Here is a 57,406-nt window from a genome sequence, read left to right on the forward strand (position 1 = left end):
TCACCAACGTCATGGCCGAGTACACCTAGGACCCCATGCCGCCGCCGGCAGGCCCAGAGAACGTCAGCGGAGGCGTCCTTCAGCCCTGGGCCACCGGTTCTCCATGCCGCAGACGGACGACGACGGCCGGTCACCTTCGTGCGGAAGGCGACCGGCCGCCGTCGGGAAGTCCCTGAGATCCCAGGCAGTGAGGCGGGGCAGGCGGACGCCGCTCCGGGCGAGTCCGCCGGGCGCAGGTCAGCGCTGCGGGGCCTGGCCGGGCTCGTCGCCCATGACGATCGGCACGCGCACGGCGTTGCCCCATTCGGTCCAGGAGCCGTCATAGTTGCGGACGTCCTCGTAGCCGAGCAGGTGCTTGAGCACGAACCAGGTGTGGGAGGAACGCTCGCCGATGCGGCAGTAGGCGATCACCTTGTCGGTCTCACCGAGTCCGGCCTCGTCGCGGTAGATCGCCTCGAGCTCGGCGCGGGACTTGAAGGTGCCGTCCTCGTTGGCGGCCTTCGCCCACGGCACGGAGGCGGCGGTCGGGATGTGGCCGCCGCGGAGGGTGCCCTCCTGCGGGTAGCCGTCCATGTGGGTGGTCTCGCCGGTGTACTCCTTGGGGGAGCGCACGTCGATCAGCGGGGTGGAGCCGAGGGCGGCCAACACGTCCTCGCGGGCGGCGCGATCGGTGGTGTCGTCGCGGTCGGTCACCGGGTAGTCGACCGGGGTGACGGACGGGACCTCGCGGGTGGTCTCGCGGCCCTCGGCGATCCACTTGTCGCGGCCGCCGTTCATCAGGCGGGTGTCCCTGTGGCCGTAGAGCGTGAAGACCCAGAGGGCGTAGGCGGCCCACCAGTTGGACTTGTCGCCGTAGAACACCACGGTGGTGTCCGGGCCGATGCCCTTGGAGCCGAGCAGCTCCGCGAAGGCCTCCGGACCGACGAAGTCGCGGGTCACCGGGTCGTTGAGCTCGGTGTGCCAGTCGATCTTCACGGCACCGGGGATGTGACCGGTGGAGTAGAGCAGGGTGTCCTCGTTGGACTCGAGGACCACGACGTCCTCGTCGCCGATGTGCTCGGCGACCCAGGCGGTGGAGACGAGCTTCTCAGGGTGGGCGTACTCGGCGAACTCGGTGGAGGTCTCGGCCATCAGGGGCACCTCTTCCTGTCGATGGGGTCTGGCCTGCGGGCCCTCTCCGGTGCCGTCCTCCGTGCGGAGACGCCGCGTTCGGCGGCCGGCGTCCGGGCCGGGCCCTCGGCCGTCAGATTACGCGAGGGCGGCGGGTCCTAATAGGCAGGCTGTCCTAAACCGTCATCGTCGGTGCAGGCGGCGGACGGTACAGTGAACCGGGACAACGCACGCCGAAGGAAAGGGAGTCCGCCGTGGCCCAGACCGTCCATCTGTCCGAGCGCTCCCCGCAGGTCTCGGCAGACGAACTGCTCGCCGGCTTCCAGCCGTCCTACCGCTTCGGTGAGGTGTCCTTCGACACCTACATCCCGGACCCGGCCCATCCGTCGCAGGCGGAGGCCGTCAACCGGCTGAAGGACTTCGCGGCCTCGATCGGTGGCGGGCGCGGCGGGCATGGCGGCTCCGGAGGCTTGTTCGGCGGCCTGTTCGGCGGGAAGAAGCGGGCGGCGGGGCCGGCCGGCATCTACCTGGACGGCGGCTTCGGCGTCGGCAAGACCCACCTGCTCGCCTCCACCTGGCACGCCGCCCCGGGCCCGAAGGCCTTCGGCACCTTCGTGGAGTACACCAACCTGGTCGGCGCCCTGTCCTTCCGCAAGGCCGTGGACGTGCTCAAGGAGTACACCCTGGTCTGCATCGACGAGTTCGAGCTGGACGACCCGGGCGACACCGTCCTCATGTCCCGCCTCATGCGCGAGCTGGCCGACGCCGGCGTCCGCCTCGTGGCGACCTCCAACACCCTGCCCGGCGCCCTCGGCGAAGGCCGGTTCGCCGCACAGGACTTCAAGCGCGAGATCCAGGTGCTCGCCGAGCAGTTCGAGGTGATCCGCGTGGACGGCGAGGACTACCGCCACCGCGGCCTCTCCGAGGCCCCCGCCCCGCTCGACGACGCCGAGGTCATGGACACCGTGGCGAAGAACTTCCCGGACGTCGGTGTGGTGGCCGAGGACGACTTCGCCGACCTCACCGCCATGCTCTCCCGCGTGCACCCCTCGCGCTACCGGGAGCTCGTCAAGGACGTGGACGTCATCGCCCTCCACAACGTGGAGACCATCACCGAGCAGGCCACCGCGCTGCGCTTCGTGGTGTTCGCGGACCGGCTCTATGACAAGGACGTCCCAGTGGTCGCCTCCGGCACCGCCTTCGACGAGCTGTTCACGCACGAGATGATGCACGGCGGATACATGAAGAAGTACTTCCGCACCGTCTCCCGCATGACCGCGCTCGTCCGCGAGGGCCAGCTCGGCATCGCCGAGGAGAAGTGACGCCGCGGTGACCGGCGCGGGGGACCGCCGATGAGCGGCTCCGTGCCCTCGCCCGGCGGCACCGACCCGGACGGCAGGCAGGCCCTGTCGGCCGTCGAGGCCGCCGTCCGCCGTGCCCTCCGCGTCCCCGGCGTCCGCGTGGACCGGGAGCGATTCCTCCTCAGGCAGGCCCGGGGCCTGCTTCCCGACGACGGCGCACGCCGCCGGGTCCTGACCGAGGGCCTGGCCGCCGTGCTCACCGAGCCCGAGATGCGCGCCCTGGGCCTGCGGCGGGTCCTGCAGCTGACCGCCTGGTCCTCGTCGGCCGCCGTGGTGTCCGCCCTGCCTGCAGGGCCGGTGGCGATGACCGCCGGCGCCGGCGCCGATGTGATGCAGCAGCTCGTCTTCGGCCTGCGCCTGTCCCAGGAGCTCGCCTATCTCTACGGGCACCGGCTCTCCGGCACCGACCACGAGGGGGCCCCGCCGACCGACGCGGAGCTCGAGCAGCTTCTCCTGCTCTTCGGCGGCCTGCTGGAGGTGGAGGGCGCCGCGGCCGCCGTCCGGCTCACCGGTCCGCGCCTCGAGCGCGACGGACGTCCCGTCGGCTACGGCGACGGCGACTGGGGTCGACGCAGCGGAGGCGAGTCGACCGGCGGAGGGCTCGACGCCGATGCCGGCATCGGTGCTGACGCCGGCTTCGGTGCCCGGACGGGGGCTGGTGCCAGGGCAGGTGCCGCGGGCGCTGGGCTGCCGGCCGACCTGCTGCGCCGCAGCGTCATCGGACCGATCTGCCGACGGGTACTCGCCCGGTTCGCCTCCCGCATGCACTCCGTGGTGCTGCGCCGCGGGGTCCTGCGCGCCGTGCCGGTGCTCGGCGCGATCGGCGCCGGGGGAGCGGCCTTCTCCGCGCTCCAGGCCCAGGGGCGCATCCTCAACCACGAGCTGGCCGAGGGGCTCGACTACACGCCGGACAAGGTGATGGACGATGTGGAGGCGCTGCGGCGGGCGCTGGGCGCCGGCTGACAGCGGACCGGATCGAGAGCCCGGCCGAGACGCGGGGCCGGGACGACCGCCGAGGCGATGGGATCCGAGGACGACTGAGGCCCAGCCGGTGGTGCCGACGGGGCCTCAGACATGAATGGAGCGGATGACGGGATTCGAACCCGCGACCTCCACCTTGGCAAGGTGGCGCTCTAGCCAACTGAGCTACATCCGCAGAACCGGTCGGCCACTGAAGACCACCGTCCGTGCGCGATACTGGGTTCGAACCAGTGACCTCTTCCGTGTCAAGGAAGCGCGCTACCACTGCGCCAATCGCGCTCATCAGTCTCACGACTGCTGAGTACAGTTCCTTCCATCTCTGGAGGAGCCGCGAGGTCGGGACGGGATTCGAACCCGCGTATACGGCTTTGCAGGCCGCTGCCTCGCCTCTCGGCCACCCGACCAGGGTTGAAAGGTCATGCGAGCGGATGACGGGATTCGAACCCGCGACCTCCACCTTGGCAAGGTGGCGCTCTAGCCAACTGAGCTACATCCGCATGGATCGACGCGGCGATCGTCTTCCTCATCGGAACCGCTCGCCGCGTTTTCCAACGAGAAAGAACTCTAGACCATGTCGTCGGCGGATGCCAAATCGGGGGCGGGCGCGCCCTGCAGGGCAGGAGGTGTCAGCCGTCTCACCTGTGGAGACCCGACGCCCCGTCCGGACCGCCTGCCAGAATGGTGGACCATGACCCAGCCACGCCTCGCCCACGCCACAGAGCGCGGGCGCATGTACTCGCGCAAGCTCGGCGGCCTGCCGGAGGTGCCGTCGATCACCACCGTCATCGGCCTGGAGAAGGCGGACCTGGACGGCTGGGTCGGTTGGATGGCCGCTGACGCCGCCACGAAGGACGCCCGGCTCGAACAGGCGCTGGGCTCCTCGGCACGGCTGCGCCAGATCGCTCGGCAGAACGCGGACGCCGCCGCCAAGTACCGTGACGCCGCCGCCGAGCGCGGCGACCGGGTCCACGACTACGCCGAGCAGGTCTCCCTCCGCGCCCTCGGCAGGCCGCACCGCATGGCCGAGTGCCGTCAGCGGCTGATCCAGCACGGCGAGGGCGCCTACGCCGACCGCTTCGACGAGTGGTGGGACCTCTACGGTGTGCAGCCCGTGGCGGCGGAGGTGACCGTGTGGAACGACTCCGTCGGCTACGCCGGCACCCTCGACCTCGTGGCGCGCATCGGTGGGCGCCTGTGCCTGATCGACTTCAAGACCAAGACCACCGGCCGTGACGGCCGGGTCAAGCCGCTCGACGCCAAGGTGGTCATGCAGCTCGTGGCCGGCCTGCAGGCCGAGGAGTCCCTGGTCGACCCCGTGGCCGGCACCTGGGAGCCCTGGGCCCATGGGGGCGCCGAGATGCTGCTCGGCGTGGCCATCGGCGAGACCGAGGTGGCCGTGCACCAGGCCAACCCCGCCGTGCTCAGGCAGCACTGGCACAAGTTCTGGGCGCTCCGCCAGCTCTGGACCCACCAGGAGGCCGCAGCCGAGGCCGGCCCCGCCCTGCGTGAGATCGGCCCGCCGCCGGTGCAGCGTGCCGGTGCCGGCAACGGTGCCGATTCCGCAGCCCCCGGCAGCGGCGCACCGGCCGGCGGGGCGCCGTCCCGGGCCGGATCCCACGCCGCCACGGCAGCTCCGGCGGGAGCCGAGGGACCGTCAGCCCGATGACCAGCCTGCCGGTCCGCACCGGGTCGGACCCCGCCCCGGGGCCGAGGACGAGGAGGTGCCCGAGCCGGGCGACGGCCTGCCGGGCCCTATGCCGGGCGACGGCCTGCCGGACCCCGAGCCGGGCGACTGACTGCCGGCCCGGTGCCTCCACCGCGCGGTGGACCACCTGGATGGCATGCTGTCCGTGGGCCGTCTCGTCGCCTCCGTCCTCGGAAGGCGCCGACGTCCCACGGCCACCGCAGCATCCGTGTCCGCACCGCCCGTCGGTGCGCCACCGGCCAGACACCCCAGGAGACCATGACTGACCCCGCCGCCCCGCCCGCCGCGCAGGCGACTGCGCAGACCACCGCCCAGCCGGCCGAGCCGGCGTCCGCCCAGGACGCGGGCGCACCGCTGCGTGTCCTCTACGCAGGCACGCCCGAGACCGCGGTGCCCGTGCTCGAGGCGCTCGTGGCCTCCCGCCACCGGGTCGTCGGCGTGCTGACCCGGCCGGACGCCCCGCTGGGCCGCAAGCGGGTGCTCACCCCGTCCCCGGTGGCCGCGGCCGCCGAGGCCCACGGCATCCCCACCGTCAAGGCCGACCGCCTCCGCGGGGAGGCCGGCGCCGAGGCCGCCGAGGCGATCCGTGCGCTGGGAGCGGACGTGGCCGTCGTCGTGGCCTACGGTGCGCTCGTGCCGGCCGAGCTGCTGGGCGTGCCGAAGCACGGCTGGCTCAACCTGCATTTCTCCACGCTGCCTGCCTGGCGCGGCGCCGCCCCCGTGCAGCGCGCCATGATGGCCGGCGAGACCCGCATCGGCGCCGACGTGTTCCAGCTCGAGGAGGGCCTGGACACCGGCCCGGTCTTCGCCAGGATGCACCGGGACGTCGCACCAGGCCAGACCTCCGGTGACCTGCTGGCCGGGCTGGCCGCGGACGGGGGACCGCTGGTGGTCGAGGTGCTGGACGGACTCTCTGCCGGCACCGCCGTCGCCACGCCGCAGCAGGGCGAACCGACCCACGCCGAGAAGCTCTCGCACGCCGACGGGCTCGTCGACGCCGCCGGAGACGCCGCAGCCGTGGGCGCTCTGGTCAACGGCGTCACCCCGGAGCCCGGCGCCTGGGGCTGGATGCTCGCCGACCAGGCCGACGCCCCCACCCGCTTCAAGCTCGACGCCGTCCTGCCGCACGCCGAGGAGGACCTGCCCGCCGAGGTGGCCGCCGCCTCCGTCGGAGACCTGCTCGTGGCCGCGAAGAGGGCCTGGCTGCGCGCCGGCTCCGGCGCGCTCGAGCTCACCCGCGTCCAGCCGTCTGGCAAGAAGCTCATGGCCGCCGCCGACTGGGCCCGCGGCGCCACCGGCTCGCCCCGCCTGCTGGCCGGGACCGAGCTCGCCGACCACACCGCCGAGTTGCAGGCCGCCCACGCGGCCCGCCTCGCCGCCCGCACCACCGCCGAAGGGAAGACCCGCGCATGAGCGATCGTCGACAGGGACAGGGATCCGGCCGGGACGACCGGCGCGGCGGCGGGCGAAGGCGTCAGGACCGCCGCGACGCCCGGGGCCGCACCCGTAACCGCGGCCGCTCCGGTGCCGGGAGGCACTACTCGGCGGTCGCGCCGTCGCAGCGCTCGCGCCAGGCCGATCCGGCCCGCGCCGTCGCCTTCGACGTGGTGCGCGCCGTCCACCAGGACGACTCCTACGCCAACCTCGTGCTGCCGCAGCGCATCCACGCCCGCCGCCTGGACCGCCGCGACGCCGGCTTCGCCACCGAGCTGACCTACGGCACCCTGCGCGGCATCGGCCTGTACGACGCGATCCTCGCCGAGTGCGTGGACCGCCCGCTGGCCGACCTCGACGCCCCCGTGCTCGACGCCCTGCGTCTGGGCGCACACCAGCTGCTCGGCATGCGGGTGCCCGCCCACGCGGCGCTCGACGCCACCGTCGCCCTCGTCCGCGAGAAGATCGGTGCCGGCCCCTCCGGCTTCGTCAACGCCGTGCTGCGCCGCATCTCCGAGACGCCTCGCGAGGACTGGATCGAGCGCGTCGCCCCGGACGACGGCTCCGAGAAGTCCCTCGGCATCCGCCATTCGCATCCGGCCTGGATCGTGCGCGGCCTGCGCCAGGCCCTCGTCAGCCACGGCGCCGACGCCGCCGAGCTCACCGACCTGCTCGAGGCGGACAACGCCGCCCCCGTGGTCAACGTGGTCGCGCTGCCCGGTCTCGGAGACATCGGACCGGTCCTGGAGGCCGGCGCCGAGCCCAGCCCCATCGCCCCCGACGCCGCCCTCCACGCCGGCGGCGACGCGGCCCGCCTGCCCGGCGTCCGCGACGGCGTCGTCCGCGTCCAGGACGTCGGCTCCCAGCTCACCGCCCGTGCTCTGGCCTCCGTCCCGCTCGGGGGACAGGCGCACGACGACGGCCCCGTCGCCTCGGGCGCGTCTGGCACCGAGCACTGGCTCGACCTCTGCGCCGGCCCCGGCGGCAAGGCCGCCCTGCTCGCCGCGCTGGCCGCCGAGCGGGGCGCCCACCTGCTCGCCAACGAGGTCGCCGACCACCGCGCCGACCTCGTCCGTGGGGCGCTCACCGCCGTGCCGCAGCGGGCCTGGACCGTCCGCGCCGGCGACGGCCGCCGGATCTCCGAGGCGCCCGAGGCCGCGCCCGGCTTCGACCGCATCCTCGTCGACGCCCCGTGCACCGGGCTCGGCGCCCTGCGCCGCCGCCCCGAGTCGCGCTGGCGCCGCACCCCGGCCGACCTCGCCGTCCTCACGGACCTGCAGGCCGAGCTGCTGGACGCCGCCGTCGGCGCGCTGGTCCCCGGCGGAGTCCTCGCCTACGTCACCTGCTCGCCGCACCCGGCCGAGACCGTGGTCCAGACCGAGGACCTGCTGCGCCGCCACCCGGAGCTCGAGCAGCTCGACGCGGCACAGGCGCTGCAGTCCGTGGCCGTGGGTGACCTCGGCCTGCCCGCGACGAAGACCGCCCAGCTGTGGCCCCACCGCCACGGCACCGACGCCATGTTCCTCGCCCTGGTGCGGAAGCCGGCCTGAGCCGGCCGGACCCACCCGGATACTCCGCCCGTCCCCACCACAGGAGCCCGCCATGACCGCGACGTCCCCGACCGTCCACCTGCACCCGTCGATCCTCTCGGCCGACTTCGCCCGGCTGGCGGACGAGCTGGGCCGGATCGGCGCCGCCGACGCCGTCCACGTGGACGTCATGGACGGCCACTTCGTGCCGAACCTGACCCTGGGCCTGCCGGTGGTCGAGGCGATCGGCAAGGCGACCGACCTGCCGCTGGACCTGCACCTGATGATCGAGGACCCGGACCGCTGGGCCCCGGACTACGTGGACGCCGGCGCCGCCTCCGTGACCTTCCACGCCGAGGCCGCCAAGGCCCCGGTGCGCCTGGCCCGCGAGCTGCGCGCCCGCGGCGCAAAGGCCGCCATGGCGCTCAACCCCGGCACCGCCCTCGAACCCCACCTGGGCATGCTGGGGGAGCTGGACATGCTCCTGCTCATGACCGTCGAGCCCGGCTTCGGCGGCCAGCCGTTCCTGGACCTCGTGCTGCCGAAGATCCGTGCCGCCCGGAAGGCCGTCGACGACCTGGGCGGTCAGCTCGCCCTCCAGGTGGACGGCGGCGTCAACGCGGACACCATCCACCGCGCCGCCGAGGCCGGCGCCGACGTCTTCGTGGCGGGCTCCGCTGTCTACGGCGCGGACGACCCGGACGCGGCCATCCGCTTGCTGCGTGAGACGGCGGCCCACGCCTGCGCCCACGGCAGGGCGTGACGTGGCATACTTGATCCCAGCTAACGTGCTCCGGGGTCGGTGAAAGTCCGAACCGGCGGTGACAGTCCGCGACCCGCGAGCGTGAGCCAGGCGAGAGCCCCGGCCCACGCGGACGGTTGAGCCGGTGGAATTCCGGCACCGACAGTAAGAGTCTGGATGGGAGAAGCACGCAGCCGACGCCTCGGCAGAGGTCTCTTCGCAGCACCCTGCCCTGTCCGTCCCCACATGCCCCCGGAGCGCGCCTCCGGGTGAGGGCCACCCGGAGCGCCGAGCGCACGGGAGGACGCAGATGGAGCACCTCACGGACGAGGCCGCCATGGACCTCGCCGTCGCCGCCGCCCTCGAGGGCGTCCGGGGCGCCAATCCGCTCGTCGGCGCCGTCCTGACCGCTCCCGACGGACAGCTCCTCGCCGTCGGCCGCCACCGCGGCGCCGGCACCCTGCACGCCGAGGCCGACGCCCTCGCCGCCTGGGCCGCCCTGCGCGAGACCGACCCGCAGGCCGCTGCGGTCGACCCGGCCGCCTGCACCCTCCACGTCACCCTCGAACCCTGCGACCACACCGGGCGGACCGGACCCTGCACCGGCGCCGTCCGCGCCGCCGGCATCGGCCGCCTCGTCTACGCCGTCGCCGATCCGACCGGCACCTCCGGCGGGGGAGCACAGACCCTCCGGGCCGCCGGCCTCGACGTGTCGGGCCCGACCGGACACGCCGGATCCCTCGCCCTCACCGACCGCTGGCGTCGCGCCCGCGCCACGGGCCGTCCCTTCGTCACCGCGCACCTGGCGCAGTCCCTCGACGGCTGCGCCGCCGCCGCGGACGGCACCAGCCAGTGGATCACCTCGCCCGCCTCCCGCGCCCACGCCCACGCCGTGCGCGGTCGGGTGGACGCGATCGTCGTGGGCACCGGCACCGTGCTCGCGGACGACCCCCGGCTCACCGCCCGGGACGACGACGGCTCCCTCGCCTCCGTCCAGCCGGTCCCCGTGGTCATGGGGCACCGTCGGATCCCCGCGGGGGCCGCCCTGCGCGGCCACCCCGCACTGGCGGCGGGGGAGGAGCCTCTGCACCTGCGCTCCCACGACCCCGCCGAGGTGCTCGCGGCGATCGCCGCCCACCCCGGCCCCTGGCCGCACGGCCGCGGCGGATGCGAGCACCTGCTGATCGAGGGCGGTCCCACCGTGCTGGCCGCCTGGATCGCCGCCGACCTCGTCGACGAGCTGCACGTCTACACCGCGCCGACGTTCCTCGGCGCCGGCCTGCCCGCCGTGTCCGGCCTGGCCGTGGACACCCTCGCCCACGCCGTGCGCTGGACCCCCGACTCCGCCGAGGGCGGCCCGGTCCGCCCGCTCGGCCCCGACACCTGGACCCATCTGCGGCCGGCGACGGCCGCAGGGAAGGAGTGACACCGTGTTCACCGGGATCATCACGCACATCGGCACCGTCCGGGAGCTGGTGCACCGTCCGGAGGCGGACGTCGCGACGATCGTCGTGGACGCCCCCGGCGTGCTCGACGGCCTGCCCGAGGGCGGCTCGCTGGCCGTCGACGGCGTCTGCCTCACCGCGCTCCACGACGCCGACGCCGAGCCCGGCGTCTTCCGCGCCGACCTGATGGGCCAGACCCTGCGCATGACCGCCCTCGGCGACCTCGCGCCCGGCTCCCGCGTCAACCTGGAGCGGTGCCTGCTGCCCCACCAGCACCTGGACGGCCACCTGGTCCAGGGCCACGTGGACGGCGTCGGCACGGTGCTCGAGGTCGCGGACGAGGGCGCCTGGCATCGGGTGCGCGTCGGCGTCCCCGCCCGTCTCGCCCGATACCTGCCCGCCCAGGGGGCCGTCGCCCTCCAGGGCGCGTCCCTGACGATCACCGCGGTGTCCTCCCCGGACGCCGCCGAGCACTGGTTCGAGGTCGGTCTCATCCCGGCCACCCTCGCCGCCACGACCTTCGACGGGCTCGAGGCCGGCCGCCGGCTCAACGTCGAGACCGACGTGATGGCCCGCTATGCCGAGCGCCTCGCCCAGATCCCCGCACCGCGGGACGCCACGGCACCGGCAGACCAGGAGGAGCCGCCAGACCAGGCGCAGCCGGCAGAACAGGCGAAGCCGGCACACGAGGAGGAGCGCGCATGAGCCACGGACAGGACCTGCAGCAGACCGTCGGTGTCGACCCCGTCCGCCTCGACCCCGTCGAGGAGGCGATCGCCGCGATCGCCGCGGGACGGGCCGTCGTCGTGGTGGACGACGAGGACCGGGAGAACGAGGGCGACCTGATCTTCGCCGCCTCCCGGGCCACCGCCGAGCTGACCGCCTTCACGATCCGTCACACCTCCGGCGTGCTGTGCACCCCGATGCCGGCGGCCTGGGCCGAGCGGCTCGCGCTGCCGCCGATGACCGACACCAACGAGGACCCCAAGGGCACCGCCTACACCGTGTCCGTGGACGCGGCGGCAGGCGTCACCACCGGCATCAGCGCCGCCGACCGCGCCCGCACCCTCCGCGTGCTGGCCCACCCCGGCTCCGCGGCCGGCGACCTCACCCGCCCCGGCCACGTCTTCCCGCTGCGCGCGGTGGACGGCGGCGTCCGCGAGCGGGCCGGCCACACCGAGGCCGGCGTGGAGCTCTGCCGCCTGGCGGGCCTCGCCCCGGTGGCGGCCATCGCCGAACTCACCCACGACGACGGCACCATGATGCGACTGCCCGCCCTCCGCGAGTTCGCGGACGAGCACGGCCTCGTCCTTGTCTCCATCGAGGACCTGGCCGACTTCCTCACCCGGATCGACGACGTGCCCGCCGAGGCCTGCCTGCCCACGGCCCGCGGGCCCCTGCGGATCGCCGTGCACCCGGACCCCGCCACCGGCGCCGAGCACGTGCTGCTCACCTCCCCGGACCTCGATCCGTCCGCCGGCCCCGTGACCGTCCGCGTGCACTCCGAGTGCCTCACCGGCGACGTCCTCGGCTCCCTGCGCTGCGACTGCGGCCCCCAGCTGCAGCGGTCGCTGGAGGCCACCGCCCGGCACGGCGGCGCCGTCCTCTACCTGCGCGGCCACGAGGGGCGCGGCATCGGCCTGGCCAACAAGGTCCGCGCCTACCGTCTGCAGGAGCAGGGACTCGACACCGTAGACGCCAACCTCGCCCTCGGGCTGCCCGCCGAGGGCCGCGACTTCCGCGCCGCGGCCCGGATCCTCGCCGACGCCGGGATCACCTGCGTCCGGCTGGTGACCAACAACCCGGTGAAGCTCACGGCGCTGCGCCGGGCGGGCATCGACGTCGTCGAGCGCGTCCCCGCCCCGGCACCGGAGAACGAGCACAACCGCGCCTACCTCGCCGCCAAGCGCGAGCGCATGGGCCACCTGCCGGCCCTCGGCGAGAGCGCCCCGGAGATCCCCGGCCGCCCCGCAGACCCGCTGACGCCGTCCCCCGCGGACGCCGCCGGCGCCATCACCCGTCCCTCCGAGACCGAGGAGCACCACGCATGAGCGGAGCAGGAGCCCCGACCTTCACCCACGACCGCGAGGCCGCCGCCGGCCTGCGGGTCGCCATCGTCGCCGCCCAGTGGCACGAGCAGATCATGGACGGCCTCGTCTCCGGCGCACAGGCCGCTGCCGCGGACTTCGGCCTCGAGGCGGACCTCGTCCGCGTCCCCGGCACCGTCGAGCTCACCGTGGCCGCCGCCCGCCTGACCCGCACCCACGACGTCGTCGTGGTCCTGGGGGTCGTCGTCCGAGGGGACACCCCCCACTTCGACTACGTCTGCTCCGCCGTGACCCAGGGCGTCACCGAGGTCTCCGTCCGCACCGGCGTGCCGGTCGGCTTCGGCGTCCTCACCGTGGACACCGAGCAGCAGGCGATCGACCGGGCGGGCCTGCCCGGCTCCCGCGAGGACAAGGGCCGTGAGGCCCTCGAGGCCGCCGTGCTCACCGAGCTCGCCCTGCGAGCGGTCTCCGGCGCGGCCCCGGCCCCGCATGCCGGCGAGACCGCCCCCGGGCCGACGGCCGACGCCACCGCCGACGCCGAGGAGGCGACCGCCTGATGCAGTGGCTCGTGGACCTGTTCAACTGGTACATCCCCGTCGGCGGAGGCGGCCTGCTCGTCCGCGAGGTCGTCGGCAACGTCTTCGGGCTCGCCTCGGCCCTCGGCGGCATGCGCCGCAAGGTCTGGGCGTGGCCGGTGGGCATCATCGGCAACCTGATCCTGCTGACCGTGTTCCTGTCCTCCCTGTTCGGCGGCGCCGACCATGCCACGCTGCTCGGGCAGGCCGGCCGCCAGGTCATGTTCATCGCCGTCTCGGTCTACGGCTGGGTCCGCTGGCGCCGGTCCCAGGCACACGGCGGCGGTCAGGACGGCGGCGCCATCACCCCGGAGTGGGCCGGCTGGGGCGGCCGCACCTTCCTGGCGCTCGGCATGGTCGTGGGCACGATCGCCCTGACCCCGGTGTTCCGGGCCCTCGGCTCCTGGGAGCCGGTGTGGGCGGACGCCTGGACCTTCGTCGGCTCGCTGCTGGCCACCTACGGCATGGCCAAGGGCTGGGTCGAGTTCTGGCTCATCTGGGTGGCCGTGGACGTCGTGGGTGTGCCGCTGCTGTGGTCCTCCGGCTACTACGCCTCCGCCTTCATGTACCTCTTCTACGGGGTGTTCACCCTCATCGGGTTCTTCGTCTGGGTGCGCGCCAAGGCCCACGAGAAGCCCCACGTGGAGACGCTCCTGCCGGACGGTCCGGAGGAGGAGCGCGCCGCCCGCTGACCGGCGTTCTCGCTCCGCTGCGCGTCACATAGAGTCCGGGCACCGCACCCGCGGTGCCCGGCCTCGCTACGATGGCCCCCGTGAAGACCTTCGACACCCTCTTCGACGAACTGTCCCGCAAGGCCCGGGAACGCCCCGCCGGCTCACAGACCGTGGCCGAGCTGGATGCCGGCATCCATCAGATCGGCAAGAAGGTCGTGGAGGAGGCCGCCGAGGTCTGGATGGCCTGCGAACACGAGACCGACGAGGCCGCCGCCGAGGAGATCTCGCAGCTGCTCTACCACCTGCAGGTGATGATGATCGCCAAGGGCCTCACCCTCGAGGACGTCTACCGCCACCTCTGAGTCCAGGAAGGACACCCCCATGCTCCGCATCGCCGTCCCCAACAAGGGCGCCCTGTCCGAACTGGCCATCGAGATCCTCACCGAGGCCGGCTACCACCAGCGCCGCTCGTCCCGCGAGCTCGTCCTCGTGGACCCGGAGAACCAGGTCGAGTTCTTCTACCTGCGTCCCCGCGACATTGCCGTGTACGTCGGCCAGGGGTCCCTCGACGTCGGCCTGACCGGCCGCGACCTGTTCGCCGACGCGCGCGTGAAGGACACGGCCGAGGAGATCATGGCCCTCGGCTTCGGCGCCTCCACCTTCCGTCTGGCCGCCCCGGCCGGCACCTTCACCGCCACCGCGGAGCTGGCCGGGAAACGGATCGCCACCAGCTACGACGGCCTGCTCGCCGCCTACCTGGAGAAGATCGGCCTCGATGCCGAGATCGTCCACCTGGACGGCGCCGTCGAATCGGCCGTCTCCCTCGGCGTCGCCGACGCGATCGCCGACGTGGTGGAGACCGGCAACACCCTGCGTGCCGCCGGCATGGAGGTCTTCGGCGAGCCGATCCTCGCCTCCGAGGCCATCATGATCGGCCAGACCGGCAAGCACCCCGAGGGCCTCGACGTCCTCCTGCGCCGCCTGCAGGGCGTCCTGGTCGCCCGTCGCTGGCTGATGATCGACTACGACGTGGACAAGGCCCTGCTCGAGCAGGCCACCGCCGTCACCCCCGGGCTGGAGTCCCCGACCATCTCGCCGCTGCAGGACGAGTCCATGGTCGCCGTCCGCTCCATGGTCCAGAAGGACGACGTCCACCGCGTCATGGACGAGCTGTACGTTCTCGGCGCCCGCGCCATCCTCGTGTCCGAGATCCACGCCATCCGTCTCTGAGCCGCCGACCCACAGGAGCCCCACCATGACCGTCGCCGTCCGAGTCATCCCCTGCCTGGACGTGGACGCCGGCCGCGTCGTCAAGGGCGTCAACTTCGAGAACCTGCGGGACGCCGGCGACCCGGTGGAGCTGGCCCGCCGCTACAACGCCGCCGGCGCAGACGAGCTGACCTTCCTGGACGTCACCGCCTCCACCGCGGACCGGCAGACCACCGCCGACGTGGTGACCCGCACCGCCGAGGAGGTCTTCATCCCGCTCACCGTCGGCGGCGGAGTGCGCACGGAGCAGGACGTGGCCCGCCTGCTGCGCCTCGGCGCGGACAAGGCCTCCATCAACACCGCGGCCGTCGCCCGGCCGGAGGTCATCACGCAGATCACCCGCCGCTTCGGCTCCCAGGTGCTCGTGCTGTCCCTGGACGCCCGCCGCACCACGGACCCCGGCTGCCCCTCCGGCTACGAGGTCACCACCCACGGCGGCCGCACCGGCACCGGCCTGGACGCCGTCGCCTGGTGCCGCGAGGCCGCCGAGCGCGGCGTGGGGGAGATCCTCCTGAACTCGATCGACGCCGACGGCACCCGGGACGGCTTCGACCTCGAGATGATCCGCGACGTGCGCGCGGTGACCCGGGTGCCGCTCATCGCCTCCGGCGGCGCCGGCCGTCCGGAGCACTTCCCGCCGGCCGTCGCCGCGGGCGCCGACGCGGTCCTGGCCGCCTCCATCTTCCACTTCGGCCCGGACCACATGATGGGCTCCGTCAAGGACGCTCTGCGCAAGGCCGGGCACGTCGTGCGCTGAGCGCGTCGCGGCCTGCGTGGACGGACCCCGGCGGTCGCCGCGTCCACGCCGAGTGCCCTCGGCTCAGGCGTCGACGACGTCCTCGAGGACCAGGGCGGCCGTGCGGCGGCCGAAGGCGTGCATGACGAGCTCGCCGGCGGGGCCGGCCACGTGCACGGACCGGCCGTCGTCGCCGGGGGCCTTCACCATGACGGGGGAGTTGTCCACGCGCGAGGCCGGACGCGCCCGACGCTCCAGCTCGATCCCGGTCTCCTCGGACCGGTAGAGCAGCTTCGCGCGGCGCTTCAGATGCGTGTAGAGCATGTCCGCGTAGTCGTCGGCGAGGATGCGCGGGGCCCAGCGGTCCTTCGCACGGCGCACGTCCTCGGTGTGCACGAAGAACTCCAGCAGCTGCACCTCGTCGGCCACGGTCGAACCCACCGGGGTGCGGCGCAGCAGTGCCGCGGCACGGCTGACCAGGCCGGCGACGCGCCCTCGACTGCGACGACGGCCGCCCGCCTCCGGTGAGGCGTCGGCGGTGCCGTGGGCGCCGGAGTCGACGGGGCCGTCGTCCTGGGCCCGCTGCCCGAGGGAACCCTCCAGCGGACCGGCGGCCACACGCTCCACCAGACGGGCATAGCCGGCCTCGTCCGCGTGGGCGTCGCCGAGGGCGATCGTCTTCTCCTGCAGTCGCTTCGCCGCCGGTGGGAGCAGCAGTCCGACGGCCAGCGGGGAGGTCTCGCGCAGCACGATGTGCGCGGCCAGGTGTTCGGTCCGCCAGCCCTCGCAGAGCGTCGGCTGCCCCGGTCCGGCATGCGTCAGCGCCTCGACCAGGGCGGCGCGCGAGGCGGCGGCGTAGTCGGTCTCGGTCACGGCGTCGCCGGGACCCTGCTGGGGGCGGTCGGAGGCAGTCACCGCCTCAACGTAGCACGGTGTCTCCGGGCCCCGGCAGGGCCCGTCGACGCCCGTAGAATGGCGGGATGACCACCGCCTTCACGTCGTCCACCGCCTCCACGCCCCCGTCCGGCGACGACGTCGCCGCCCTGGTCGAGAGCCTGTCCTTCACCGCCGACGGGCTGGTGCCGGCCATCGCGCAGCAGCATGACACCGGTGAGGTCCTCATGATGGCGTGGATGGACGCCGAGTCCCTGCGGCTCACCCTGGAGACCGGCTGGGCCACTTACTGGTCCCGCTCCCGCGCGGAGCTCTGGCGCAAGGGCACCACCTCCGGACACCTGCAGCGCGTGCTCTCCGTGGCCGCCGACTGCGACCGGGACACCCTGCTGCTGCAGGTGGACCAGACCGGGCCCGCCTGCCACACGGGGACCGCGTCCTGCTTCACCGGCCGCGTCGTCGCCGAGCCGGCCGACCCGCGGTCCGACCGATTCGCCGCCGACGAGAACCGAGGAGAGACCGCGTGAGCCAGCACACCGACACCCGCACCGACGCGACCGTCTCACAGGAGGCCCTCGCCGCCGCCCGCGTGCCCACCGGCACCGTGCACCCGTCCCGCGAACGGTTCCTCGCCCTCGCCGGTGAGGCCCGCGTCATCCCCGTGATCCGCACCGTCCTGGCCGACGGCCTCACCCCGTTGGCCCTGTACCGCCGCCTTGCGGACGACCGGCCCGGCACCTTCCTCATGGAGTCCGCCGCACCCGGCGGGGTCTGGTCGCGCTACAGCTTCATCGGCGCCGGCTCCGTCGCCACCCTCACCGCCGTCGGACAGCAGGCACACTGGCAGGGCACCCCGCCGGCCGGCCTGCCCGCCGAGGGCGACGCCCTGGAGGTCCTCGAGCAGACCCTGGCCGCCCTGGGCACCGGGGTGCGCTCTCGTGTGGGCGACGGGCTGCCCCACTTCCTCTCCGGCCTCACCGGCTTCCTCGGCTGGGACGTCATCCGCCACCTCGAGCACCTGCCGGACGGCCCGGAGGACCACCTGGGCCTGCCCGAGCTGGCGATGAACCTCGTCACCGACCTCGCGGTCCACGACGCCGCCGAGGGCACCATCACGCTCGTGGCCAACGCGATCAACGTGAACGGCCTGGCCACCGGCGCGGACGCCGCCTACGACGACGCCGTCGCCCGCCTGGAGGCCATGTCCGCGAAGCTCTCGGCCGGTGTGGACGACCCGGTCACCGCCGTCCCGGACCGCTGGCTGACGGCCACCGCCGAGCAGGTCGCGGCCGAGGCCGAGGACCGCTGGGGCGACGACGGCTTCACGGACGCCGTCGCGAAGGCCAAGGAGGCCATCGTGGACGGCGAGGTCTTCCAGGCCGTCGTCTCCCGCCGCTTCAGCGTGGACACGCAGGCCGACGGGCTGGCGGTCTACCGCGTGCTGCGCATGGTGAACCCGAGCCCCTACATGTACCTGTTCACCTTCGAGACCCCCGAGGGCGAGCCCTATCAGATCGTCGGATCCTCTCCGGAGGCCCTCGTGACCGTGCAGGACCGGCACGTGGTCACCCACCCGATCGCCGGCTCCCGGCGCCGCGGCCGCACCGCCGAGGACGATGCGCTGCTGTCCAAGGAGCTCGCCGAGGACGAGAAGGAGAGGGCCGAGCACGTCATGCTGGTGGACCTGTCCCGCAACGACCTCTCCCGCGTCTGCACGCCGGGCACGGTGAACGTCTCCCAGTTCATGCAGGTCGAGGCGTTCAGCCACATCCTCCACCTCGTCTCCCACGTCGAGGGTGATGTGGCCGCCGGCCGCAGCTCCCTGGATGTGCTGAAGTCCGCCTTCCCGGCCGGGACCCTCTCCGGGGCGCCGAAGCCGCGTGCGCTGCGGCTGCTGGATCGGTGGGAGCCCACCCGGCGCGGCCCCTACGGCGGTGTGGTCGGATACTTCGACCTCGCCGGGAGCATGGACATGGCCATCAACATCCGCTCCGTGACCCTGCACCGCGGGCAGGCCCACGTGCAGGCCGGAGCCGGCATCGTGGCCGACTCCGTGCCCCAGTCCGAGGCCGACGAGACCGTCACCAAGGCCACGGCGCCGCTGCGTGCCGTGCTGACTGCGTCCGAGATGGAGGAGCTCGCATGAGCCTGGGCCGCCGCACCGTCGTCCTCGCCGCCCTGGCCGCCGGAGGACTCGTGCTGCTCGCCGCCGGGCAGACCTGGGTCCACGCCACGCGCCTGGGTTCCGGCGCCGTCGCCGAGGTCACCGCGGACGGATCCGACGCCTCGGGTGTCATCAGTGCCATGGCCTTCGTCGTCCTCGCCGCCGGACTCGCCCTGACCATCGCCCGCCGCATCGGCCGCTGGGTCGTGGGCGTGCTGCTCGTCCTCGCCGGGGCCGCTCTCGCCGTCACGGCCGGGCAGGCGGTCTCCGACCCCGCCGCGGCCGCCGAGTCCGCCGTCTCCGCGGCCACCGGCACCACCGAGGCCGCCGCCGCCTACACCGTGACCTTCTGGCCGTGGATCGCCGTCGCCGGCGGCATCCTCGCCGTCCTCGCCGGCCTGGCCGCCCTGGTGGCCGGGGGCCGCTGGTCCCACAGCCGCCGCTTCGAGGCGCCCGCCGCGGAGGGCGGCGCCGCCCTGCCGACCGGCGACGGCGAGGCCCGGGCGGCGGGCGAGGGCCGGCGTCGGGGTGCCGGGGAAGGCAGCGGGGGAGCGGACGGCGACGAGGAGGAGCTCGATCCCATGGACGCCTGGGACGAGCTCTCGGCCGGCAACGACCCCACCGGCTGATCGCGTCCGCCTGCGCGCGAGGCCGTGCGCCCTGACACCGGCCGACGCGCATTCGCGCCCCGCCGTCCCCGGCGTGGCACAATGAGAGACAGTCATCCGTCGCCGACATCGATCCACAGGGAGAGTGCCCGATGAGCCACCCCGCCCAGTCCGCCCAGACCGCCACCACCCAGGTGACCGTCACCGAGGACGGCCGCGTGCTGAACGACCCGACCCACGCCGAGGTGCCGGGCCACGGCAACTCCCCGGGCGCCTGGGCCATGTGCGCCCTCGTGGTGGTCGGCTTCGCCGCCGGGGCCATCGGCCTGTTCATCGACCAGATGATGATCGTCTGGATCGGGATCGCCGTCGCCCTGGTCGGCGTCGTGGTGGGCGTGGTGTCCGGCAGCGCCGGCTCCGGCTCGCGCCACTGAGCTCGGCCGTCGTGACCGTACTCGACGACATCATCGCAGGAGTCCGCGAGGACCTCGCCGCGCGTGAAGCAGCCGTGCCGCTGCCGGAGATGATCCGCCGCGCGGCGCAGGTGGCCCCGGCGCGCGACGCCGTGGCCGCCCTCGTCGGCGGCCGCGCCGACCCGGAGGGCATCCGGGTCATCTCCGAGGTGAAGCGGTCCAGCCCCTCCAAGGGCGCGCTGGCCGACATCGCCGAGCCCGCCGAGCTGGGCCGCGCCTACGAGCGCGGCGGCGCGTCAGCGGTGTCCGTGCTCACCGAGCGGCGGCGCTTCAACGGCAGCCTCGCCGACTTCGACGCCGTTCGCGCCGCGATCGACCTGCCCATGCTCCGCAAGGACTTCACCGTCGCGGAGTACCAGATCCACGAGGCCCGCGCCCATGGCGCCGACCTCGTGCTGCTCATCGTGGCCGCCCTGGACGACGCACAGCTGCGCGACTTCCTCCAGCTCACCCACGAGCTCGGCATGAACGCCCTCGTCGAGGCCCACACCCACGAGGAGATCGCCCGTGCCGTGGACGTGGACGCCCGCATCCTCGGCGTCAACGTGCGCAACCTGAAGACCCTCGACGTCGACCCGGACCGCTATGCCCGACTCGCCGCAGACCTGCCCGAGCACGTCGTGCGCGTCGCCGAGTCCGGCGTCGAGTCCGCTGCCCAGGTGGAGCAGTACGCCGCCGCAGGCGCCGACGCGATCCTCGTCGGCGAGGCCCTCGTCAGGCACGGCGCCCCCGAGCAGGCCCTGCAGCAGTTCCGCGCCGCCTCGGTGCGCGCCCGCTGACCCAGACACCACCCACGCAGGAGGACCCGCCTTGTCCACCGACCCCGCCGGCACCCCCGAGCGCCCCGAGAGTCCCGAGCGCCCCGAGAGCCCCGAGAGCCTCGGCGACCAGCCGGGCCCCTACTTCGGCCGGTACGGCGGCACGTGGATGCCCGAGTCGCTCATGGCCGCCCTCGCCCAGGTCACCGAGACCTACGAGGCCGCCCGCAGGGACCCGGAGTTCCGGGCCGAGCTGAAGGACCTCTACCGGGACTACATCGGCCGCCCGTCCCTGCTCACCGAGGTGCCGCGCTTCGCCGCGGACCTGCCGGGCGTGCGGATCTTCCTCAAGCGCGAAGACCTCAACCACACCGGCTCGCACAAGATCAACAACGTCATCGGCCAGGCGCTGCTGGCCCGTCGCATGGGCAAGACCCGTCTCATCGCGGAGACCGGCGCCGGCCAGCACGGCGTGGCCACCGCCACCGCGGCGGCCCTGTTCGGCATGGAGTGCACCGTCTACATGGGCGAACAGGACACGCGTCGCCAGGCCCTCAACGTGGCCCGCATGCAGATGCTCGGCGCGGAGGTGGTCCCCGTGACCATCGGTGCCCGCACCCTCAAGGACGCCATCAACGAGGCGCTCCGAGACTGGGTGGCCTCGGTGGACACCACCCACTACCTCCTCGGCACCGTGACCGGCCCGCATCCGTTCCCCGCGATGGTCCGCTGGTTCCACTCGGTGATCGGCGAGGAGGCCCGCGCACAGGTGCTCGAGCAGACCGGCCGACTGCCGCACGCGGTGGCCGCCTGCGTCGGCGGCGGCTCCAACGCCATGGGCCTGTTCGCCGGCTTCCTGGACGACCCCGAGGTGGAGCTGTACGGCTTCGAGGCCGGCGGCGACGGCGTCGAGACCGGCCGCCACGCCGCCTCCATCACCCTGGGCCGCACCGGCGTCCTCCACGGCGCCCGCACCTACCTGATGCAGGACGAAGACGGCCAGACGATCGACTCGCACTCGATCTCGGCCGGCCTGGACTACCCGGCGGTCGGCCCCGAGCACGCCTGGCTCAACGACACCGGCCGGGCCTGCTACGAGCCCGTGACGGACACCGCCTGCATGGACGCCATGCTGCGCCTGACCCGCACCGAGGGCATCATGCCGGCGATCGAGTCCGCCCATGCGCTGGCCGGCGCCCTGTCCCTGGGCCGGCGCTGGATCGACGCCGGCGAGGTGGGAGAGCACACCCCGGCCGGCGAGGAGCGGATCATCGTCGTGAACCTCTCCGGCCGCGGCGACAAGGACGTCTCCACCGCCGCCGCCTGGTTCGGCCTCGGCACGGCCTCCGGTGCCCCGGCTTCCGACGGCGAGGACGACGGCGACGCGGATGAGACCATCCGCGCCGAGGCCGGGCTCGCGCCGGGCGAGGATCCGGCCGGAGACCAGGACGACGCCCGCACCGACGCCGACGAGGAGGTCCAGCGATGAGCACCGAGACCATGTCCGGCACCGCGGCAGGCGGCGGCTCCAAGACCGCGGCCGCGATCGAGCGGGCGCGCGCCGCCGGACGCACCGCCTTCATCGGCTATCTTCCGGCCGGCTACCCGTCCGTGGACGAGTGCGTCGAGGCCGCCGTGGCCCTGGTCGAGAACGGCGCCGACGTCGTCGAGATCGGCCTGCCCTACACCGACCCGGTCATGGACGGCCCGGTCATCCAGGCCGCCACGCAGGCGTCCCTGGCCGCCGGCTTCCGGGTGTCCCAGGTGTTCGACATCGTCCGCCGGATCACCGAGCGCACCGACGCGGCCGTGCTGGTCATGACCTACTGGAACCTCGTGGACCGCATGGGCGCCGACGAGTTCGCCCGCCGCCTGGCCGCCGCCGGCGGCGCCGGGCTGATCACCCCGGACCTCGTGCCGGAGGAGGCCGCCGAGTGGCTGGCCGCCTCCGACCGCCACGGACTGGACCGCGTCTTCCTCACCGCCCCGTCCTCCCCGCAGGCCCGGGTGGAGCGCACGGTGGCCGACTCCCGCGGCTTCGTCTACGCCGTCTCCGTCATGGGCGTCACCGGCGCCCGCAAGGACATCTCGGACGCCGCCGCCGAGGTGGTCACGCACGCCAAGGCGGCCGGCGCGGAGAACGTCTGCGTGGGCCTGGGCATCTCCCGCCCGGAGCACATCGCCCAGATCGGCGAGTACGCCGACGGTGCGATCGTCGGCACCGCCCTGGTCAAGGCCCTCGGGGAGGGCGGCCCCGAGGCCGTGGGGCGTCTGGCCGCCGAGCTCGCGGCCGGCTGCGTCCGGGACGCCGCCGGCACCGCCACCGATTCAAAGGCAGGAGAGTGACCTCCATGACCGGAGTCCCGACGACGGCCGCCTCCCGGGCCGACACCCTCGCCTCGCCGTTGCTCGCCATCCCGTCCCCCGGCTGGTCCGGCTTCGAGATCGGGCCGCTGACGATCCACGCCTACGCACTGTGCATCATCGCCGGCGTCATCGCCGCGCTCTGGCTGGGCTCGATCCGGTGGCGCCGCCGCGGCGGCCCGGCCGGCCGTGTGCTGGACGTCGCCATCTGGGCGATCCCGTTCGGCTTCGTGGGCGGACGCCTCTACCACGTGTTCTCCTCGCCGGACCGGTACTTCGGGCCGAACTATGACGGCACCGGCGACCCGATCCAGATCCTCTACGTCTGGAACGGCGGTCTCGGCATCTGGGGCGCGATCGCCCTCGGCGCGGTCGGCGCCTGGATCGGGACGCGCCGCTACGGGTATCGGCTCACGGCCTTCGGCGACGCCGTCGCCCCGGGCATCCTGCTCGCCCAGGCGATCGGCCGGTGGGGCAACTGGTTCAACCAGGAGCTCTTCGGCGGACCCACCGACCAGCCCTGGGGCCTGCAGGTCGATCCCGAGCACGTCCCCTCCGGCTACGCCGAGGACACCCTGTTCCACCCGACCTTCCTGTACGAGAGCCTGTGGAACGTGATCGGCGTCGGGGTGCTGCTCCTGCTGGACCGCCGCCTGCGCCTGCGCCGTGGAGCGATGATCTGGGCCTACGTCGCCTGGTACACCCTGGGCCGCGTGTGGATCGAGATGATGCGCATCGACGACGCCCAGATGATCACCCTGTTCGGCACCACCCAGCGTCTCAACGTGTGGACGTCACTGCTGCTGCTCGCGATCGCCCTGGTCATGTTCGCCGTCTGCCGGGTCCGGGCCCGCCGTCTCACCCAGGCCGAGGCGGACGACGTGTGGCTGCCGGGCCGCCGCGCCGAGGCGGAGGCGGCAGACCAGGACGAGCCGCGTGCCGTCGTCGGGAAGAGCACCGACGAGCGGAACGACGGGGATGCGGACGACGGATTTGCGACGGGCGGCTCCCACGCGGCCGACCGCGGCTGAGGACCGGACGCCGCAGCAGCGCCGACGGCGACGCACACCTGGACCGGGTCGGTCCGTCCTCTGGCGGGGCGGGCCGACCCGGTCCACATTCTGGGACCGGTGCCGTCACCGCGCGGTCCTGCGGCCTGAGGGGAGTAACGTCACTCACATCGCGGACGGGCTTCGCCGTCTGGACCACCACCGCCTCTGAGGGGCCAGCGTCGTCCCCTTCCACCGCCACGCACACCGTGGCCGTCAGGAAGGAAGCGTCATGCACGACGTGCTCGACCCGTTTCTCCGGTACTCGGATCTGCCCCCGGCGCAGGGCCTGTACGACCCCGCGAACGAGAAGGACGCCTGCGGACTCGCCGTCGTGGCCACGCTGCGCGGCACCCCGGGCCACGACATCGTCGAGCACGCCCTCACCGCCCTGCGCGCCCTCGAGCACCGCGGCGCCGTCGGTGCCGACGAGGGCACCGGCGACGGCGCAGGCCTGATCACCCAGATCCCCGACGCCTTCTTCCGGGAGGTCTCCGGCATCGAGCTGCCGGCCGCGGGCGAGTACGCCGCCGGCACCGCCTTCCTGCCGGCGGACGAGGAGCGCTGCGCGGCGGCCAAAGCGGAGATCGGCCTGCTCGCCGAACGCGAGGGCCTCCAGGTCCTGGGCTGGCGCACCGTCCCCACGGACGACTCCGTGATCGGTGACGGCGCCCGCAGCGTCATGCCCGCCTTCGAACAGCTCTTCGTCTGCCGCGTGGACGACGGCGAGCTCGACGAGCCGGGGCAGTCCCTCGACGCCCGCGCCTGGCGCCTGCGCCGTCGCGCGCAGACCGCCGGCGTGTACTTCCCCTCCCTGTCCTCGAAGACGATCGTCTACAAGGGCATGCTCTCCACCGCGCAGCTCGAGCCGTTCTACCCGGACCTGTCCGATCAGCGGTACACCACCACGCTCGGCATCGTGCACTCGCGCTTCTCCACGAACACGTTCCCCTCCTGGCCGCTGGCCCAGCCGTTCCGCACCATCGCGCACAACGGCGAGATCAACACCGTGAAGGGCAACCGCAACTGGATGCGCGCCCGGCAGGGCGAGCTGCGCCACCCGCTGCTCGGGGAGGTGCCGGAGGAGATGTTCCCGCTGGTCACCGGACACGGCTCCGACTCCGCGTCCTTCGACGAGGTCGCCGAGCTGCTCATGCTCGCCGGGCGCCCCCTCTCCCACGCGATCATGATGATGGTGCCGGAGGCGTGGGAGAACCATCCCACCATGGACCCGGCCCGCAAGGCGTTCTACCAGTACCACTCGATGCTCATGGAGCCGTGGGACGGTCCGGCGGCCATCGCCTTCACCGACGGCGTCCAGGTCGGCTCCGTCCTGGACCGCAACGGCCTGCGACCCGCGCGCTACTGGCAGACCGAGGACGGCCTGGTCGTGCTCGCCTCCGAGGTGGGCGTGCTCCCGATCGACCCGGCCACCGTGGTCCGCAAGGGCCGCGTGAAGCCCGGCCGCATGTTCCTGCTGGACACCGAGCAGGGCCGGATCATCCCGGACACCGAGCTCAAGGCCGAGATCGCCGCGTCCCAGCCGTGGGCGCAGTGGGTGCAGGAGTCGCTCCTGGACCTGGACTCCCTGCCGGCCCGCGAGCGCGTCAGCCACGGCGCCGACTCCGTCCGCCTGCGCCAGCGCATCTTCGGCTACACGCTCGAGGACCTGCGCCTGCTCATCAAGCCGATGGCCACCACCGGCGCCGAGCCGCTGGGCGCCATGGGCACGGACACCCCGATCGCCGCGATCGCCGAGCGCCCCCGCCTGCTCTTCGACTACTTCACGCAGTCCTTCGCGCAGGTGACCAACCCGCCGCTGGACGCCATCCGCGAGGAGCAGGTCACCTCCATGCGCACCTGCATCGGCCCGCAGGCGAACCTGCTGGCGCAGGGCCAGTCGCGCACCACCGCGATCGACCTGCCGTTCCCCGTGATCGACAACGATCAGCTCGCCCGCATCGTCCATGTGCGCTCCTCCGACGGCACCCGCCGCGCCCTGAAGGTCAAGGGCCTGTACCGCGTGGCCGGCGGCGCCGAGGAGATGCGCACCCGCATCAAGGAGATCTGCGAGCAGGTCTCCGCAGCCGTCCAGCGCGGCATCGCGTACGTGATCCTCTCGGACCGGGACGCCAACGCACAGTGGGCGCCCATCCCGTCCCTGCTGCTGACCTCCGCTGTCCACCACCACCTGCTCGCCTCCGCCTCCCGCACCCGCACCTCGCTGCTGGTCGAGGCCGGCGACGTCCGCGAGGTCCATCACGTGGCCGTGCTCATCGGCTACGGCGCCTCCGCCGTCAACCCGTACCTGGCCATGGAGTCCGCCGAGGAGCTCGTGCGGGACGGGTCCCTGCCGGGCGTCACCGCTCAGCAGGCCGTGGCCAACCTCATCACGGGCCTCGGCAAGGGCGTGCAGAAGATCATGTCCAAGATGGGCATCTCCACCGTGGCCTCCTACTGCGGTGCCCAGACCTTCGAGGCGGTCGGCCTGTCCCGCCGCTTCGTGGACCGCTACTTCACCGGGACCAGCTCACCGATGGACGGCGTGGGCCTGGCGTACATCGCCTCCGAGGTCGAGGCCCGCCACGCGGACGCGTTCCCGGCCGACGGCAACGACCCACGGCCGGACGCCCCGCTGGACGGCGGCGGCGAGTACCAGTGGCGCCGCGAGGGCCCGCCGCACCTGTTCGACCCGGAGACCGTCTTCCGGCTGCAGCACTCCACACGCGAGCGCCGCTACGACGTGTTCAAGGACTACACCCGCCGGGTGGACGACCAATCCGCAGAGCTCATGACCCTGCGCGGCCTGATGCGGCTGAAGACCGGACAGCGCCCGCCCGTGCCGGTCGCCGAGGTCGAGCCGGTCGAGTCGATCGTCACGCGCTTCTCCACCGGCGCCATGTCCTACGGCTCCATCTCCCAGGAGGCCCACGAGACCCTGGCGATCGCCATGAACCGCCTCGGCGCCCGCTCCAACTCCGGCGAGGGCGGCGAGGACCCGGAGCGCCTTCTGGACCCTGAGCGCCGCTCGGCCATCAAGCAGATCGCCTCCGGCCGCTTCGGCGTCACCAGCCTCTACCTGGCCACCGCCTCGGACCTGCAGATCAAGATGGCCCAGGGCGCCAAGCCCGGCGAGGGCGGCCAGCTCATGGGCTCCAAGGTCTATCCGTGGGTGGCGACCACCCGGCACTCCACCCCGGGCGTCTCCCTGGTCTCCCCGCCGCCGCACCACGACATCTACTCCATCGAGGACCTGGCGCAGCTGATCCACGACCTGAAGCGCTCCAACCCGAAGGCGCGCGTCCACGTGAAGCTCGTCTCCGAGTCCGGCGTGGGCACCGTGGCCGCGGGCGTGACCAAGGCGAAGGCCGACGTGGTGCTGATCTCCGGCCACGACGGCGGCACCGGCGCCTCCCCGCTGAACTCCCTCAAGCACGCCGGCACCCCCTGGGAGCTCGGCCTGGCCGAGGCGCAGCAGACCCTCATGCTCAACGGGCTGCGCGACCGCGTCACCGTGCAGGTGGACGGCCAGCTCAAGACCGGCCGCGACGTGGTGGTGGCCGCCCTGCTCGGCGCCGAGGAGTTCGGCTTCGCCACCGCTCCGCTGGTGGTCTCCGGCTGCATCATGATGCGCGTCTGCCACCTGGACACCTGCCCGGTGGGCGTGGCCACCCAGAACCCGGAGCTGCGCACGCGGTTCACCGGCAGGCCCGAGTTCGTGGTCAACTTCTTCGAGTACATCGCCCAGGAGGTGCGCGAGCTGCTCGCCGAGCTGGGCTTCCGCACCCTGGACGAGGCGGTCGGCCACCGCGAGCTGCTCGAGGTGGACGAGGCGCTGCGCCACTTCAAGACCCGCGGCCTCGACCTGTCCGGGGTGCTGGGCTCCGGCGCCGCCGACTCCTTCGACGAGTCCGTGGCCCACCGCCGCACCGGAGGCCAGGACCACGGACTCGCCGAGCAGCTGGACAACCGGTGGCTCGAGGCGGTCGCCCCCGCCGTCGAGACCGGTGAGGCGGTGTCCGTGGAGGACACCGTGAAGAACACGGACCGCTCCGTCGGCACCCTGCTCGGCTACCACGTGACGAGTGCCCGGCTGCAGGACGAGCTGGCCGAGGACACCATCACGGTGTCCCTGACCGGCGAGGCCGGCCAGTCCTTCGGCGCCTTCATCCCGTCCGGCGTCACCCTGCACCTGGAGGGCGACGCCAACGACTACGTGGGCAAGGGCCTGTCCGGCGGGCGCATCGTGCTCCGCCCGGACCGCCGTGCCCCGCTGGTGGCGGAGGACAACATCATCGCCGGCAATGTGGTCGGCTACGGCGCCACCAGCGGCGAGATGTTCCTGCGCGGCCGCGTGGGCGAGCGCTTCCTGGTCCGCAACTCCGGCGCCACGGCGGTGGTCGAGGGCATCGGCGACCACGGGCTGGAGTACATGACCGGCGGCCGAGCCCTCGTGCTCGGCCCGACCGGCCGCAACGTGGCCGCGGGCATGTCCGGCGGCGTGGCCTGGATCCTGGACCTGGACGAGACGCGGATCAACCCGCTGGCCGTCAAGGAGTCCGGGCTGCTGCTCGGCGTCCCCGAGGAGGCGGACCGGGAGCAGATCACGCAGCTGCTGCGCCGGCACCACGAGCTCACCGACTCGGCCGTGGCGGCCGGGATGCTCGAGACGATCGACGGCGGCGACGCCGACGCGGTCGAGGCGCTGTGGCAGCGGTTCACCACGGTGCTGCCCCGGCAGTACGCGGCCGTGCAGGCCCTGCGCGCCGAGTGCGAAGACAACGGCATGGACCCGGACGGCGACGCCGCCTGGGCTCGGATCCTGGAGGTGACCCGTGGCTGACCCGCGCGGATTCCTGAACCATCGCGAACGCCAGGAGCGCCCGACCCGGCCGGTGCCGGTGCGCATCATGGACTACAAGGACGTCCACGTCCGCCAGGACGAGGCGATCGTGCGCACGCAGGCCACACGCTGCATGGACTGCGGCGTCCCGTTCTGCCACGCCGGCTGCCCCCTGGGCAACCTCATCCCGGACTGGAACGACCTGGTGCGCCGCGGCCGCTGGGAGGAGGCGGCCGCGCGCCTGCATGCGACGAACAACTTCCCGGAGATCACCGGGCGCATCTGCCCGGCGCCCTGCGAGTCCTCGTGCGTGCTCGGCATCAACCAGCCGGCCGTGACCATCAAGCAGGTCGAGGTCTCCATCGCCGAGCAGATCTTCGAGAACGACTGGCTGCCCCCGCACCGGCCGCACCGCCAGAACGGGCACACGGTGGCCGTCGTCGGCTCGGGCCCGGCCGGCCTGGCCGCCGCCCAGCAGCTCACCCGCGCCGGCTACACGGTCGCCGTGTACGAGCGCGACGACCGCGTCGGCGGCCTGCTGCGCTACGGCATCCCGGACTTCAAGCTGGAGAAGGACGTCATCGACCGCCGCATCGCCCAGATGGAGGCCGAGGGCACCCGCTTCCGCACCGGTGTGGAGATCGGCACGGACATCGCCTGGGACGAGCTGAAGGACTCCTTCGACGCGGTCGTGGTGGCCACCGGCGCCCCGGTCGGCCGCGACCTGCCCATCCCGGGCCGGGGCCTCGAGGGCATCCACCTGGCCATGGACTACCTGGTCCCCGTCAACCGGCGGGTGGCCGGCGGCGAGCAGGAGCAGATCAGCGCCGAGGGCCGCCACGTGGTCATCCTCGGCGGCGGCGACACCGGCGCCGACTGCATCGGCACCGCCCACCGCCAGGGCGCCGCCTCGGTCACCACCCTGGCGATCGGCAGGCAGCCGCCGTCGCAGCGCCCGTCCCACCAGCCGTGGCCGACCGTCCCGACCCTGTTCGAGGTCGCCTCGGCCCACGCCGAGGGCGGCGAGCGGACCTACCTGGCCAGCACCGTCGAGTTCCTCGGGGACGAGCGGGGCCGCGTGCGCGCACTGAAGGTCGCCGAGACCGAGTACCTGCCGGACGGCTCCCGCTCCCCGAAGGCCGGCACCGAGCACGAGATCCCGGCGGACCTGGTCCTGCTCGCCCTCGGCTTCATCGGCGTGGAGCAGGAGGCCATCACGGAGCAGACCGGGGTGCAGGTCACGCGCGGCGTGCTCGGCCGCGACGACGCCTTCCAGACCGCCGAGCCGGGTGTCTTCGTCTGCGGCGACGCCGGCCGCGGCGCCTCCCTGGTGGTCTGGGCCATCGCCGAGGGCCGTGCCACCGCCACAGCCGTGGACGAGTTCCTCACCGGCGAGCCCTCGGACCTGCCGGCCCCCGTGAAGCCGCGCGACCGCGGCCTCGTCCTCGGCTGACCCGAGCCCGGCCGTCGGGCTGACCTGGGCCCTTCCGTCCCGGTCCGCCCGCAGGCCGGCCCCGTCCCGACGACGGCCGCGCACCCCCGGCGCGGGGCCGTCGTCGCCGTCTTCGCCCGCGGCGGAAATCGCCCGGGCGCGGACGGTGCCCCCTCCGTCCCTCGACTCGTAGGCTGGTGCCCATGCGACACGCGAAGATCATCGCCACCTTCGGACCCGCGACCGACTCCGACGACGTGACCCGACGACTCATCGAGTCCGGCATCGACGTCGCCCGACTGAACATGAGCCACGGCGACCATGCCATGCACGAGACGACCTACGAGCGGGTCCGCCGCCTCTCCGTCGAGGTGAAGCACCCGGTGGCGATCTTCGCGGACCTCCAGGGGCCGAAGATCCGCCTCGGCCGCTTCGCCGACGGGCCGCACCAGCTCGAGCAGGGGGACCGCTTCACCATCACCACCCGGGACGTGGAGGGCACCGCCGAGATCTGCGGCACCACCCACAAGGGCCTGCCCGGCGATGTGGACCCGGGGGACGTGCTGCTCGTGGACGACGGCAGGGTGCGCCTGCGCGCCGTCGAGGTCACCGACACCGACGTGGTCACCGAGGTGGAGGTGGCCGGCCCCGTCAGCAACAACAAGGGCATCAATCTGCCGGGGGTGGCCGTCAACGTGCCGGCCCTCTCCGAGAAGGACGAGACCGACCTGCGTTGGGCGCTGCGCACGGGGGTGGACATGATCGCCCTGTCCTTCGTGCGCGACGCCGCAGACATCGAGCGCGTGCACGAGATCATGGACGAGGAGAACCGCCGCATCCCGGTGATCGCGAAGATCGAGAAGCCGCAGGCGGTGGAGAACCTGGAATCGATCGTGGACGCCTTCGATGCCGTCATGATCGCCCGCGGAGACCTCGGGGTGGAGCTTCCGCTCGAGGACGTGCCCGTGGTGCAGAAGCGGGCCATCGAGCTGGCCCGCCGCTGGGCCAAGCCGACCATCGTGGCCACCCAGGTCCTCGAGTCCATGATCGAGAATCCGCGCCCGACCCGCGCCGAGGCCTCCGACTGCGCCAACGCGGTCCTGGACGGGGCGGACGCCGTCATGCTCTCCGGCGAGACCTCCGTGGGCGCCTACCCGGTGGAGACGGTCCAGACCATGGCCCGCATCATCGAGTCGACCGAGACGAACGGCCTGGACCGCATCGACCCGCTGACCGCCCAGCCGCGCACCCGCGGCGGTGCCATCACCCGCGCCGCGGTGGACATCGCCCACCAGCTGGACATCCCGTTCCTGGCGACCTTCACCCGCACCGGTGACTCGGCCCGCCGCATCTCCCGCCTGCGTCCGAAGCAGCCGGTGTACGCGTACACGCACGTGGAGCACACCCACAACATCCTCTGCCTCGCCTGGGGCGTGTTCCCCAAGATGGTGCCGTTTGCGGAGACGACGGACGAGATGACGGGCCAGGTGGACCGCTCCCTGCTCTCCGAGGGCATCGCGAAGGAGGGGCAGTTCGTCATCATCGCGGCCGGCTCGCCCCCGGGCCAGGCCGGCACCACCAACACCCTCAAGGTGCACAAGGTGGGCGACCCGCACGACGCCGGCGGCACCCTCGACGACTCGGACCGCGAACCCGTGGGCAAGTGGGAGCTGGACCCTCAGGGCTGACCGGCTGACAGCACCGGGCCCCGACCGGATCGATCCGGTCGGGGCCCTGGCGTGCAGGCGACGGCGTTCCTCGCGCGTAGGCGCGGAGGTCTCAGCCCAGCTGGTCCACCACGGTCTGGGCGACCTCACGCATGGTCAGCCGGCGGTCCATGGAGGTCTTCTGGATCCACCGGAAGGCCTCGGGCTCGCTGACGTCCATGTGCGACTGCAGCAGGGCCTTGGCGCGCTCGACGAGCTTGCGGGTCTCGAACCGCTCGGTCAGGTCCTTGACCTCCTCTTCGAGGCTGCGCAGCTCGTCGAACCGGGCGACGGCCAGCTCGATCGCAGGCACCAGGTCCGCCTCGGTGAACGGCTTGACCACGTAGGCCATGGCGCCGGCGGTGCGGGCGCGCTCCACGAGCTCGCGCTGGGAGAACGCGGTCAGCATCACCACGGGGGCCAGGCGCTCGGAGGCGATCTCCTCGGCGGCGGACAGGCCGTCCATGACGGGCATCTTCACGTCCATGACCACCACGTCCGGACGGTGCTCGCGGACGGCGTCGACGGCGGCGCGGCCGTCCCCGGCCTCGGCGACGACCTCGTAGCCGGCGGCGGTGAGCGACTCGACGATGTCCAAGCGGATGAGGGCCTCGTCCTCGGCGACGACGGCGCGGACCCCGGGCCGGCCGGCGTCACCCGGCGCGGCGGAGGCCTCGGCGGCGGGGGAGTCCTCGGCGGCGGGGGAGTCCTGGGGGCGGTCTGCGGATTCCGGGGTGTTCGCGGTGTTCGCGGCGGTCATCGGGTGACGGCTCCTTCTCGGCGCACGGTCCTGGTGCGCCCTACGGCGTCGGCGCACACGGGCGGCGGGCACGCCGACGCGTGACGGTGCGCTGGGGTCTTTCGTCCCACTCTAGTCGCGCTGCCACCGCGCCCGTTCGCGACGGTCCGGCGGCCGCGCACGCGCTGGTACTGTGGAGTCCTCCACGCCGCCGCGTGGCCGCGCCCGAATGGTGGAATCGGTAGACACGCCGCACTCAAAATGCGGTATCGAGAGATGTGTGGGTTCGAGTCCCACTTCGGGCACGGGCCCTCCCCGTCCTCAAGGGGAGCCATGGCCGCGGCCGCCCATCCGGCAGGGTGGGCGGCCGTCGTCGTGGGACCGGCGGGCGCAGCCCGGCGTCAGCGCGGCTGCAGGACCATGTTGGTCATGCGGACGGTGGACAGGCGCCGCCCCTGCTCGTCCGAGACCACGATCTCGTGGCTGGTCAGCGTGCGGCCCAGGGAGATCGCGGTGCAGACGGCGCGGACGGTGCCGGAGGTCACGGCACGGTGGTGCGTGGCACCGATCTCGATGCCGACCACGTTCAGGTCCGGGCCGGCGTGGACCTTCGCGGCCACGGACCCGAGGGTCTCGCCGAGGACCAGGTGGGCGCCGCCGTGCAGCAGGCCGACCGGCTGCTCGTTGCCGGCCACGGGCATGGTGGCGACGATCCGCTCGGCCGAGACCTCCTCGAACACGATGCCCATCTTCACGGCCAGCGGGCTGATGCCCGCACTGCCGAGGGCCTTCCTCATGCCTTCGGGGATGCCGGCGGCCTCGGCGAGGTGCTCGACCTGCTCGGGGGAGAACTCGGGGGTGACGCCGGGGTGGAAGCAGAAGCCGGACAGCGGATGGGCGGCGTCGGCCGTGGCGCGCGTGTTGTCGGTCATGGCCACTAGGCTTGCACAGTCAGCCCTCGAGAGGAGCATCATGCCCAGCGACGAGACCGCCGCGCCCGCCGCAGGACCGCACCGCCTGCTGGTGCTGGACGGCCACTCCATGGCCTTCCGTGCCTTCTACGCCCTGCCCGCCGAGAACTTCGCCACGGACACCGGCCAGCACACCAATGCGGTCTACGGCTTCACCTCGATGCTGCTGACCATGATCCGCCAGCAGCGGCCCACCCACGTGGCGGTCGCCTTCGACCTGTCCGGCCCGACGTTCCGCTCCGAGGAGTACACGGAGTACAAGGCCGGCCGCTCCGAGACTCCGGAGGAGTTCCACGGCCAGATCGACCTGATCGGCAAGGTCATGGAGGCCCTCGGCATCCCCACCGTCACCATGGAGGGCTACGAGGCCGACGACATCGTGGCGACCCTGGCCGCCCGCGCCGACGCCGCCGGCTGGCAGACCTGCGTGGTCTCCGGCGACCGGGACGCGTTCCAGCTCATCTCCGACACCACCACCGTGCTCTACCCGAAGAAGGGCGTCTCCGACATCCCTCCGATGAAGGCCGCGGACGTGGAGGCCAAGTACGGCGTGCGGCCGGAGCTCTACCCGGACCTCGCGGCGCTGGTGGGCGAGAAGGCGGACAACCTGCCCGGCGTCCCCGGCGTGGGTGCCGGCTTCGCCGCCAAGTGGCTCGAGAAGTACGGGGACCTGGACGGCGTGATCGCCCACGCGGACGAGATCACCGGCAAGAAGGGCCAGGCCCTGCGGGAGCACCTGGACGACGTGCGCCGCAACCGCCGCCTCAACGCGCTCGTGCGGGACCTGGACCTGCCGGTGACCGACGAGGCCATGCAGCTGTCCATGCCGGACCGCGCATCGGTGGCCGAGCTCTTCGACGCCCTGCAGTTCAACCGCATCCGTGAGCGCGTCTTCGAGGTGTTCTCCGAGCGCCTCGGGGCCGACGCACCCGCCGATCACGTCGAGGAGGCCCCCGCGGCCGTGGTGGTCACGGATCGGGCCGGGCTCGAGGAGTTCGTCTCCCGCCACGCCGGCTCCCTGCTCGGCGTCCACGTTCAGGTGGACGGTCCCGCGCTGCTGCCCAGGCGCAAGGTCCCGGTGCCGGGGGAGTACGGCGTGCCCGTGACCCTCGGCCTGGCCGTCGACGACGACGCCGTCGCGGTGGACCTCACGGCCGTCGGCGAGGATCTCGCCGCCGCCGTCCGCGAGCTGCTCGAGGACGCCGCCGTCACCAAGGCCGTCCACGACCTCAAGCGTGCCCTCAAGGCCCTGCGCACCGCCGGCGTGGGCGGGCATCCCTGCGACGTGCTCGGCGTGGAGGACGACGTCTTCCTCGGCGCCTACCTGATCCAGCCGGACCGCCGGGACATCGGCCTGGACTCCCTGGCAGGCGAGGACCTGCGCACCCCGCTCGAGGCGCCGGCCGACGACGACGAGGGCCCGGCCCAGGGCGAGCTCGACCTGGACGGCGCCGCCGAGGCCGCGGCCCGCGCCTGCAACGCCGTGCGCGCCGCCTGGATCGTCCGCCGCCTGTCCGAGGACTACACCCCGCGCCTGGTGGACCGCGGCGCCCAGGCGCTGCTGCGCGAGATCGAGATCCCGCTGTCCCGACTGCTGGCGGACATGGAGCTCGAGGGCATCGCCGTGGACCGCGAGCACCTCGAGGCGCTGCGCGCCGACTTCACCGCGGCCGCCGACGCCGCCAAGGAGTCCGCCTGGGCGTCCGTGGCGGAGGAGACCGGCGGAATGCAGGTCAACCTCGGCTCGCCCAAGCAGCTCCAGACCGTGCTGTTCGAGCACCTGGACATGCCGAAGACCCGCAAGACGAAGACGGGCTACTCCACGGACGTGGACTCCCTGAACTCGTTGCTGGAGCAGACCGGCCACCCGTTCCTGGAGAACCTCATGGCCCACCGCGACGCCACCAAGCTGCGCCAGACCGTGGACGGCCTGCTGGAGACCGTGGCGGAGGACGGCCGCATCCACACCACCTACTCGCAGACCGTGGCCACCACCGGCCGGCTGTCCTCTCTGCACCCGAACCTGCAGAACATCCCGGTCCGCACCACGGAGGGCCGCCGCATCCGCGAGACCTTCGTGGCCGGCGAGGGCAACGTGCTGCTCTCGGCGGACTACTCGCAGATCGAGATGCGGATCATGGCGCACCTGTCCGAGGACGCCGGCCTGATCGAGGCGTTCCGCACCGGCGAGGACCTCCACGACTTCGTGGGCGCCCAGGTGTTCGGCTGCGAGCCGTCCGAGGTGACCGCCGAGCAGCGCTCCAAGGTCAAGGCCATGAGCTACGGCCTGGCCTACGGCCTGTCCTCGTTCGGCCTGTCCAAGCAGCTGAACATCGGCGTGGACGAGGCCCGCACGCTGATGAAGGGCTACTTCGACCGCTTCGGCGGCGTCCGCGACTACCTCCGCCACGTCGTGGCACAGGCCCGCCGGGACGGCTTCACCGCCACCATCGAGGGCCGCCGGCGCTACCTGCCGGACCTGAACTCGGACAACCGCCAGCTGCGGGACATGGCCGAGCGCGCAGCCCTCAACGCTCCCATCCAGGGCTCGGCGGCCGACATCATCAAGCGCGCCATGCTGGACGTCGCCGCCGGCCTGGCCGAGGAGCGGCTGCGATCCCGCCTGCTGCTGCAGGTGCACGACGAGCTCATCCTGGAGGTCCCCGCTGACGAGCTGGAGGCCGCCACCGCACTGCTGAAGGAGCGCATGGGCCGGGCCGCCGAGCTGTCCGTGCCGCTGGACGTCCACGTCGGACAGGGGGAGAGCTGGCATGCCGCAGCACACTGACACGGTCGGCGGCGTCGCCGCCGCGGACACCACGACGACGGCCGCGCGCCCGGGTGCGTCCGGGGCCTCGGCCGTGGGCTCGCCTCAGGCGGCCCTCGCCGCCCACGGGCTGCGGCTGGAGGTCCTGCCCACCCCGGTGCGTCCGGCCGACGGGTCCGACCCGAAGGCCGCCGACTTCCCGGCCCAGGCCCTGTTCACCCGCGCCGTGGAGAAGGGCTTCTACGAGAAGGTCCCGGACGGCAGGGCCATGGACCAGTCGCTGGGCATGGACGCGGACGACGCCAAGCGCAGCCTCGGCGTCTACGCGGACGGAGACGACCCGGCCGCCCGCGAGCCGGTCGGCACCTTCGTGGACTGGGCCTCGACGCTCACCGTCTCCCCGGGCATCGAGCTGCCGGCGTGGCTGATCAGCAACGTCACCGTGTCGCCGGGACACCGCCGCCGCGGGATCCTCAGGGCGATGATGGGGCGCTCCCTGACCGACGCCGTCGCGGCCGGCATGCCCGTGGCCGCGCTGACGGTCTCCGAGTCCGCCATCTACGGCCGCTTCGGCTTCGGCGTCGGCTGCCACGCCCGCCGGGCGCAGGTCCGCACCACCGGGCATGTGCAGATGCGCGGCCCGGCCGCGACCGGCACCGTCACCCGCGAGGACCCGCGCGAGGTGATCGATCAGGTCGACGCGCTGCAGCGCGAGCTGCAGCTGCTCACGCCCGGCAGTCCGCGCCGGCCCCAGACGCATCGCGTGATGTGGAAGGACGCGCTGGCCTCGGAGAACGACGGCAAGGGAGAGGGCTCCTTCGTCGGCCTGTACCGGGACGCCGAGGGCCGGGCGCGCGGAGCCGTGGTCTACCGGTTCAAGGGCTGGGAGACTGAGCCCGCCACCGTCCGGGTGCAGGCGTTCATGGCCGCCGACCCGGAGGCCTGGCGCGGCCTCGTCCGCTACCTGCTGGACCTCGACCTGATCGAACGCGTCGAGTTCGCCCGCCTGCCGGACGACGGGGCCCTGGAGGCCGTGCTGGAGAACGCGCGCCTGGTGACGGTCACCGACCACTGGGACGACCTCTACCTGCGCATCCTCGACGTGCCGGCCTGCCTCGAGGGGCGGGCCTACGTCTCCGGTGTCGCCGGCGGTCTCACCCTGGCCGTGTCCGACCGGCACGGGTTCGCCGACGGCACGTGGCGGCTCACGGTGGCGGAGGGCCGCGGCCAGGTGGAGCGCCTGGCCGACGGTGCGCAGGAACAGGCCGATCTCGCCCTCGACGTCGCGGAGCTGTCCGGCCTGTGGCTGGGCGGGGTCAGTGCCGTCACCGGCGTCCGCGCCGGCACGGTCCGGGAACGGACCCCCGGCGCGGCGGTCCTGCTGGACACGCTGCTGTCGTCCGCGGCACCCGTTCACCTGCTCACGGGATTCTGATAAGCTGGACGAGCACTTTCGTGCGCTCACAGTTTTGTCCGTTTTCAACCCATGCCGGGTCGCAGGCGCCGCTGTGTGTCCAGCCGCCTCGGCATGATCCACAACCCATCGGAGTCCCTCCTACATGACCACCACCTCCCACGCCCCGCAGGTCGCCATCAACGACATCGGCACCTCCGAGGAGCTGCTCGCCGCCATCGACGCGACCATCAAGTACTTCAACGATGGCGATCTCGTTGAGGGCACCGTCGTCAAGGTCGACCGCGACGAGGTCCTGCTCGACATCGGGTACAAGACCGAGGGCGTCATCCCGTCCCGCGAGCTGTCCATCAAGCACGACGTCGACCCGGACGAGGTCGTCGCCGTCGGTGACTCCGTCGAAGCCCTGGTCCTCACCAAGGAGGACAAGGAGGGGCGCCTGATCCTGTCCAAGAAGCGTGCCCAGTACGAGCGCGCCTGGGGCGACATCGAGAAGATCAAGGACGAGGACGGCGTCGTCGAGGGCACCGTCATCGAGGTCGTCAAGGGCGGCCTCATCCTGGACATCGGCCTGCGCGGCTTCCTGCCGGCCTCCCTGGTCGAGATGCGCCGTGTCCGCGACCTGGCCCCGTACATCGGCCAGAAGCTCGAGGCCAAGATCATCGAGCTGGACAAGAACCGCAACAACGTGGTGCTGTCCCGCCGCGCCTGGCTCGAGCAGACCCAGTCCGAGGTCCGCTCCAACTTCCTCCACAAGCTGGAGAAGGGCCAGGTCCGCCAGGGCACCGTGTCGTCCATCGTCAACTTCGGCGCCTTCGTCGACCTGGGCGGCGTGGACGGCCTCGTGCACGTCTCCGAGCTGTCCTGGAAGCACATCGACCACCCGTCCGAGGTCGTCGAGGTGGGCCAGGAGGTCACCGTCGAGGTCCTCGAGGTGGACATGGACCGTGAGCGCGTCTCCCTGTCGCTGAAGGCGACCCAGGAGGACCCGTGGCAGCTGTTCGCCCGCACCCACGCCCTCGGCCAGGTCGTGCCGGGCAAGGTCACCAAGCTCGTCCCGTTCGGCGCGTTCGTGCGCGTCGAGGACGGCATCGAGGGCCTGGTGCACATCTCCGAGCTGGCCTCGCGCCACATCGACACCGCCGAGCAGGTCGTGTCGGTCAACGACGAGCTGTTCGTGAAGGTCATCGACATCGACCTCGAGCGTCGCCGCATCTCCCTGTCCCTCAAGCAGGCCAACGACGGTGTGGACCCGGACGGCACCGAGTTCGACCCGGCCCTGTACGGCATGGCCGCCGAGTACGACGACGAGGGCAACTACAAGTACCCCGAGGGCTTCGACGTCGAGACCAACGAGTGGATGGAGGGCTACGAGGCCGAGCGTGCCGCCTGGGAGCAGCAGTACGCCGACGCCCAGGCCCGCTGGGAGGCCCACAAGGAGCAGGTGCGCCGCGCCCTCGAGGAGGACGCCAACGCCGGCGCCTCGCACGACACCGGCGCCTCCTCCTACGTCTCCGAGGCTCCGGCCTCCGACGGCGGCACCCTGGCCTCCGACGAGGCCCTCGCCGCCCTGCGCGAGAAGCTCACCGGCAACTGATCCGCATCGGTTCGACAGGCCCTCGCTGAGGTCCTGACCGGACAGACGGCGCCCCGTCCCTCCTTGTGAGGGACGGGGCGCCGTCGTCGTGTGCAGCCGGAGACGATCAGGCCCGGGTGGAGACGGTGACCGTGAAGGTGCGGTCGCGGGCCACCTGCCGCGTCGGGCCCACGGCGGACTCGAGCACCGGGCGGTGGCGCAGGTGCGAGTTCCACACGCACCACAGCTGGCCGCCCGGTGCCAGCACGCGTCCGGCGGCGGCGATCATCCGGTGGGCGACCGTCGGGTCGACCGCCGTGCCGTCGTGGAACGGGGGATTGAGCAGCACCAGGCGCACCGAGGCGTCCGGCACGGTGGACAGGGCGTCGTCCTGCTCCACCCTGATGCGGTCCTGCAGGCCGTTCGCCGCCGTCGTCGCCGACGTCGAGGCCACGGCATCGGCCGACTGGTCCGAGGCCAGCACGGTCGCCTCCGGCCAGAGCAGCGCCGCCACCGCGGCCAGGGCGCCGTTGCCGCAGCCCGCGTCCAGGACGTCCGGTGCCGGAGCACCGGTACGGTCCACCGGGGCGGTCCACGGCACCTGCACGCTCAGGCCGGAGTCGGTTCTCACCACGCGGCTGTGCGGTTCGGGCACCGGCGGGCGGCGCTCGGCCAGTGTCTCGGCGAGCAGCCTGCTGCCCGGGTCCAGTGCGGCGCCGCCGAAGGTGGCCGGCCCGCCGACGAGCGTGAGCGGGCCGAGTCCCTTCACCCGATGGACGCCGGTGGCCGGCCCCGGGACCGCCACCTCCCGCCGGGGCCCGGCCACCGTGAGCACCCGGGACTTGGACCGGCCGCGGCCGGGCACCACCGTGGTGAAGCAGCCGGCGAGCACCTCGTTCATGGACGGGCTCATGTGCTTGTCGCGGCCTCCGGCCAGCACGAGCACGTCGGCCGCGGCCCAGCGGGCGATCCGCGCCGCCGTCAGGCGCAGCGCGTCCAGGGAGCGGGGCAGTGCCATCACCACCGTGTCGGCGCCGGACAGGGTCTGCCGGTCCACGCCGCCGATCGTCAGCCGTCCCCAGCCCTCGGCGCGCAGACGCTCCAGGTTCCCCGCCGAGGACGCAGCGGCCGAGGCCTCGTCCACACCGAGCCGCACGTCACGGCCGGCGGCGAGCAGTGGCAGTGCGAGCGCCCCATGCTGGTCGTGGAGCACCACGATGCGTCCGGACTGGCGGCCGGTCGCCTCCCAGCCGGCCAGGGTGTCCAGCAGAAGCAGGTCGGCCGCGTCGTGGGCCTGCCGCTGGCGGGAGCCGTGCAGCGGCTCGCGGCTGAGCCGGCCGAAGTCGAAGTCCGCGGTGAAGGCGTCCGGGAGGGCACCCAGGACGACGTCCGGGGTGCGGAGGCGGCCGTCGTCGGGGCGGGAGGCGGCGCGGGGCGCGGCGCCGTGCGAGGCAGGGCCGGAGGGGGCGGCGGAGGTCTCGGGCATGTCCTCCATCCTAGGAACCGGCAGGTGTGCGCTGTGCCCCGCTGACGTGCCCACGAGGGGTTGTGGACGTCACAGCGTCCCCCTACGGTGGGGCAGAGGTTTTCACAGAATCGCACGTCAACTCCACCTTCTGGAAGGCAGCTGAATGCTCACGAGACTGCACAACAGCCTCGGACTGCGGACCAACCCGCAGATCTTCTTCGTCTCGGCGGCCATCGTGGTCGTCTTCTCCGCGCTCATGGTGCTCGTCCCCGGCGCCATGCAGGCCGGATTCGGCGCGGTCGCCGCGTGGATCGCCGGCAATCTCGGCTGGTTCTACGTCCTGGCCATCACCGGCATGATCCTCTTCGCGTTCGGCATCGCCTTCAGCCGGTACGGCCGGCTGAAGCTCGGCGACGACGACGCCACCCCGGAGTACTCCGGCCTCGCCTGGTTCGGCATGCTCTTCGCCGCGGGCATGGGCGCGACCCTCATGTTCTGGGGCGTGGCCGAGCCGGTGAGCCACTTCGCCGACCCGCCCATGTACGGCACCGAGCCGGAGACCGTCCAGGCCGCGTCCGAGGCCATGGGCATCGCGAACTTCCACCTCGGACTGCACATGTGGGGCATCTTCATCGTCCCCGCGCTGGCCTTCGCGTACTTCACGTACAAGCGCAAGCTCCCGCCGCGCATGTCCTCGGCCTTCCAGCCGCTGATCGGTGAGAAGATCCACGGACCGATCGGCAAGGCCATCGACATCCTCGCCGTCGTCGCCACCATCTTCGGCATCTCCGTGTCCGTGGGCCAGGGCGCCCTGCAGATCAACAGCGGCGCCAACATCATGTTCAGCGTCCCGATCGCCGGCTGGGTGCAGGCGGCGATCCTCGCGATCATCACCGCCGTCGCCCTGATGTCCGTGATCGCCGGCCTGGACAAGGGCGTCAAGCGCCTGTCCTACATCAACATCACCATCGCCATCGCCCTGCTGATCTACATCCTCATGTTCGGTGCGACCACGCAGGCCGTGCAGGGGACCGTGGAGTCCATCGGCCAGTACCTGGCGATGATCCCGGCGCTGGCGTTCTTCAACACCACCTGGGGCGAGTCCGACTGGACCGGAGACTGGGCCGTGTTCTACTTCGCCTGGACCGCCACCTGGGCGCCGTTCGTGGGCATGTTCATCGCCCGCATCTCCCGCGGCCGCACCATCCGCCAGTTCGTGCTCGGCGTGCTGCTGCTGCCGACCGCCTTCACCTTCATCTGGCTCGGGGTCATGGGTGTGAACGCCTTCAAGCTCGAGCTGGCCGGCGAGGCGAACTTCGTGGAGACCATCGTGGAGGAGGGGGACATCCCCGGCTCCCTGTTCCAGTTCCTCGGCCACTTCCCGCTGCTCGAGGTCACCTCGATGGTGGCGCTGATCTGCATCACCGTCTTCTTCATCACCTCCATCGACTCGGCCGCCCTGGTGATCGATTCGATGTCCTCCGGCTACGACGACGTGGGGCCGACCCGCCAGCGCGTGTTCTGGGCCATCTCCATCGGCCTGGTCTGCACCGTGCTGCTGACCACCACCGGCGAGGAGTCGCTCTCCGCGCTGCAGGAGGTCATCAAGGTGATCGGCCTGCCCGTCACGATGATGATGTTCCTGCAGGCGCTCTGCCTGGTGCGCGCGGTCCGCGAGGACTACGGCGGACTCGCCCCGATCCGCACCCGCCAGTGGAAGCCGGTGATCCCGATCGAGGAGTATCACCGCCGTGCCGGGGAGGACGAGCACGACATCAGCGACTACTCCATGCGACCGGCCTACGAGGAGGGCACCGAGCCCGAGTTCGACCGCTGGGAGCCCAGAGGCGTGCCGACCGCCGGCCCCGCCGACCGGGTCCGCAGCGAGCACCCGACCGGCAGCGAGGCCGCGGACAAGACCAGCGGCTGAGCGCAGCGGCAGTCGGACGACGACGGCCCCGCATCGTCACGGTGCGGGGCCGTCGGGGCGTGTCAGGTCGGGTCCGCTCCGTCCACGTCCACCCAGTCGTGGCCGATCGGCACGGCCGTGCCGGCGCCGGAGGTGACCGAGGCGAGCGAGGCCTGAAGGGACTCAATGCGGGTGGGTGAGTCCGGCACGGCGACGCACAGCACGGCTGCGTCCGCCTCGTAGCGCACGTCGTGGACGTGATGCCCGGCGGAGTCCAGCTCGTGCTGCCAGCGGCCGGCCTCGGCGTGGGGGGCGTCCACCTCGAACAGGGCCATGCGGGAGCGGGTGACCAGGGGTGCGGCGTCGAGGGTCGCGCTCACCGTGTCCGAGTAGGCGCGCACCAGCCCGCCGGCGCCGAGCTTGACGCCCCCGAAGTAGCGGACCACCACGGCGCAGACGTCGGTGAGGTCGCGAGCGCCGTCCGGACCGGTCTGGCGCTGCATCAGGGCCTCGAGCATGGGTGCACCGGCGGTGCCGGCCGGTTCGCCGTCGTCGTTGGAGCGGGCCTGGCGACGGTCCGGCCCGAGCACGAACGCGCTGCACACGTGCCGGGAGTCGTGGAAGCGCCGGCGCAGGGCGGAGATCATCTCGCGTGCGTCGTCCTCGGAGTCCACGCGGGCCACGAAGCCCAGGAACCGGGAACGCCTGATCTCCAGCTCCACATGGGTCCACCCGTCCTCCGGGCGGGTCCGCGCGGCGGGCACCGTGCAGCGCACCACGCCGGCGGCGGCGTCGGATGCGGCAGGGGAGACGGCGGGGTCTGAGGCGGACATGGGCTCCACTCTAGGGCGGCTCCACTCTAGGCCCGTGACACCCCGGCCTGACACGGCCGGTCTCGACCTGTGCCGAGCTTCTGCCTAGGATCGTCGGCAGTGCTCTTCCGGCACCGCACCCGGCCGCGGGCCCTTTGGACCGGCCGCCCCGGGTTTCGACGACACCACCCCACTCGAATGAACTCATTCCTGACGCGCCTTCACGACCGCCTGGGGCTGCGCACCTCGCCCGCGATCTTCTTCGCCTCGGCCCTGGTCATCATCGTCTTCACCGTCGCCATGGGAGCGTTCCCGGGCCCGGTCCAGCAGGTCTTCGGCGTGGCCGCCCAGTGGCTGCGCTATGACATCGGCTGGTTCTACACCGCCTCGGCGACCTGCCTGGTGGTCTTCGCCTTCGGTCTCGCGTTCTCCCGCTTCGGCCGCGTCAAGCTCGGCGACGACGACGCCACCCCGGAACACTCCGGCATCGCCTGGTTCGGCATGCTCTTCGCCGCAGGCGTCGGCGCCGTGCTCATGTTCTGGGGCATCGCCGAGCCGATGAACCACTACGCCAACCCCCCGCTGGAGGGCACCGATCCCTACACGGACCAGGCCCTGATGCAGGCGATCAACTTCGCCAACCTGCACTTCGGCATCCACATGTGGGGCATCCTCCTGGTGCCGGGCCTGTGCTTCGGGTACTTCACGTACAAGCGCAAGCTTCCCCCGCGCGTGTCCTCCGCCTTCCAGCCGATCCTCGGCGACGGCATCCACGGACCCATCGGCAAGACCATCGACGTCGTCACCATCGTCTCCACGGTGTTCGGCATCGGCGTGTCCACCGGCCTGGGCGCCCTGCAGATCAACGCGGGCATGAACTACGTGTTCGGCACCCCGATCGCCGGCTGGGTCCAGGCGCTGATCATGGCCGTGATCACCGCCGCCGCGCTCACCTCCGTGCTGGCCGGCATGGACAAGGGCGTCAAGCGCCTGTCCTACATCAACATCTGCATGGCTGTGGCCTTCATGCTCTACTGCCTGATGTGGGCGGAGTCCTCGCTCAACGTCCTGCGCGGCATGGTCGAGTCCGTCGGCCGCTACGTGCAGGCGCTGCCCATGCTCACCACCTTCAGCGACACCCTGGGCGGCGGCGCCTGGTCCGGTGACTGGACCGTCTTCTACTGGGCGTGGACCGTGTCCTGGGCACCGTTCGTCGGCCTGTTCGTCGCGAAGATCTCCCGCGGCCGCACCATCCGCGAGTTCGTCTTCGCCGGCATCGGCATCCCGACCGCCTTCGTGATCATCTGGATGGGGGTCTACGGCTTCTCCTCCTACCAGCTGGACCGGTCCACCGCGTCGGCGCCCGGCGCCCCGGGTGAGATGACCCAGACCATCGTGGTGGACGGCAACGTCCAGGCCGCGCTGTTCCAGTACCTGCAGCACATGCCGCTGTACCTGCCGGTCGCCACGTTCGCCCTGCTGATCATCGTCATCTTCTTCGTCACCTCCATCGACTCCGGCGCCCTCGTCATGGACGCCATGGCCTCCGGGCACGAGGAGGAGACCACCCGGCGCCAGCGTGTGTTCTGGGGCCTGTCCATCGGCCTGGTCTGCACGGCCATCATCACCACCGCCGGCGAGGACGGCCTGGACGCCCTGCAGGAGGTCATCATCGTCATCGGCTTCCCGGTGATGGTCCTGACCCTCATGCAGGCCGCCCTGCTGCTGCGCGCCCTGCGCGAGGACGCCGGCTCCCTCAAGCCGATGCGCACCCGTCAGTGGAAGCCCGTGCTCCCCGCGGAGGAGTACCACCGCCGTGCCCAGGAGGGCGGCGTGGACATCACCGACTACTCCATCCGCCCGCAGTTCGAGGTCGGCACCGAGCCGGAGTACGACACGCACACCCCGAACACCTGGCACCAGCAGAAGACGGTCGCCGAACGCGCCGCCGTCACCATCGGCATGTCCGGTGCCGTGGCGTCCGGCAAGTCCCTCGTGGCCTCTGAGTTCGCGCGCCACGGTGCCGTCGTCGTGGACTACGACGACCTCATGCACGAACTGCTCGTGGCCGGCCACCCCGCCGTCCGGGAACTCGGCGGCGTGTTCGGCGAGGACATGGTCCGCGCGGACGGCTCCGTGGACTGGACCGCCGTGGACGCCCTGACCGCTGAGTCCACCGCCGCCCGCACCCGCCTCTACGAGGTCGTCGACCCGCACGTGAAGGCCGAGGCGAACCGCCGGGCCGCCGCGATCGGCGACGACGCGGTCCTCGTGGTGGACCTGGCCCTGCTGGACGAGTCCTCCTCGGCCCGCGACTTCGACCGCGTGATCGTGGTCGAGTCCTCGGTGGAGTCCCGCGTGGAGCGGCTCATGGCCGAACTCGGCCTCACCCGCGAGCAGGCCTGGGCCGAGATCGACGCGGATGCCCAGGACGCGGACCCCAGCGACGCTCCCGGCTGGACCACCATCGAGAACTCCGGCACCCGTGAGGAGCTCTCCGCTGCGGTGGACGCCTACTGGTCCGAACATGTCCAGCCCGTGCTGGACCAGGTGAAGGCGGCGTCCACCGACGCCTGATCCGCCGCCGTCCCGGACACCGGGACGAAACGCCGCCGGCCGGTGTCGCCCTCGGGCGGCCCCGGCCGGTAGCGTGCTGTGGGCCGGAGCACAGCGGCCCGCCTCGCGCGCGGCCTCTCGGGGACGGCGCCCTTGACGACGACGGCCCCCTCGCCTCCGCCTTCCGACCCACCGAGGAGAGACTTCCGTGACCGAGACCGTCGCACCCCACCCCTCCCGTCCCCGTCTGCACGTGGGCCTGACCGGCGGCATCGCCGCCGGCAAGTCGACGGTGGCCCGGGTGTTCGCCGAGCGCGGCGCCATCCTGGTGGACGCGGACAAGATCGCCCGCGACGTGCTCGCCCGAGGCACCGAGGGCCTCGCCGCCGTCCAGGACGAGTTCGGCGACCGCGTCATCACCGCCGAAGGGGACCTGGACCGTGCCGCCATGGCCGAGATCGTCTTCACCGACCCGGCCGCCCGCGAGCGCCTCAACCGGATCGTCCACCCGCGCATCCGCGCCTTCGGCCGCCGGCTCGTGGCGGAGGCCGGCCCGGACGCCGTGGTGGTCCAGGACGTGCCGTTGCTCGTCGAGTCCGGCCAGGCCTCCGCCTACGACCTGGTCGTCGTCGTCGAGTCGCCGGTGCAGGAGCGCATCCGCCGCATGGTGGAGGACCGCGGCATGACCGTGGAGGACGCCCAGAACCGCATCGCCGCCCAGGCGAGCGACGAGGAGCGCCGCAAGGCCGCCGACGTGCTCCTGGTCAACGACGCCGACCTGGATGCGCTGAAGCGCGCGGCGAACAAGGTCTGGGACCGCTTCATCGCCGTCGACGGCGACGGCTTCGACCCGGACTCCACCCAGGGTCGGGACGAGCCGGCCGGCGAGGCACCGGCTGCCGACGCCGCCGAGCCGGCCGAGGACCGCGGCGAGGGGCGCGCCCAAGGCCGGTGACGTCGTCGGGACGGCGGGCGAGGACCGCACCGCGTCCGCCGACCCGCGTAGGCTGGCTGGCATGAGCCTGGCCCAGCAGATCAACCGCGTCGTCGCACCCTTCGAGGTCGTCAGCCCCTACCAGCCCTCGGGGGACCAGCCGACGGCGATCGCCGAGCTGACCGAGAGGATCCAGGCCGGCGAGAAGGACGTCGTCCTCATGGGAGCCACCGGCACCGGCAAGTCCGCCACCACCGCGTGGCTGATCGAGTCCCTGCAGCGGCCCACCCTGGTGATGGTCCAGAACAAGACGCTCGCCGCGCAGCTGGCCAACGAGTTCCGCGAGCTGCTGCCGCACAACGCGGTCGAGTACTTCGTCTCCTACTACGACTACTACCAGCCGGAAGCGTACGTCCCGCAGACGGATACCTTCATCGAGAAGGACTCCTCCATCAACGAGGAGGTCGAGCGTCTGCGCCACTCGGCCACCAACGCGCTGCTGACCCGTCGTGATGTGGTCGTGGTCGCCACCGTCTCCTGCATCTACGGCCTCGGCACGCCGGAGGAGTACATCGAGCAGATGGTCACCCTCCGGCAGGGGCAGGAGATGGACCGGGACGCGCTGCTGCGCCAGTTCGTGGCCATGCAGTACGTCCGCAACGACACCGACTTCCACCGCGGCACCTTCCGCGTGCGCGGCGACGTGGTCGAGATCATCCCCATGTACGAGGAGCTGGCCGTGCGCATCGAGTTCTTCGGCGATGAGATCGAGTCCATCCAGACACTCCACCCGCTCACCGGCCAGGTGATCCGGGAGGAGGACGAGATGTACATCTTCCCGGCCTCCCACTACGTGGCCGGCGACGAGCGCATGGCGAAGGCCATCACGTCCATCGAGGACGAGCTGCGCGAGCGCCTGCAGGAGCTGGAGTCCCAGGACAAGCTCCTCGAGGCCCAGCGGCTGCGGATGCGCACCACCTACGACCTCGAGATGATGCAGCAGATGGGCTACTGCAACGGCATCGAGAACTACTCCCGGCACATCGACGGCCGGCCCGCCGGCTCCGCCCCGCACTGCCTGCTGGACTACTTCCCGGACGACTTCCTCCTGGTGGTCGACGAGTCCCACGTGACCATCCCGCAGATCGGCGCGATGTACGAGGGGGACATGTCACGCAAGCGGACCCTGGTGGAGCACGGGTTCCGGCTGCCGTCTGCCATGGACAACCGGCCGCTGAAGTGGGACGAGTACCTCGAGCGCATCGGCCAGACCGTGTACCTGTCCGCGACCCCCGGACCCTACGAGCTCTCGCAGGCCGACGGCTACGTGGAGCAGATCATCCGCCCCACCGGCCTGGTGGACCCCAAGGTGGTGGTCAAGCCCGTGCAGGGGCAGATCGACGACCTGCTCGAGCAGATCCGCATCCGCACGGCCAAGGACGAGCGCGTCCTCGTCACCACGCTGACCAAGCGCATGGCCGAGGACCTCACCGAGTACCTGCTCGAGCACGGCGTGAAGGTCGAGTACCTGCACTCGGACGTGGACACCCTCCGGCGTGTGGAGCTGCTGCGTGAGCTGCGCAAGGGCACCTTCGACGTGCTCGTGGGCATCAACCTGCTCCGGGAGGGACTCGACCTGCCCGAGGTGTCCCTGGTGTCCATCCTCGACGCGGACAAGGAGGGCTTCCTGCGCTCCACCACCTCGCTCATCCAGACCATCGGCCGCGCCGCCCGCAACGTCTCCGGCGAAGTCCACATGTACGCGGACAACGTCACGGACTCGATGCGCCGGGCCATCGACGAGACCGAGCGCCGCCGGGCCGTGCAGATCGCGTACAACCGGGAGCACGGGATCGACCCGCAGCCGCTGCGCAAGCGCATCGCGGACATCACGGACCAGCTGGCCCGCGAGGACGCGGACACCGCGGACTTCCTCTCCGGCATGGGCGGCGTGAAGTCCGGCTTCGACTTCGGCATGGGCCGCCGCGGCATCACCTCCGCGCGCGCCGACGCCGCCGAGCAGGGCGAGGGCGAGGACGGAGCGAGTCCTGCCGTGGACGCCGCCACGCTGCCGGCGAAGGACCTCGAGGACCTCATCACCCAGATGTCCCGGCAGATGCACCAGGCCGCCGCCGAGCTGCAGTTCGAGCTGGCCGCGCGCCTGCGCGACGAGGTCGCAGAGCTGAAGAAGGAACTGCGTCAGATGAAGCGGGAGGGCTGAGCATGGGCCGGGACCACGGGGTCGCCCGGGCACGTCATCAGCACAGGGTCGTCACCACCCTGTCCCTGAGCCAGGTCTTCTCCGGCATCGGCAACGGCGCCGCCCTGGCCGTCGGCTCCCTCATGGCGGCCGAGCTCTCGGGCAGCGACGCGCTGGCGGGCACGACCACCATGGCGCTGTCCCTCGCCGGTGCGCTGTCGGCGCTGCCGCTGGCCCGGCTGGCCCTGGCCAAGGGGCGGCGCATCACGCTCTCCACGGCCTACGGCATCGCGGCGTTCGGTGCGCTGGGCATGATCGTGGCCCCCATGCTCGAGGAGGCGTTGCCGGGGATCGGCTACCCGGTGCTGGTGCTCGCGGCGCTGCTCATCGGCCTCGGGGGTGCAGGCAACCTTCAGGCACGCTTCGCGGCCACCGACCTGGCCGAGGACCGCACCCGCGGGCGGGACCTGGGCATCGTGGTCTGGTCCATCACCGTCGGCGCCGTCTCCGGGCCGAACCTCATCGGACCCGGCTCGGCTGTCGCCGAGGCGCTCGGGCTGCCGGAGACCTCCGGACCCTTCCTGTTCTCCCTGGTCGGCATGGTCCTTGCGGTGACCGTCCTGCAGATCGGGCTGCGGCCGGACCCCCTGCACCTGCGCCCGGACGTGGAGGTGGGCCAGGAGGCCGCCGAGAAGGTCGCCGCACCCCGGCTCCGCGACGGCCTCAAGGTGACCGTGGCGAGCCGCAGGCTCCTGCTCGGCGTGGGCTCCGTGGTCGCCGCGCACACCGTGATGGTCGGCATCATGGCCATGACCTCGGTGCACCTGTCCCAGCTGGCCGCCGCCGAGCACGCGGGGCATGCCGGTCAGGCGGCGGCCGGACACCATCACACGGACGCGGACACCCTCGTGGTGATCGGGCTGGTCATCTCGCTGCACATCGCCGGCATGTACGCGCTGTCCCCGCTCGTGGGCCTGCTCGCCGACCGTTGGGGGCGGCTCAGGACCATGGCGCTGGGCGAGGGCGTGCTGCTGGGCTCCTGCGTGACGGCCTTCGCCTGGCCGGGCAGCCGGGGGGCCGTGACGGTCGCGCTCATCCTCCTGGGTCTGGGGTGGTCCCTGGTGACGGTGGCAGGCTCCGCCTACGTGTCCGAGCATGCGGCCGGCCCGCGCAGGGTGCTGGTCCAGGGCGTCACGGATGCCGGGATGGGTGCCGGTGCCGCGGTGGCGGCAGCGCTGTCCGGGCTGATCATGGCCGTCATCGGATTCCACGGGCTCGCCGTGGTGGGCGGTGTGATCTGCCTGGCGGGCCTCGCGGGAGTGCTCGCCGCCCTGCGCCATGACCTTCACGCTTATACTAATGTCAGTATCAGTCAGGAAGTGATGTCATGACCGAGCAGGGGGCCGTGCCGGCCGTGGCGGTGATCGCGGATCTGGTCGGGTCGCGGCTGCTCCCGGACCGTGCATCCGCGCAGGAGCAGGTGCTGCACGCCTGGGCCGAGGCCCATGGGCAGGTCTGCGGATCGGCTTCGTCGCATGCGGACGGGCAGGCGGGGACGGACGAGACGAGTTCCGGTACAGCCGGGGACCAGCCCCCGGCCCCGGGAGCGGGGCAGGTCCCGCCGTGGGCGACCGTCGGCGACGAGTTCCAGGCCGTCTACCCGGACCTGCCCACCGCACTGCGCGCCCTGCTCCGGGTGATGCTGGCCCTTCAGGAGCCGGTGCGCCTGCGCTTCGGCATCGGGCTCGGACACGTGACCGCGCTGGCCGACGGCCAGGGCGGACCGATCCTGGACGGCGACGCCTGGTGGTCCGCGCGCGCCGCGATCGAGGCCGGACACGAACGGGATGCGACGGCGGCCACGCTCGAGGTGCGCTCCGCCGCCGGGGACGCTGCGGAGGACGGGGAGGCGGTGCCCGGACTGGAGGCGGCGGCGGCCCGCCTGCTGGAGCACCTCATCGGAGCGATGAAGCCGCGGGAGCGGCGGATCGTCCGCGCCACCTTGGACGGCGTCTACCAGAAGGACGTGGCCGAGGCCGAGGGCATCAGCCAGTCCGCCGTGTCGCAGTCGCTGACCCGCTCCGGCGGGCGGATGCTCGTGGACGTGGACCATCTGCTGGCGCAGGCCGCCGGACGGCCGGCCCGGACGGGGCAGGAGCACCGATGATCGGCGTCGTCCTGCTGTGCCTGGCCGCCACCGAGTTCACCGTGGCCCTGCTGGCCGGTCGCGGGCCTGGGGCGGTCCCCACCGCACGCCACCGGCTCATCGGTCTCGGCGTCGGCGCGGTGGTCGTCCTGCTGACCCTGGTGTTCGTGGCCCTCACCTCGTCCCTCGGAGGGCACGGCGGCTCCGGAGGAGCCGACGCCGCCCCCGTCCTCCTCGCCGGCGCCCTGGCCCTGGCGGCGGGCTGCGCCTGGACGGCCGCCGGGACACGCGCCTGGGCCTCGCCCGTCCTCGTGGCGGTGCTCGTCCTGCTGGCCGGCCTCGAGCTGGTGGCCTACGGCGGCCTCCACGTGGCGCTGGGGTCCGGATGGCCGGTGGTGCTCGGCGCCTTGGCGTTCCTCATCGAGCCGGGCAACCGGATCACCCGTGACGTCCTCGTCCTCGCCGGCCGTCCGTCCACCCAGGACGGGCCGCCAGCCCCCGCCCAGGCACCTGCAGACGACCCTCGCGACGACGCCGTATCCGAGACCACCGGTGAGGCCGCCGTCGCGGCCGCCGTCGAGGTGCCCCCGGACGCTCCCACAGCCGGGGCCGACGCGTCCACCGGCACCACAGAAGAGTCCGGCGCCCCGGACTCCGGCCTGCGCGGCGGCCGCTGGATCGGCCCGGTCGAGCGTCTGCTCCTGGCAGGTCTGGGCCTGGCCGGCGCCTATCAGGTGGTGGCGGCACTCATGGCCGCCAAGGGAATCGTCCGCTTCCCGGAGATTTCCGCGGACGCGGGCAAGGGCTCCCGCGCCGAGGAGTTCCTCGTCGGGTCCCTGACCAGCTGGGGCCTGGCCTTCGTCTCCGCACTGCTGATCTTCGCGGCCGCCCACGGCCCGCTTCTGGAGGTGCCCTCCCCATGACCGACCCGTACACGTCCGCCGCCGACGCCCTCGCACAGGAGCCGCAGGCCGCCTCCGAGGCGCCCGCCGCCCATCGCGCTCGCTTCCGGGGCGGCCTCGTCCGGCCCACCTCGGGCCTGGCACCGGGGTTCACCCAGGCGAACTTGATCGTCCTGCCCGCGGACTGGGCCTACGAGATGCTCCTGTTCGCCCAGCGCAACCCAGCCCCCATGCCGCTGCTGGACGTCACCGACGCGGGCGATCCCACCACGCCGTGGGCACCGGGCGCGGACCTGCGCACGGACCTGCCGCTGTACCGGCTCTGGCGGGACGGTGAACTCGTGGGCGAGGTGGCGGACGCCACCTCCCACTGGACCGGGGACGCCGTGGCCTTCCTCATCGGCTGCAGCTTCGGGTTCGAGTCGGCGTTGCAGGCGGCCGGCGTGCCGGTGCGGAACATCGACCAGGGCCGCAACGTCGCCATGTACCGGACCGACGTGCCGCTGCGCTCGGCCGGCCGCATGAGGGGGGAGCTGGTGGTGTCCATGAGGCCGGTGCCGCCGCGGCTGGTGGCGCGGGCGGCCGTCGTGTCCGCCGGCGTGCCGCGGGCCCACGGTGAGCCGGTGCACGTCGGCGATCCGGCGGCCCTCGGCATCGCAGACCTGGATGCCCCGGACTATGGCGACCCCACCGAGATGCACCCGGGTGACGTCCCCGTGTTCTGGCCCTGCGGCGTCACCCCGCAGCGCGCGCTCGAGCTGTCACGCCCTCCGTGGGCGATCACGCACGCCCCGGGGCACATGTTCGTCACGGACCAGCCGGACGGGCGGCGCCCCGCCTGAGCGGTCACCATGACCCTGCGCCGACCTGACCACCGCACGCGGACCGCTTCGCTACACTGGTCGGCGTCGTAGGGGAGTATCCCGAACACTGCGGACGTCAGCACGCGACCGGAACGCGTGACCATGGTCGGTCACCTGTCGCCGGGAGCCGGACGCAGCGGCCTGAGAGCGCCATGGAGCGCCGGGCGGAGAGACTTGCGGTCGTTTCCACCTGTCCTGGAGCTGAAAGGCACCGACGATCATGGAGATCAACGGATTGACGTGGGGGCTGACGATCGCACTGATCGTCGGCCTGCTCGCGTTCGACTACTTCGCCCACGTGCGCAAGGCGCACACCCCCACCATCCGCGAGGCCGCGGTCTGGTCCGCCATCTACATCGGAGCGGCCCTCGTGTTCGGCCTCGTGTTCTTCGCCTTCGGCGACACACAGCACGCGGTCGAGTACTACACCGGCTACATCCTGGAGAAGGCGCTCAGCGTCGACAACCTCTTCGTGTTCCTGGTGATCATGGCGTCCTTCAAGGTGCCCCGCGACTACCAGCAGAAGGTGCTCCTGTTCGGCATCACCTTCGCCCTGATCTCGCGCACGGTGTTCATCCTGCTCGGTGCGGCGATCATCAACGCCTGGTCGGACGTCTTCTACATCTTCGGCATCTTCCTTCTCCTCGTGGCCGGCTCCCAGCTGAAGGGGGAGCTCGCCGGCGACGAGGCCGAGGACGAGGCGGACAACGTCATGGTCCGCCTGGCCAAACGGCTGCTGCCGGCCTCGGACCGCTACGACGGGGACAAGCTGTTCTCCGTGCAGAACGGCACGAAGGTCATGACCCCGATGCTGCTGGTCATGGTGGCCATCGGCGCGACCGACATCCTCTTCGCCTTCGACTCGATCCCGGCGATCTTCGGTGTGACCCAGGAGGCGTACATCGTCTTCACCGCCACGGCATTCTCTCTCATGGGCCTGCGCCAGCTGTACTTCCTGATCGACGGCCTGCTGGACCGCCTGGTCTACCTCTCCTACGGCCTGTCCGCGATCCTCGCGTTCATCGGCGTGAAGCTCATCCTCCACGCCCTGCATGAGAACAACCTGCCGTTCGTCAACGGCGGCGAGAACGTGCCGGTCGCGGAGATCCCGACCACCGTGTCCCTGCTCGTCGTCGTCGGCGTCCTCGCGTTGACCGTGGTGGTGTCCCTGTACTCTCCGAAGGGCAAGGCGCTCATCGCGCTGCAGAACGCCGAGAAGTTCGCGCACCGGTACTCCAAGCTGCCGGCGGACGCCCCCGCGGAGGAGCGCCGCAGGGCGGAGGAGAAGATGGACGAATGGACCGAGCGGGCCGAGAAGCTGGACCAGAAGTGGAAGGACGAGCTGCTGGACCACAAGGACGCGTTCTCCTCGATCATCCGCACCGCCCACGAGGCCCGGCTGCAGGACGCCTCGGCCACGGACTCGCGCGGCGTGTCCCGGAAGATCGTGGCCCAGGACGGCCCGGACGTCTGAGGCCCGCACCGGCTCCGCCGGCTGCACGACGACGGCCGCCCACCTGTTCGAGGTGGGCGGCCGCTTGCGTCACGGGTGAGTCGCGGTTTCAATCCCCGTCACTCATCCCGTTGCCCACCCCACGTTTTCGCTCGCGACATCGGAGGCGGCCGGCGTCACGGTGCCTCCCATGTCACGAGCGAAAACGGATCGGGGGAGGGTGGGGCGAGCGGGGTTCAGGTCGTCGTGTCGGTGGGGTCGTCGTTCGGGGCAGGGCTGCCGCCGGCGAGTTCGAGGAGCTCACGGAGGATCCGTGCGCCCTCGTCGCCGATGCCGTCGTGGTGGAACTCGTCGTACTCCTTGACCTTCAGCCCCTGCACGGCCTCGGCGGTCTCCAGGGAGAGGTCGCGGTCCACGTACACGTCGTCGGTGTACACGGCGGCGGCCACCGGCACGGTGTTCTCCGCCAGGGCTTCGACGTCGTAGAGCGGGCCCCAGTCCTGCTTGGCGGCGAGGATCTGCGTGGCCTCGGCCAGTGGGGCGAGGTCGGAGTCCGCGGCGACCTGCCAGGCGAACACGTGCTCGCCGGTGGGCACCGGGGCGGCGTTCTCGGCGGCGGCGGCCTCGGGGTCGAAGTCAGGGTGCTCGGCGAGCACGCGCGCGGCGGCCCAGCCCGTGGCGGCGGAGCCGGTGGCCTCGCTGACGGCGTTGGGCTGTGCATAGATCGCCTCGTGCAGCACGGTGTAGAGCGGATGGGTGCGGCGCTCGACCATGCCGGCCACCGCCGCGCGGAACGCCTCGGACAGGCGAGGGGTGCCGCCGGTGGTGTCCAGCCCCTCGGTGAGCAGGTACACGAGCGTGTCCAGGCGGGTGTTGCCACCGAGGTACATGCCGAGCATCTGGGCGCGGGCCACGGTCAGCTCGCTGCCGTCTGGGAGCATCTCCGGCTCTCCTGCGGCGGCCCGGGAACGCAGGTGAGCCACGATGCGCTTCCAGCCGTCCTCGGCCTGCGGCACTCGGCCGAAGAACTCCTCGGCGCGGGCGCGCATCCGGGCGTAGGTGGCGCGGTAGACCCGGTCCGCGTGGCCGGTCACGGGGGCGAGTCCGCCGGTGACCAGCGAACGCTCGAGGGACTCCGGGTACCAGGACAGGTAGGACAGCGTGCAGAATCCGCCGAAGGACTGGCCGAGCGTGGTCCAGCGCTCGACCCCCAGGGCCAGGCGCATCATCTCCGCGTCCCGGACGATCCCCGGGGCACGCAGGTGGACCAGGTAGTCGGCCTGGGCCTGCGGGGACAGGGCGGACAGGGAGGCCACGGTGGCCGGGGTGGAGGCGCCGGTGCCACGCTGGTCCAGCATAAGCACCCGGTGGGTGCGGCAGGCCTCCTTCATCCATCCGCCCAGGCGTGCCGGACGGGTGCCGCCGGAGCCCGGGCCTCCCTGCAGGTAGAGCAGCCACGGCTTCGTTGCGTCCTCCGCCGAGTCCGAGGCACGGAACTCGCGGGCGAACACGGTGAGGGTTCCGGCGCCGCCGGGGCCCGGGCCCGTGCCGTCCGCGGTGTGCTCCCGGGCCTCGGCCAGGGTCTGGGAGTGGTCCACCGGCACCGTGAAGCGGTGCTCCACGGTCACAGTGCCGTCCAGCAGTGCGATCGTGTCGCCCTGCTCGTGGGCGGCGGGCTCGAGCGCGGCGAAGCCGCGCGGATCGCCGGGGACGAAGGTCTGCTCGGTCATGGTGCTCCTTCTGTCGCCTCGGCGAGGCGAGCGCGACGGTCGATGGGGCGGGGGGCGAGGGGCCGTCGTCGGGAGTGAAACGGGGGAGGGACGGGCGGCCGGTGCCGGTCAGCGGGTCTGCCAGCCGGACTCCGGGCGGCCGACGGAGACGACCGTGATGACGGGGCCGGCGGCCTCGTCCGAGGCGTCCAGGTCCACGACGGCGTTGATGCCGTGGTCCAGGTCCCCGTCGCGGTCCACGAGGACCTGGCGCACGCCCCACCAGCGGGAGCCGGTGAGCTCCACGGGGGAAGGCACTTCGGGGGAGCGGTCCACCAGGAAGTACTGGGGGCCGCGGGCCGCGGGGCCGTCGTCGATGTCCTCGTGGTCCTCGAAGAAGTCGTCGAGGGCATCGGCCCAGTCGTCCGCAGACAGGTCACCGGAGAGCTCGGCGAGCGCGTGGTCCTGTTCGTCGCCGAAGAGGCGGACCCGGTGGAACATGGCGTTGCGGACCATGACGCCGAAGATCTGTTCGTTGTCGGTCAACCGCGGCGGGGTCGGCGGGGCGATGGACTCGTGGTCCTTGCGGAGTTCGTCGATGTCCCCGGCCACGAGGTCCTCCCACTCCTCGAGGAGGGAGGAGTCGGTCTGCTTCACGGTCTCGTCCAGCCAGTCGAGCATGATCTGCAGTTCGTCCGTGCGGGCCTCCTGCGGGACGGTGTGCCGCAGGGCCTTCACGGCGTCGGTCAGGTAGCGCAGCAGCACGCCCTCGGAGCGGGCCAGGCCGTAGAACTGCACGTAGTCGCCGAAGCCCATGGCCCGCTCGAACATGTCCCGGACCACGGACTTGGGGGTGAGCTCGAACTCGGCGAGCCACGGGGCGCCGGCCCGGTAGGTCTCGAACTGCTGCTCGAGCAGCTCGGCCAACGGCATGGGGTAGGTGACCTCGTCGAGGGCGCGCATGCGCTCGGTGTACTCCATGCCCTCGGCCTTCATGGCGGCCACGGCCTCCGTCTTGGCGCGCTTGACCTGGCCGGTGAGCACCTGGCGTGGCGGGTCCAGGGTGGCCTCGATGACCGAGACCACG

General features: G+C 72.5%; 44 protein-coding genes, 5 tRNA genes, 1 pseudogene and 1 riboswitch (1 of these 51 cut by a window edge). Of the genes and pseudogenes, 38 read left to right on the forward strand and 12 right to left on the reverse strand.

Annotated elements, in window-relative coordinates:
* Positions 1 to 237: 237 nt before the first annotated feature.
* Positions 238 to 1,131, reverse strand: a complete 894-nt coding sequence (locus HMPREF2863_RS04185) for a sulfurtransferase (RefSeq protein WP_067188877.1) — start codon at positions 1,129 to 1,131, stop codon at positions 238 to 240.
* A 233-nt stretch (positions 1,132 to 1,364) separates the two neighbouring features.
* On the opposite strand from HMPREF2863_RS04185, the gene zapE reads away from it, so the two are divergent.
* Positions 1,365 to 2,432, forward strand: a complete 1,068-nt coding sequence (gene zapE, locus HMPREF2863_RS04190) for a cell division protein ZapE (RefSeq protein WP_067188879.1) — start codon at positions 1,365 to 1,367, stop codon at positions 2,430 to 2,432.
* A 30-nt stretch (positions 2,433 to 2,462) separates the two neighbouring features.
* Positions 2,463 to 3,434 carry a hypothetical protein gene (locus tag HMPREF2863_RS12030; RefSeq protein WP_070638214.1) on the forward strand — a complete coding sequence of 324 codons (972 nt, stop codon included), beginning with the start codon at positions 2,463 to 2,465 and terminating at the stop codon, positions 3,432 to 3,434.
* Positions 3,435 to 3,550: 116 nt separating this feature from the next.
* On the opposite strand, the gene HMPREF2863_RS04200 is transcribed toward HMPREF2863_RS12030, so the two are convergent.
* The 4 genes from HMPREF2863_RS04200 to HMPREF2863_RS04215 all read right to left on the reverse strand — a co-directional run bounded on the left by HMPREF2863_RS04200 (position 3,551) and on the right by HMPREF2863_RS04215 (position 3,949).
* A tRNA-Gly gene (locus HMPREF2863_RS04200) sits at positions 3,551 to 3,627 on the reverse strand.
* Between the two features lie 32 nt (positions 3,628 to 3,659).
* Positions 3,660 to 3,731 (reverse strand) — tRNA-Val (locus HMPREF2863_RS04205).
* Between the two features lie 54 nt (positions 3,732 to 3,785).
* A tRNA-Cys gene (locus HMPREF2863_RS04210) sits at positions 3,786 to 3,856 on the reverse strand.
* A gap of 19 nt (positions 3,857 to 3,875) precedes the next feature.
* A tRNA-Gly gene (locus tag HMPREF2863_RS04215) sits at positions 3,876 to 3,949 on the reverse strand.
* A gap of 191 nt (positions 3,950 to 4,140) precedes the next feature.
* Here HMPREF2863_RS04215 and HMPREF2863_RS04220 point away from each other — a divergent pair.
* From HMPREF2863_RS04220 to hisF, 12 genes and pseudogenes are all read left to right on the forward strand, one after another.
* Positions 4,141 to 5,118, forward strand: coding sequence for a cytochrome (locus HMPREF2863_RS04220; protein ID WP_070638216.1), 978 nt, complete (start codon positions 4,141 to 4,143; stop codon positions 5,116 to 5,118).
* Positions 5,119 to 5,511: 393 nt separating this feature from the next.
* Complete coding sequence (locus HMPREF2863_RS04225; protein ID WP_070638352.1) at positions 5,512 to 6,570, forward strand: methionyl-tRNA formyltransferase; 1,059 nt, start codon at positions 5,512 to 5,514, stop codon at positions 6,568 to 6,570.
* The gene (locus HMPREF2863_RS04230) at positions 6,567 to 8,141 is read left to right on the forward strand and encodes an RsmB/NOP family class I SAM-dependent RNA methyltransferase (protein WP_070638219.1); all 1,575 of its coding nucleotides are present in this window, start codon (positions 6,567 to 6,569) and stop codon (positions 8,139 to 8,141) included. Before HMPREF2863_RS04225 ends, HMPREF2863_RS04230 begins: the two co-directional genes overlap by 4 nt.
* Before the next feature lie 52 nt (positions 8,142 to 8,193).
* Positions 8,194 to 8,883 carry a ribulose-phosphate 3-epimerase gene (gene rpe, locus HMPREF2863_RS04235; protein WP_070638222.1) on the forward strand — a complete coding sequence of 230 codons (690 nt, stop codon included), beginning with the start codon at positions 8,194 to 8,196 and terminating at the stop codon, positions 8,881 to 8,883.
* A 22-nt stretch (positions 8,884 to 8,905) separates the two neighbouring features.
* Positions 8,906 to 9,055: riboswitch (FMN riboswitch) on the forward strand.
* Between the two features lie 117 nt (positions 9,056 to 9,172).
* On the forward strand, positions 9,173 to 10,288 hold the full coding sequence (gene ribD / locus HMPREF2863_RS04240) for a bifunctional diaminohydroxyphosphoribosylaminopyrimidine deaminase/5-amino-6-(5-phosphoribosylamino)uracil reductase RibD (protein WP_067188888.1): 1,116 nt from the start codon (positions 9,173 to 9,175) through the stop codon (positions 10,286 to 10,288).
* A gap of 4 nt (positions 10,289 to 10,292) precedes the next feature.
* Positions 10,293 to 11,012: a riboflavin synthase gene (locus HMPREF2863_RS04245; RefSeq protein ID WP_067188890.1), complete on the forward strand. Its 720-nt coding sequence runs from the start codon at positions 10,293 to 10,295 to the stop codon at positions 11,010 to 11,012.
* Positions 11,009 to 12,358 carry a 3,4-dihydroxy-2-butanone-4-phosphate synthase gene (gene ribB / locus HMPREF2863_RS04250; RefSeq protein ID WP_083315213.1) on the forward strand — a complete coding sequence of 450 codons (1,350 nt, stop codon included), beginning with the start codon at positions 11,009 to 11,011 and terminating at the stop codon, positions 12,356 to 12,358. The genes HMPREF2863_RS04245 and ribB overlap by 4 nt, the downstream gene beginning before the upstream one ends.
* A pseudogene (gene ribH, locus HMPREF2863_RS04255) lies at positions 12,355 to 12,816 on the forward strand (6,7-dimethyl-8-ribityllumazine synthase); the annotation flags it as partial. The gene ribB and the pseudogene ribH, both read left to right, overlap by 4 nt.
* Before the next feature lie 95 nt (positions 12,817 to 12,911).
* Complete coding sequence (pnuC, locus tag HMPREF2863_RS04260; RefSeq protein WP_067188892.1) at positions 12,912 to 13,622, forward strand: nicotinamide riboside transporter PnuC; 711 nt, start codon at positions 12,912 to 12,914, stop codon at positions 13,620 to 13,622.
* A gap of 80 nt (positions 13,623 to 13,702) precedes the next feature.
* Positions 13,703 to 13,966, forward strand: coding sequence for a phosphoribosyl-ATP diphosphatase (locus tag HMPREF2863_RS04265; protein WP_067188894.1), 264 nt, complete (start codon positions 13,703 to 13,705; stop codon positions 13,964 to 13,966).
* A 19-nt stretch (positions 13,967 to 13,985) separates the two neighbouring features.
* Entirely contained in the window at positions 13,986 to 14,834 is an 849-nt protein-coding gene (gene hisG, locus HMPREF2863_RS04270) for an ATP phosphoribosyltransferase (protein ID WP_067188896.1), read from the forward strand.
* 25 nt (positions 14,835 to 14,859) lie between these two features.
* On the forward strand, positions 14,860 to 15,630 hold the full coding sequence (gene hisF, locus HMPREF2863_RS04275) for an imidazole glycerol phosphate synthase subunit HisF (protein ID WP_067188897.1): 771 nt from the start codon (positions 14,860 to 14,862) through the stop codon (positions 15,628 to 15,630).
* Positions 15,631 to 15,693: 63 nt separating this feature from the next.
* Here the strand turns inward: hisF and HMPREF2863_RS04280 are convergent, their stop codons facing one another.
* The gene (locus HMPREF2863_RS04280; RefSeq protein ID WP_070638225.1) at positions 15,694 to 16,524 is read right to left on the reverse strand and encodes a maleylpyruvate isomerase family mycothiol-dependent enzyme; all 831 of its coding nucleotides are present in this window, start codon (positions 16,522 to 16,524) and stop codon (positions 15,694 to 15,696) included.
* Positions 16,525 to 16,589: 65 nt separating this feature from the next.
* Between HMPREF2863_RS04280 and hisI the strand changes: the two genes are divergently transcribed.
* The 11 genes from hisI (at position 16,590) to pyk (ending at position 31,882) form a co-directional block, all read left to right on the forward strand.
* Complete coding sequence (gene hisI / locus HMPREF2863_RS04285; protein ID WP_070638227.1) at positions 16,590 to 17,030, forward strand: phosphoribosyl-AMP cyclohydrolase; 441 nt, start codon at positions 16,590 to 16,592, stop codon at positions 17,028 to 17,030.
* A 62-nt stretch (positions 17,031 to 17,092) separates the two neighbouring features.
* The gene (locus tag HMPREF2863_RS04290) at positions 17,093 to 18,649 is read left to right on the forward strand and encodes a chorismate-binding protein (protein WP_210386721.1); all 1,557 of its coding nucleotides are present in this window, start codon (positions 17,093 to 17,095) and stop codon (positions 18,647 to 18,649) included.
* Entirely contained in the window at positions 18,646 to 19,296 is a 651-nt protein-coding gene (locus HMPREF2863_RS04295) for a Trp biosynthesis-associated membrane protein (protein WP_246828822.1), read from the forward strand. The genes HMPREF2863_RS04290 and HMPREF2863_RS04295 overlap by 4 nt, the downstream gene beginning before the upstream one ends.
* Before the next feature lie 131 nt (positions 19,297 to 19,427).
* Positions 19,428 to 19,709, forward strand: a complete 282-nt coding sequence (locus HMPREF2863_RS04300) for an HGxxPAAW family protein (protein ID WP_070638231.1) — start codon at positions 19,428 to 19,430, stop codon at positions 19,707 to 19,709.
* A gap of 11 nt (positions 19,710 to 19,720) precedes the next feature.
* On the forward strand, positions 19,721 to 20,527 hold the full coding sequence (gene trpC / locus HMPREF2863_RS04305; protein WP_070638233.1) for an indole-3-glycerol phosphate synthase TrpC: 807 nt from the start codon (positions 19,721 to 19,723) through the stop codon (positions 20,525 to 20,527).
* A gap of 148 nt (positions 20,528 to 20,675) precedes the next feature.
* Positions 20,676 to 21,995 carry a tryptophan synthase subunit beta gene (gene trpB, locus HMPREF2863_RS04310; RefSeq protein ID WP_083315220.1) on the forward strand — a complete coding sequence of 440 codons (1,320 nt, stop codon included), beginning with the start codon at positions 20,676 to 20,678 and terminating at the stop codon, positions 21,993 to 21,995.
* Entirely contained in the window at positions 21,992 to 22,852 is an 861-nt protein-coding gene (gene trpA, locus HMPREF2863_RS04315; protein WP_246828823.1) for a tryptophan synthase subunit alpha, read from the forward strand. The genes trpB and trpA overlap by 4 nt, the downstream gene beginning before the upstream one ends.
* A 5-nt stretch (positions 22,853 to 22,857) precedes the next feature.
* Positions 22,858 to 23,901, forward strand: coding sequence for a prolipoprotein diacylglyceryl transferase (gene lgt / locus HMPREF2863_RS04320; RefSeq protein WP_083315221.1), 1,044 nt, complete (start codon positions 22,858 to 22,860; stop codon positions 23,899 to 23,901).
* Between the two features lie 250 nt (positions 23,902 to 24,151).
* Positions 24,152 to 28,762 (forward strand): glutamate synthase large subunit, encoded by a 4,611-nt coding sequence (gene gltB / locus HMPREF2863_RS04325; protein WP_070638236.1) that lies wholly within the window; start codon positions 24,152 to 24,154, stop codon positions 28,760 to 28,762.
* The gene (locus HMPREF2863_RS04330; protein WP_070638239.1) at positions 28,755 to 30,215 is read left to right on the forward strand and encodes a glutamate synthase subunit beta; all 1,461 of its coding nucleotides are present in this window, start codon (positions 28,755 to 28,757) and stop codon (positions 30,213 to 30,215) included. The genes gltB and HMPREF2863_RS04330 overlap by 8 nt, the downstream gene beginning before the upstream one ends.
* Positions 30,216 to 30,397: 182 nt before the next feature.
* Positions 30,398 to 31,882, forward strand: coding sequence for a pyruvate kinase (gene pyk, locus HMPREF2863_RS04335; protein WP_067188911.1), 1,485 nt, complete (start codon positions 30,398 to 30,400; stop codon positions 31,880 to 31,882).
* A gap of 91 nt (positions 31,883 to 31,973) precedes the next feature.
* Here the strand turns inward: pyk and HMPREF2863_RS04340 are convergent, their stop codons facing one another.
* Positions 31,974 to 32,660 carry an ANTAR domain-containing response regulator gene (locus HMPREF2863_RS04340; RefSeq protein WP_070638242.1) on the reverse strand — a complete coding sequence of 229 codons (687 nt, stop codon included), beginning with the start codon at positions 32,658 to 32,660 and terminating at the stop codon, positions 31,974 to 31,976.
* Between the two features lie 202 nt (positions 32,661 to 32,862).
* On the opposite strand from HMPREF2863_RS04340, the gene HMPREF2863_RS04345 reads away from it, so the two are divergent.
* Positions 32,863 to 32,944, forward strand: a tRNA-Leu gene (locus HMPREF2863_RS04345).
* Between the two features lie 96 nt (positions 32,945 to 33,040).
* Here HMPREF2863_RS04345 and HMPREF2863_RS04350 read toward each other — a convergent pair.
* The gene (locus HMPREF2863_RS04350) at positions 33,041 to 33,571 is read right to left on the reverse strand and encodes a hotdog fold thioesterase (protein WP_067188985.1); all 531 of its coding nucleotides are present in this window, start codon (positions 33,569 to 33,571) and stop codon (positions 33,041 to 33,043) included.
* A gap of 40 nt (positions 33,572 to 33,611) precedes the next feature.
* Here HMPREF2863_RS04350 and polA point away from each other — a divergent pair, with 40 nt between their 5' ends.
* The 3 genes from polA (at position 33,612) to rpsA (ending at position 39,388) form a co-directional block, all read left to right on the forward strand.
* Positions 33,612 to 36,398, forward strand: coding sequence for a DNA polymerase I (polA, locus tag HMPREF2863_RS04355; protein WP_070638245.1), 2,787 nt, complete (start codon positions 33,612 to 33,614; stop codon positions 36,396 to 36,398).
* Complete coding sequence (locus HMPREF2863_RS04360; RefSeq protein ID WP_083315215.1) at positions 36,382 to 37,812, forward strand: GNAT family N-acetyltransferase; 1,431 nt, start codon at positions 36,382 to 36,384, stop codon at positions 37,810 to 37,812. Before polA ends, HMPREF2863_RS04360 begins: the two co-directional genes overlap by 17 nt.
* Before the next feature lie 124 nt (positions 37,813 to 37,936).
* A complete protein-coding gene (gene rpsA / locus HMPREF2863_RS04365; RefSeq protein WP_070638248.1) occupies positions 37,937 to 39,388 on the forward strand; it encodes a 30S ribosomal protein S1 in 1,452 nt (483 codons plus the stop codon).
* Between the two features lie 106 nt (positions 39,389 to 39,494).
* Here rpsA and HMPREF2863_RS04370 read toward each other — a convergent pair whose 3' ends face one another.
* The gene (locus HMPREF2863_RS04370; protein ID WP_083315216.1) at positions 39,495 to 40,853 is read right to left on the reverse strand and encodes a class I SAM-dependent methyltransferase; all 1,359 of its coding nucleotides are present in this window, start codon (positions 40,851 to 40,853) and stop codon (positions 39,495 to 39,497) included.
* A 145-nt stretch (positions 40,854 to 40,998) separates the two neighbouring features.
* Between HMPREF2863_RS04370 and HMPREF2863_RS04375 the strand changes: the two genes are divergently transcribed.
* Positions 40,999 to 42,765 carry a BCCT family transporter gene (locus HMPREF2863_RS04375; protein WP_070638250.1) on the forward strand — a complete coding sequence of 589 codons (1,767 nt, stop codon included), beginning with the start codon at positions 40,999 to 41,001 and terminating at the stop codon, positions 42,763 to 42,765.
* 62 nt (positions 42,766 to 42,827) lie between these two features.
* Here HMPREF2863_RS04375 and HMPREF2863_RS04380 read toward each other — a convergent pair whose 3' ends face one another.
* Positions 42,828 to 43,577: an IMPACT family protein gene (locus HMPREF2863_RS04380; protein ID WP_070638253.1), complete on the reverse strand. Its 750-nt coding sequence runs from the start codon at positions 43,575 to 43,577 to the stop codon at positions 42,828 to 42,830.
* A 177-nt stretch (positions 43,578 to 43,754) separates the two neighbouring features.
* Here HMPREF2863_RS04380 and coaE (HMPREF2863_RS04385) point away from each other — a divergent pair, with 177 nt between their 5' ends.
* The 8 genes from coaE (HMPREF2863_RS04385) (at position 43,755) to HMPREF2863_RS04420 (ending at position 54,631) form a co-directional block, all read left to right on the forward strand.
* Positions 43,755 to 46,133, forward strand: a complete 2,379-nt coding sequence (gene coaE, locus HMPREF2863_RS04385) for a dephospho-CoA kinase (RefSeq protein WP_067188925.1) — start codon at positions 43,755 to 43,757, stop codon at positions 46,131 to 46,133.
* 187 nt (positions 46,134 to 46,320) lie between these two features.
* A complete protein-coding gene (coaE, locus tag HMPREF2863_RS04390; RefSeq protein ID WP_082739533.1) occupies positions 46,321 to 47,067 on the forward strand; it encodes a dephospho-CoA kinase in 747 nt (248 codons plus the stop codon).
* 61 nt (positions 47,068 to 47,128) lie between these two features.
* Positions 47,129 to 49,267, forward strand: coding sequence for an excinuclease ABC subunit UvrB (uvrB, locus tag HMPREF2863_RS04395; RefSeq protein WP_067188927.1), 2,139 nt, complete (start codon positions 47,129 to 47,131; stop codon positions 49,265 to 49,267).
* 2 nt (positions 49,268 to 49,269) lie between these two features.
* Positions 49,270 to 50,637 carry an MFS transporter gene (locus HMPREF2863_RS04400; RefSeq protein WP_070638256.1) on the forward strand — a complete coding sequence of 456 codons (1,368 nt, stop codon included), beginning with the start codon at positions 49,270 to 49,272 and terminating at the stop codon, positions 50,635 to 50,637.
* Positions 50,634 to 51,413, forward strand: coding sequence for a SatD family protein (locus HMPREF2863_RS04405; RefSeq protein ID WP_070638259.1), 780 nt, complete (start codon positions 50,634 to 50,636; stop codon positions 51,411 to 51,413). Before HMPREF2863_RS04400 ends, HMPREF2863_RS04405 begins: the two co-directional genes overlap by 4 nt.
* Positions 51,410 to 52,315 (forward strand): hypothetical protein, encoded by a 906-nt coding sequence (locus tag HMPREF2863_RS04410; protein WP_067188933.1) that lies wholly within the window; start codon positions 51,410 to 51,412, stop codon positions 52,313 to 52,315. The genes HMPREF2863_RS04405 and HMPREF2863_RS04410 overlap by 4 nt, the downstream gene beginning before the upstream one ends.
* A complete protein-coding gene (locus tag HMPREF2863_RS04415) occupies positions 52,312 to 53,136 on the forward strand; it encodes a putative hydro-lyase (protein WP_067188935.1) in 825 nt (274 codons plus the stop codon). Before HMPREF2863_RS04410 ends, HMPREF2863_RS04415 begins: the two co-directional genes overlap by 4 nt.
* Before the next feature lie 241 nt (positions 53,137 to 53,377).
* A complete protein-coding gene (locus HMPREF2863_RS04420) occupies positions 53,378 to 54,631 on the forward strand; it encodes a TerC family protein (protein ID WP_070638262.1) in 1,254 nt (417 codons plus the stop codon).
* Positions 54,632 to 54,846: 215 nt separating this feature from the next.
* Here HMPREF2863_RS04420 and HMPREF2863_RS04425 read toward each other — a convergent pair whose 3' ends face one another.
* Complete coding sequence (locus HMPREF2863_RS04425; RefSeq protein ID WP_070638265.1) at positions 54,847 to 56,340, reverse strand: alpha/beta fold hydrolase; 1,494 nt, start codon at positions 56,338 to 56,340, stop codon at positions 54,847 to 54,849.
* Positions 56,341 to 56,448: 108 nt separating this feature from the next.
* Positions 56,449 to 57,406 carry the 3' end of a DEAD/DEAH box helicase gene (locus HMPREF2863_RS04430; protein WP_070638268.1) on the reverse strand. The gene runs 1,670 nt beyond the window's last position, so the window shows 958 of its 2,628 coding nt (coding positions 1,671-2,628); the start codon falls outside the window, past its right edge; the stop codon is at positions 56,449 to 56,451.

Origin of the sequence: Micrococcus sp. HMSC067E09 (genome assembly GCF_001812555.1) — a bacterium.
Taxonomy (GTDB): domain Bacteria; phylum Actinomycetota; class Actinomycetes; order Actinomycetales; family Micrococcaceae; genus Micrococcus; species Micrococcus lylae.

What these genes read in the sequence shown, in the direction of transcription:
- HMPREF2863_RS04185 (WP_067188877.1), bottom strand. Translation starts at nt 1,131, where the DNA reads ATGGCCGAGACCTCCACCGAGTTCGCCGAGTACGCCCACCCTGAGAAG.
- HMPREF2863_RS12030 (WP_070638214.1), top strand. Translation starts at nt 2,463, where the DNA reads ATGAGCGGCTCCGTGCCCTCGCCCGGCGGCACCGACCCGGACGGCAGG.
- HMPREF2863_RS04220 (WP_070638216.1), top strand. Translation starts at nt 4,141, where the DNA reads ATGACCCAGCCACGCCTCGCCCACGCCACAGAGCGCGGGCGCATGTAC.
- HMPREF2863_RS04230 (WP_070638219.1), top strand. Translation starts at nt 6,567, where the DNA reads ATGAGCGATCGTCGACAGGGACAGGGATCCGGCCGGGACGACCGGCGC.
- rpe (WP_070638222.1), top strand. Translation starts at nt 8,194, where the DNA reads ATGACCGCGACGTCCCCGACCGTCCACCTGCACCCGTCGATCCTCTCG.
- ribD (WP_067188888.1), top strand. Translation starts at nt 9,173, where the DNA reads ATGGAGCACCTCACGGACGAGGCCGCCATGGACCTCGCCGTCGCCGCC.
- ribB (WP_083315213.1), top strand. Translation starts at nt 11,009, where the DNA reads ATGAGCCACGGACAGGACCTGCAGCAGACCGTCGGTGTCGACCCCGTC.
- pnuC (WP_067188892.1), top strand. Translation starts at nt 12,912, where the DNA reads ATGCAGTGGCTCGTGGACCTGTTCAACTGGTACATCCCCGTCGGCGGA.
- hisG (WP_067188896.1), top strand. Translation starts at nt 13,986, where the DNA reads ATGCTCCGCATCGCCGTCCCCAACAAGGGCGCCCTGTCCGAACTGGCC.
- hisF (WP_067188897.1), top strand. Translation starts at nt 14,860, where the DNA reads ATGACCGTCGCCGTCCGAGTCATCCCCTGCCTGGACGTGGACGCCGGC.
- hisI (WP_070638227.1), top strand. Translation starts at nt 16,590, where the DNA reads ATGACCACCGCCTTCACGTCGTCCACCGCCTCCACGCCCCCGTCCGGC.
- HMPREF2863_RS04295 (WP_246828822.1), top strand. Translation starts at nt 18,646, where the DNA reads ATGAGCCTGGGCCGCCGCACCGTCGTCCTCGCCGCCCTGGCCGCCGGA.
- HMPREF2863_RS04300 (WP_070638231.1), top strand. Translation starts at nt 19,428, where the DNA reads ATGAGCCACCCCGCCCAGTCCGCCCAGACCGCCACCACCCAGGTGACC.
- trpB (WP_083315220.1), top strand. Translation starts at nt 20,676, where the DNA reads ATGCCCGAGTCGCTCATGGCCGCCCTCGCCCAGGTCACCGAGACCTAC.
- trpA (WP_246828823.1), top strand. Translation starts at nt 21,992, where the DNA reads ATGAGCACCGAGACCATGTCCGGCACCGCGGCAGGCGGCGGCTCCAAG.
- lgt (WP_083315221.1), top strand. Translation starts at nt 22,858, where the DNA reads ATGACCGGAGTCCCGACGACGGCCGCCTCCCGGGCCGACACCCTCGCC.
- gltB (WP_070638236.1), top strand. Translation starts at nt 24,152, where the DNA reads ATGCACGACGTGCTCGACCCGTTTCTCCGGTACTCGGATCTGCCCCCG.
- pyk (WP_067188911.1), top strand. Translation starts at nt 30,398, where the DNA reads ATGCGACACGCGAAGATCATCGCCACCTTCGGACCCGCGACCGACTCC.
- HMPREF2863_RS04340 (WP_070638242.1), bottom strand. Translation starts at nt 32,660, where the DNA reads ATGACCGCCGCGAACACCGCGAACACCCCGGAATCCGCAGACCGCCCC.
- HMPREF2863_RS04350 (WP_067188985.1), bottom strand. Translation starts at nt 33,571, where the DNA reads ATGACCGACAACACGCGCGCCACGGCCGACGCCGCCCATCCGCTGTCC.
- polA (WP_070638245.1), top strand. Translation starts at nt 33,612, where the DNA reads ATGCCCAGCGACGAGACCGCCGCGCCCGCCGCAGGACCGCACCGCCTG.
- HMPREF2863_RS04360 (WP_083315215.1), top strand. Translation starts at nt 36,382, where the DNA reads ATGCCGCAGCACACTGACACGGTCGGCGGCGTCGCCGCCGCGGACACC.
- rpsA (WP_070638248.1), top strand. Translation starts at nt 37,937, where the DNA reads ATGACCACCACCTCCCACGCCCCGCAGGTCGCCATCAACGACATCGGC.
- HMPREF2863_RS04370 (WP_083315216.1), bottom strand. Translation starts at nt 40,853, where the DNA reads ATGCCCGAGACCTCCGCCGCCCCCTCCGGCCCTGCCTCGCACGGCGCC.
- HMPREF2863_RS04375 (WP_070638250.1), top strand. Translation starts at nt 40,999, where the DNA reads ATGCTCACGAGACTGCACAACAGCCTCGGACTGCGGACCAACCCGCAG.
- HMPREF2863_RS04380 (WP_070638253.1), bottom strand. Translation starts at nt 43,577, where the DNA reads ATGTCCGCCTCAGACCCCGCCGTCTCCCCTGCCGCATCCGACGCCGCC.
- coaE (WP_067188925.1), top strand. Translation starts at nt 43,755, where the DNA reads ATGAACTCATTCCTGACGCGCCTTCACGACCGCCTGGGGCTGCGCACC.
- uvrB (WP_067188927.1), top strand. Translation starts at nt 47,129, where the DNA reads ATGAGCCTGGCCCAGCAGATCAACCGCGTCGTCGCACCCTTCGAGGTC.
- HMPREF2863_RS04400 (WP_070638256.1), top strand. Translation starts at nt 49,270, where the DNA reads ATGGGCCGGGACCACGGGGTCGCCCGGGCACGTCATCAGCACAGGGTC.
- HMPREF2863_RS04405 (WP_070638259.1), top strand. Translation starts at nt 50,634, where the DNA reads ATGACCGAGCAGGGGGCCGTGCCGGCCGTGGCGGTGATCGCGGATCTG.
- HMPREF2863_RS04410 (WP_067188933.1), top strand. Translation starts at nt 51,410, where the DNA reads ATGATCGGCGTCGTCCTGCTGTGCCTGGCCGCCACCGAGTTCACCGTG.
- HMPREF2863_RS04415 (WP_067188935.1), top strand. Translation starts at nt 52,312, where the DNA reads ATGACCGACCCGTACACGTCCGCCGCCGACGCCCTCGCACAGGAGCCG.
- HMPREF2863_RS04420 (WP_070638262.1), top strand. Translation starts at nt 53,378, where the DNA reads ATGGAGATCAACGGATTGACGTGGGGGCTGACGATCGCACTGATCGTC.
- HMPREF2863_RS04425 (WP_070638265.1), bottom strand. Translation starts at nt 56,340, where the DNA reads ATGACCGAGCAGACCTTCGTCCCCGGCGATCCGCGCGGCTTCGCCGCG.